Below are 57671 nucleotides of genomic sequence, written 5' to 3'. Positions count from 1 at the left end.
CTTTCCCGATTGGAAGGACAACGAAACGCCACTCGACCTAACGACGTTGAATGCCGAGCGTATCGACACCAGCATCCATGAATACCTGCACTTCGTCATGCTCGACCTGAGTCTGGTGGACCGCGACTTGCGGGATGAAGCCCTGCTGCACGCCGCGCGCACCGCCAAGAAACTCGGCAGCGCCGATGACTTTATCAGCGTGCTCAAGCGCGATATCAAACTACCCAAACGTGAGCTCGACCCGATCGTTCGCGCGCTCAAAGCGGAGGTCGACACATGGACCCAGTAAGCCAACCCGTCACGTTCACTCAATTGCTGCAGAGCCACGATGGCGCCGCCGTACCCATCGACGATGTGTTGTTCCTGGCGCTGCCACTGCTGCGTCAGGTGGCACAACTGCATGAACTGGGACGTGTCGCCCAGCTCAGCTACCTCGATGTGCTGCAAGGGCCGGAACGCACGTTGCAACTGCGTAATCCTGAAGGTGTCCCGCCGCGGCTGGCGCTGGAAGCGATCAAGCAGGTGCAGCCCAATCCGGAATCGGCGCTGAATGTCGTCGGCAAAGTCCGCCTGACCCGGGACTCGGAAAGCGGCGTGGCCATTACCGACCTGCAAGTCCAGGAGGACCTGCATCAAGCCATCGACCACCCGGTATTCCTTCCGGACCTGCACAGTTGGGAGCATCGCCTCGGGCACCACGATGAGATCACCGACATATTCCAGCTCGGTCAATTGCTGGCGTGCCTGGCATGCGGATTGGATTTCGCCGATATCAATGACCTCAAGACGTTTGCCCGGCACCGCCGCAACCTGTTCCAGCTTAATGGCCGGCTCAACCCGGTGTTGGCCAATCTGATCGTTGAGATGACTGAGCTGAACCGCCATGAGCGCGCCACGGATGTGGGCTCGCTGGCGCGGCGCCTGGAGTCTTGGCGCGAACAGCCAGCCAGCCTGGATGTCGAGCGTGTGTTGGCCCAGGCCGAAGGCCCGGCGTCGCGGCGCACGGTGGTGCTGGAACATCTGCGCAACCGGTTGTTTGACCTTTCGCGCCGCAATCGCCTGCTGTACTTCCGGCCAACCCAGGCCAACGTCAACTTGACCGTGGCCAGCGTTCCGTTGGTGATGCGCATTGAAAGTATCCGGCCCGAAGCGCTGTGCACCTGGCAACCCACCTTCGGCGGGTTTTCCGAACAAGTGCTGAGCGGCAAGCCTGTTGGACTGCAGCAATGGCTGCGGTTTGAAGACCAGACCTGGTTGCAGGCGTCGCTGGAGCGCATCATCCAAGAAACTCGACGTGATCGTGCCGAGTTCGGCTTCAGCAACTTGCGCCTGGTGGTGGCCTTCATGCGCTGGCACAACCTCAAGGACACGCCGGAAGAACGTATTGTTACCCCGCTGCTCTGGCTTCCAGTGGAGTTGAGTCGCAAAAAAGGTGTGCGTGACCAGTTCGTGTTGCAATGCGACGAAACCGAGGCGCAATTCAACCCGGTACTGCGTCATCAGTTGCGTCAGCTCTACGATATCCAGTTGCCGGAAACCGTCGACCTGCAAAAGACGTCTCTGGAAGACATCCATGCTGATATTGCGCGCCAGATCAAACTGACCGAGCCCGGCGTCGAGTTACGCCTGCAAAGCAAACCGCAAATCGAGCTGATCCACCAGAAGGCCGTGCAGCATCTGCACCACTTCCAGCGCCGTCGTGCTCGCCAGCGTTCAGCGATGCCTTTGGTCAAGCCGGATTTCAGCTACGACCGCGAAGATTTCCGTCCGCTGGGCCTGCAACTGTTCCAGCAGAAGGTACTGCCCAGTGAGTTGCCGCTGCGCCTGGCCGTAGGCGCCAAACCCGTGCTGCGCAATCAACACCCTCAGATGGTCGCCAGCAGCGCCGAAAACAGTACCTTCGCCCTGCCCGAGAACCAGGGGCATCGCTACGCCTGGGACATCGACCTGACGCAGGTGACCCTGGCCAACTTCAACTATCGCAAGATGTCGCTGGTGCGGGACTATGCGCAGCTGATCGACGAACCAGCGCAGAACGAAGCGTTTGACCGGATGTTTTCCATCGAACCTCGGGACGTCGAGGTCCAGTCCCCTGACCCCATCCCGTTGACCGAACAGTGGAACGTGGTCGCCGGTGACGCTACGCAGAATGCCGCCGTCAGCCTGGCCCGTACCGGGCGTAACTTCATCATTCAGGGGCCGCCGGGCACCGGCAAGTCCCAGACCATCACCAACCTGATCGCCGACTACGCAGGTCGCGGCCTGCGGGTGCTGTTCGTCTGTGAAAAACGTGCGGCGCTGGACGTGGTGTTCCATCGCCTGCAACAAAGTGAACTGGGCGACTTGTGCTGCCTGATCCACGACTCTCAGACCGACAAGAAGGCCTTCGTGGGCAACCTGCGCGAGTGCTATGAGCGTTGGATCGCCGGCGATGCGCAGTCGCCGCAGTTGCAAGCCCGGCGCGACACCCTGCTGGCTGGCCTGAGCCAACAACTGGGCTTGATAGAGTGTTTTGAACAGGCAATGGCTGGGGTGCCGGAGTCCTTGGCATGCTCGGTACGCGAGTTGGTACGTCATCTGATTGAACTGCCGCCCGTTGCTGCAAAGCTGCCACCCGAAGCCTTGGAGCGCTTGCCCGAATGGCGTCATTGGCAGGCCCAAAGCGAGCTGACCGGCCGTGTGTATCAAACGATCAAAGAACGTTTCGGCCTCGACAGTTTTGCACGGCATCCTTTCAGCCACTTGGCCTCAAGCCTGATTACCCAAGAACATGCATATGGTCAACTCAAGGCGTTCCTGGATGAAGCCAGTGGGCTGATGGACAGTGTCGAGCCGTTCCTGGAGTCATCGTCGGGCCTGCTGTCTGGGGACACCCGCCTGGCGGATGCGTGCTTACTGACCCAGGCCGCGGAACAACTGACCAGCGCCAACCTGGCAACGCACCTCGACCTGCTGGAGCCAGGCTCGCCGGGCTCCCAAGCGTTGCACGCCGAACAGCTGGCGTTGCAGGCATTGACCGTACAGCAACACAACGCCCGTGAATCGACCCACTACTGGCGTGAAAAACTCGCGCCCCAGGATACCCAGGCTGCCCTCGACCTAGCACAGCGGTTAGAAGGCTCGCTGCTGCGTTGGCTGCAACCCGCCTGGTGGCGGCTGCGCAGTGAAGTGCAACGACGCTACGACTTCAGTCAACACGCGATTCGTCCCAGTTTTCGCAGTGTGCTCGACGGCCTGGCCGGCGAGCACCGCGCCACTGCTGAGCTGCACGTCGAGCAGCAACGCCTGCAAGGTCGCTATGGCATCCCGGATATCGACCTGTTCGTGAGCAACCTGCAAGCCCTGCTCCAGCAACTGAGCACATCACCGCTGTTGCGTCAGTGGGTCGAAGGCCTCCGGGGTAATCCGGATTCCCTGCCTGGTGTGCGCCAGGAAGCCAACCTGCGCCAGCCGGTGGCCCGCTTGGCCGAACTGGTCGCGCAACATTGTGTGTTCGACCCGGCGCCGAGCTTGAGCGAGTTGGCGGAATACCTGCGCGATCTGCGCGAAGAACTCGACGAACTGCCCGACACCCTGCCCCTGCTCAATGAGTTGCACCAGGCCGATACTGTCTGCTTGGCGGTCGTGCAACAGTACGCCTTGGCGCACCGCGCACTGGACGGTTTGATTGCCCAGGAAAACCTGACTCGCCTGTACCGCGCCAACCCGCAGCTGGCGCGCTTCGATGGCCCGGCGTTAAGTTTGGCTGCACGTCAGGTCAGCCAGGCTGAAAGCAGCCTGCTCAAAAGTAATGCTCACGTGCTCAGCGCTACGTTGCACCAGCGTTTTCTGGAGCATGTGAAGCAATCGGCGATGTCGGTGACTCAACTGGACGCCCAAGCCCGTGAGTTCAAGAAAGCCTACGCCAAGGGCCGTCGTGAACTGGAGCATGAGTTGGGCAAGACCATGCGCTATCGCTCTATTCGTGAAATGGCGAGTGGCGACAGTGGCCGGGTGATCAACGACCTCAAGCCCATCTGGTTGATGAGCCCGCTGTCGGTGTCAGACACCCTGCCATTGACGCCGGACCTGTTTAACGTGGTGATTTTCGACGAAGCCAGCCAGATCCCCAGCGAAGAAGCCGTGCCGGCCCTGAGCCGTGCGCAGCAGGTGATTGTGGTGGGTGACGAGATGCAGTTGCCACCGACCAACTTCTTCTCCAGCGCCGGCGACCAGGACGATAACGAACTGATTGCCATGGAGGATGGAGAACAGATCGCAATCAACCTTGATGCCGACAGCCTGCTGAGCCAAGCCGCACGTAACTTGCCGGCGACCCTCCTGGCTTGGCACTACCGCAGTCGCCACGAAGCCTTGATCAGTTTCTCCAATGCAGCGTTCTACGAAGGGCGGCTGATCACCATTCCTGACCGTCGTATCGAGCGCCCTGCCCCGGCTCACGCGGCCCTTGACTCCAAGGATGCCCAGGCGGTGGTCCAGGGCGCCGACACGCTGCTGGAAAGCCCGATCAGCTTCTTGAAGATGAGCGACGGTGTCTACCTCAGCCGCAGCAATCTGGCCGAAGCACGCTATATCGCCAATCTGGTGCGTGAGCTGCTGCAACGCGAGACCGGCCTGAGCCTGGGCATCGTGGCGTTTTCCGAGGCCCAGCAAGGTGCCATTGAGCAGGCCCTGGAAGACTTGGCCAGCAGCGACTCGGCCTTTGCCACACGTCTTGAGCGCGAGTACGTGCGTGAAGATGCCGGGCAATTCAATGGCCTGTTCGTCAAGAACCTGGAGAACGTCCAGGGGGACGAGCGTGATGTGATTATTCTGAGCATCTGCTACGCGCCAGGACCAAACGGCAAGATGCTGATGAATTTCGGCCCGATCAACCAGCGAGGTGGGGAAAAACGCCTTAACGTGATCTTCAGTCGCGCCCGCAAGCGCATGGCGATCGTCTCCAGCATCGAATCCGAGGCCATCACCAACACTCACAACGACGGTGCCGCTGCACTGCGCGCGTTCCTGCAGTTTGCGCAGGCCAGTGCCAGTGGGGATGCGCCGCGCTCCCAAGGTATCCTCGCCAACCTCAATCCAGGCGCCAAGCAGTCATTTGCCGTCAGCCTGCCCAAGGACCACCTGCGCAGTGCCCTCGCCGCCGCGTTGCGCAAACGCGGGCATTCGGTCCAGGAATATGTCGGGCGTTCACAGTTCCGCTGTGACTTGGCGATCAGTGACGCCAGCGGCGAACACTTCAGCCTCGGCGTGCTGCTGGACGGCGACACCGCGGCTGCCGCTGACGTGCGTGAGCGTTACATCTTCCGCCCGACGGTACTGCGCAGTTTCGGTTGGAAGATCATCGACGTGCCCAGCCATGACTGGCTGCGCGATCCGGAAGACGTGCTCAATCGCATCGAAACGCTCCTACGGGGTGAGGAAGCCCCTGCGCTGCCAGAACCGAAACAGGCAGAGGAAACCGTCGAGATCGAGGTCGAAGCGCCAATCACCCCTGAAGCGCTTCCCTTGATGCGCGCGTTCACCTTTGGAGACGGCAACGCCAACAAGTTCTGGCGTATTGGCGTGGCGGAGGCCGAGGTGACGGTGAATTTTGGCCGTATCGGCACCAAGGGGCAGACCCTGATCAAGTCCCTAGACAGCCCTGAACGTGCTTTGCGTGAAGCAGAAAAGCTGATCGCGGAGAAACTTCGCAAAGGGTATCAAGAGCAGGCATGAATGAGAGAAAGGCGCCCAACCCGGGCGCCGATCAACTGGCGGGCCCTGCCCGCCAATCCTGTCCGCCCTCCAACCGTAAACCCACACGCCATACCTCAGCCCCCGCCTAATGCTGAAACGTCATCATCTCCTATTCGCCCGCATGTTAATCTCGCACCACCACGAATAGACATTGATCGTCACAAGACGATGACCAGAACCAGGAAAGCCCATGCCAAAGATTTCTCACTCAGCCCTGCGCCGCACATTCCGTGAATTGCTTGCCACCCCAACCTGCGTTGAAACCGCTTCCGTCTTTGACCCGATGTCGGCGCGTATCGCCGCTGACCTGGGTTTCGAAGTCGGCATCCTCGGTGGCTCCGTTGCCTCGTTGCAGGTATTGGCCGCACCCGATTTCGCGCTGATCACGCTGAGTGAGTTCGTCGAACAAGCCACCCGTATAGGTCGCGTTGCCCAACTGCCGTTCATTGCCGATGCCGACCACGGCTACGGCAATGCCCTTAACGTGATGCGCACCGTTGAGGAGCTTGAGCGTGCCGGTGTGGCCGCCTTGACCATTGAGGACACGCTGCTGCCTGCGCAGTTCGGGCGTAAATCCACTGACCTGATCTCCATTGAAGAAGGCATCGGCAAGGTCCGCGCCGCGCTGGAAGCGCGTGTTGATCCAGAACTGTCGATCATTGCCCGCACCAATGCTGGCGTGTTGCCGACTGCAGCGGTTATCGAGCGCACCCTGGCTTATCAGAAAGCCGGTGCCGATGGGATTTGTATGGTGGGTGTGGCTGATTTTGAGCACCTCGAGCAGATCGCGGAGAACCTGACGGTGCCGCTGATGCTGGTGACGTATGGCAACCCTAAACTGAATGACGCCAAACGTCTGGCCAGCCTCGGTGTGCGTGTAGTGGTTGCTGGTCACGGCGCCTACTTTGCCGCGATCAAGGCGACCTACGACAGCCTGCGTGCTCAGCGCCAGTTGACCCATAGCACCGATAACCTGAGCGCTACCGAGCTGACCCACACGTACACCTTGCCGGAAAACTACGTGGCTTGGGCTGAAGAGTTCATGGACGTCAAAGAGTAAGATTCAAACCGGAACGAGGGGTGCAATGCCCCTCCTTTTCCGATAACGCCTTCATCGAAAACGTCATCCAGCCCACCCGGTAACCTCGGGAACATGACGTTGAAGCCATCACTGCCCTCCTCGGCGATTTGAATGAGCTGCGGCTGACCGTCGACTATCCGTGTGGCGAGGGAGCTTGCTCCCGTTGGACTGCGCAGCAGTCCCTTTAGAACGGGGCCGCTTCGCGCCCCAGCGGGAGCAAGCTCCCTCGCCACAGAAGGCCACCTCATAGCAAGCCCCCGCTCCACAGCTGCGTCCTTATAGCAAGCTCCCTCGCTACATCAGCCCACCCAGCCGACTGCGGTTTTGGGAATCACGTCTGACTCATCCAGCTTCGATGCAAACATGCTGACCGCCTCCACCGCATCACGGGTGCTGGTGCGAATCTGCAGGATCACCGAGCCCGCCTGGTCGGCCAGGTTGACGCCGCGTTGTGCGCCTTCCTGGGTCGAGCTCATGCTGCTCACCGCATCGCGGGTTTCCGAGAGAATCATCCCGATCATCTCGGCAATTTCTGCCGTTGAGCGGCTGGTCCGCCCGGCCAGTTGCCGCACTTCATCGGCCACCACCGCAAAGCCGCGCCCCTGGTCACCTGCTCGCGCGGCCTCGATGGCTGCGTTGAGTGCCAACAGGTTGGTCTGGTCGGCGATGCCGCGAATGGTGTTGACGATGGCGGTGATCTGCTCGGATCGGTCGCCCAATTGTCCCACCAGCCGTGCAGACGCGCCGATGTTGTCGGCGATGCGGCGCATTTCAGTGGCGGTCTCCTGGATCACCTGGGTGCCATGTTCGGCAAACCGCTCGGTCTCGGACGAGATATGGTAGGCCCGGGAAGCACCACGAGAGTCTTCCTCGAACTTTTCCACGCGTTCGGTGATGTCGCTGGCAAACTTGACGATCTTGACCAGCTTGCCGTCGCCGTCGTAGACCGGGTTATAGCTCGCCTCCAGCCACACCACCCGGCCATGCTTGCCCAGGCGCTTGAATTGCCCGGTGAAGAACTCGCCGTTGTTCAAGCGGCGCCAGAAGTCTGTGTATTCGTTGCTGTTGATCAGCGCCGGTTCGCAAAACAAGCGATGGTGCTTGCCTTTTATTTCTGCCAATCCATAACCCATGACGTTCAAGAAGTTTGCATTGGCGTCCAGCACCTGGCCGCTCAAATCAAATTCGATCACTGCCATTGCTCGGTCCAGCGCGGCCAGTTTGCTGCGGGTCGCCGCCTCTTGCTCGACTTTGGCGGTGACGTCCAAGGCGTACTTGACCACTTTCAGTACCTGGCCACGCTCATCCAGCACCGGGTTGTAACTGGCCTCCAGCCAGACGGTCTTGCCGTTGGCGTCCACCCGTTTGAAGGTGCCTGACACAAACCTGCCAGCCTTCAGGTCAGTCCAGAACTGGCTGTAGGCCGGGCTGCTGGTCAGCTCTGGCAGGCAGAAGTCACGGTGGGACTTGCCGGCCAATTGATCGGCGCGATAACCGAGGGTCTTGAGGAAGTTGTCGTTGGCCCGCAGCACCTTGCCGTTGAGGTCGAATTCGACCACGGCCATGGAGCGTTCCAGTGCAGCTATCAGTCCTTTGTATTCAGTGGCTTCGGCCGTCCTGGCCGCCAGTTCTGTCTTGAGTGTTGTGTTGAACATGACGTGCCCTCAGCCGTGCGGAAAAACTGGTTTCTTCATGGGCTATCGGCTGAGAAATACACGACTTTATGCGGCAAAAATGTTTATTTTCTGGCGCCAAATTATTGCTGGAAACCGCGTGATTCAAGGCTTTGCGGCGAGCGACGCCAAACGCTCGCGCATGCCGTCGCTGGCGGCCGGGCCGGCCTGCAAAACGCAGTTCTCCAACGACACGATATGCCCCTGTTCGCTCGCCAATATCGGCTGCAGCGGACGCCCGGTACCCCGCTCCACCAACTCGACACTGGTGCCTTCCTCGGCATAGTGCCGATTACCCCAGGCCACCAGCGACATCAGCACCATACGAAAGTCCTCACCCTTGGCCGTCGGTACATACTCGTCGCGCGGCGGCCGCTCGCTGTAAGGCCGACGCTCCAGCATGCCGGCCTCCACCAGCGCATTAAGGCGGCGCGTCAACATATTGGGCGCGATGCCCAGGCTGCGTGAGAACTCATCGAAACGGCGTAAGCCCTGCAGCGCGTCGCGCATGATCAAGATGCTCCACCACTCCCCTACCCGCTCAAGGCTACGGGCGATGGGGCATTCGTCGCGAGTCAGGGATTTGCGTTGCATGGAAGTTCCTATCGTTCAGTGCAAAGGTGTGTGATGCCATGTTACTTTCATGACGATAGTGACGTCCATAGGGTCTGTACCCTCAACGCAACCGGAGTCGATTGATCATGAGTAAACGCATCGTTGTGACAGGCATGGGCGCGCTGACGCCATTGGGCGCTGACGTGGAGACAACCTGGCGACGCCTGTTGGCCGGGCAGTCGGGCATTCGTCGCTTGCCGCAAGCGTTGATCGGAGACTTGGCCGTGAGCATCGGTGGCCAGGTCCAGAGCGTGCTGCAAGACCCCGAAGCCGGGTTTGACCCCGATCGGCTGCTGGCGGCCAAGGAACAGCGCAAAATGGACCGCTTTATCCTGTTCGCCCTGGCGGCGGCGGATGAAGCCTTGAAGCAAGCAGGCTGGACGCCTGAGACGCCCGAACAGCAGGCGCGCACGGCCACCATCATTGCCTCAGGCGTGGGCGGTTTCCCAGCGATCGCCGATGCGGTGCGTACCACCGACAGCAAAGGCCCACGGCGTTTGTCACCGTTTACCATCCCCTCCTTCCTGAGCAACATGGCCGCCGGGCATGTGTCGATCAACTACGGGTTGAAAGGCCCGTTGGGTGCACCGGTCACCGCCTGTGCTGCCGGTGTACAGGCCATCGGCGACGCCGCGCGCATGATTCGCGCCGGTGAAGTCGATGTGGCGGTGTGTGGCGGTGCCGAAGCGGCGATCCATCGGGTCAGCCTCGCCGGTTTTGCGGCGGCGCGGGCATTGTCCAGCGACTTCAATGACACGCCCGAACGCGCCTCCCGCCCTTTCGACCAGGCACGCGACGGTTTCGTCATGGGTGAAGGCGCCGGTATTCTCGTCATCGAAGCGCTGGAGCACGCCCTGGCGCGGGGCGCGCAACCGATTGCAGAGTTGGTCGGATACGGCACCAGCGCCGATGCCTATCACATGACCGCGGGCCCGGAGGACGGCGACGGTGCGCAACGCGCGATGGTGCAGGCCTTGCGTCAGGCCGGTATCAATGCGGATCAGGTGCAGTACTTGAACGCCCACGCCACCTCGACCCCGGTGGGTGACAAAGGTGAGTTGGCCGCAATCAGAACGGTCTTCGGTACGGGCGGCAGCCTGGCGATCAGTTCGACCAAATCCGCCACCGGCCACCTGCTCGGAGCGGCGGGCGGGATCGAAGCCATCTTCACCGTACTCGCCCTGCGCGACCAAGTGGCTCCGGTGACGCTCAACCTGGAAAACCCCGACGCCCTTGCTGACGGTCTGGACCTGCTGCGTGGTCAAGCCCGGCCAATGCCGATTGAGTACGCGCTGTCCAATGGCTTCGGCTTTGGCGGCGTGAATGCGAGCGTACTGTTCCGCCGCTGGGCGTAGTTTGCCCCCTCCGTCATTTTCGGGGACCATGGCGCCTTTCTGAACCTGCCAACGAGAGGCGCCCATGGCCAACCACGACCTGCACTACACCCCGGACCCGGATGCCGATTCGATTTCTTCCGACGTGATCGGCTTCAACGGCATCCTGGTGTCCACCCAGATCCCGACCCGCGCCGACGGCAGCCTGGAACTGGGCGACATCACCCAGCAGAGCGAATGCACCCTTCAAGCCCTGAAAGTCGCTCTGGAAAAGGCCGGCAGCGGCATGGACCGGGTGATGCACCTGACCATTTATCTGACGGACATGGCCGACCGCGCCGCTTTCAACGAGGTCTACAAACGCTTCTTCGCCAAGCCCTGGCCGGTGCGTGCGGCAGTTGGCGTGGCCGCGTTGGCGGTAGAGGGTATGCGCGTGGAAGTCACCGCGATGGCTGCCAAAGCCTGAGTCAGGCTCCACCAGCGGTCACAATCGGACAATGCGCGGATGCTTGTAGGGGTTTTCATCGCTACAATGCCCGCCTCGACCGTGACAAGCCTGACTAAAAAAACTATGTCCTTGCCCAAGCACCACCTGGAATTGCTCAGCCCTGCCCGCGATGTCGCCATCGCACGCGAGGCCATTTTGCACGGCGCCGACGCCATCTACATTGGCGGGCCTAGCTTCGGCGCCCGCCATAACGCCTGTAACGACGTGAGCGACATCGCTTCCCTGGTGGAATTCGCCCGCCGTTACCACGCCCGCGTCTTCACCACCATCAACACCATCCTGCACGACAACGAACTGGAACCCGCGCGCAAGCTGATCCATCAGCTCTACGACGCCGGTGTCGACGCGTTGATCGTGCAAGACCTGGGCGTGATGGAGCTGGATATTCCGCCCATCGAGCTGCACGCCAGCACCCAGACCGACATTCGCACCCTCGCCCGCGCCAAGTTTCTCGACCAGGCCGGTTTCTCGCAGTTGGTATTGGCCCGTGAGCTGAACCTGCAAGAGATCCGCGCCATTGCCGACGAAACCGAGGCCGCCGTTGAGTTCTTCATCCACGGCGCCCTGTGCGTGGCATTCTCCGGCCAGTGCAACATCTCGCACGCGCAGAACGGCCGCAGCGCCAACCGTGGCGATTGCTCCCAGGCCTGCCGCCTGCCGTACACCTTGAAAGATGACCAGGGCCGCGTCGTGGCCTTTGAAAAGCACCTGCTGTCGATGAAAGACAACAACCAGAGCGCCAACCTGCGCGCCCTGGTCGAAGCCGGCGTGCGTTCGTTCAAGATCGAAGGCCGCTACAAGGACATGGGCTATGTGAAGAACATCACCGCCTATTACCGTCAGCGCCTCGACGAGATTCTCGAAGACCGCCCGGACCTGGCCCGTGCTTCCAGCGGCCGCACGGCGCACTTCTTCCTGCCCGACCCGGAAAAAACCTTCCACCGTGGCAGCACCGACTATTTCGTCAGTGACCGCAAGATCGACATCGGCGCCTTCGACACCCCGACCTTCACCGGCCTGCCGGTGGGCGTGGTGGAAAAAGCCGGCAAGCGCGACCTGCAAGTGGTCACCCATGAGCCGCTGTCCAATGGCGACGGCCTGAATGTGCTGGTCAAACGCGAAGTGGTGGGTTTCCGCGCCAACATCGCCGAGCCTAAAGGTGAGTTCGAGGAAGACGGCGATAAGCGCTACCGCTACCGCGTCGAGCCGAATGAAATGCCGGCCGGCCTGCATCAACTGCGCCCGAACCACTCGCTGAACCGCAACCTCGATCACAACTGGCAACAGGCGCTGTTGAAGACCTCGTCCGAGCGCCGTATCGGCCTGTCTTGGGTTGCTCGTTTGCGTGAAGAGCAGCTTGAAGTCATCGCCACCAGTGAAGAAGGCATCAGCGCCAGCGTCACCCTGCCCGGTCCGTTTGGTGTGGCCAACAAGCCGGAACAGGCGCTGGACACCCTGCGTGACCTGCTCGGCCAACTGGGCACTACCGAGTACCACGCGACGAACATTCAGCTGGATGCGCCGCAGGCGTTCTTCATCCCCAATTCGCAGCTCAAGGCCTTGCGCCGCGAAGTGATCGAGGCGCTGACCACCGCTCGCATCGCCGCTCATCCACGCGGTGGCCGCAAGGCCGAAACCTCGCCGCCGCCGGTCTACCCGGATGCGCACCTGTCGTTCCTGGCCAACGTCTACAACCAGAAAGCCCGCGATTTCTACCACCGGCACGGTGTGAAGCTGATCGACGCCGCCTTCGAGGCCCACGAAGAAACCGGCGAAGTCCCGGTGATGATCACCAAGCACTGCCTGCGCTTCTCGTTCAACCTGTGCCCTAAACAGGCCAAGGGTGTGACGGGCGTGAAGACCAAGGTCGCGCCGATGCAGTTGATCCACGGCGACGAAGTGCTGACCCTGAAGTTCGACTGCAAACTCTGCGAGATGCACGTGGTAGGCAAGATCAAGGGGCACATCCTCGGGCTACCGCAGCCGGGCAGCGTGGTGGAGCATTTCAATCCGGAAAATATCATCTTTCAGGGCACGCACTAACCCTGCGGGAGCGGGGCCACCACCAGCCCCGCTGCAACCCTGCAGCCGCCAATAGAATGGCCGCCACCCCCAGCCATTGCAGCCAGCCCAGGCGATGCCCGAAGGCGATCCAATCAACGAAGATCGCCGCAATCGGGTAGATAAATGACAGTGCGCCGGTAATGGCCGTGGGCAGCTTCTGGATCGCCCCGTACAGCAATACATACATCAAACCGGTGTGCACCACGCCGAGCGTCACCACTGCCGTCCAGGCGTTGGTCGAGTCCGGCAGGCTATGCCAGGGCACCCTCGGCGCCAGTAACAGCGCGCCGGTGGTCACCTGGATCAACGCCATCAAATGCGGCGGCACTTCTTTTAGACGCTTGATGATCAGCGCCGCTATGGCGTACAGGAAGGCCGCGCCCAATGCCAATGCGATGCCTGCCAGGTAATCGTCGCCGGTCTGTTGATCGCCATGCGCGGTGACAATCGCCAGCATCCCCAGGAACGCCACGCTCAGCCACGCCAATTTCTGCACGGTGATCTTTTCACCCAGGAACAGCGCTGCCAGCATCACCAACAAGAACGGCTGCACGTTGTACACCGCCGTGCTGATGGCAATCGACGCGCGGGAATAGGATTCGAACAACAGCAGCCAGTTGCCGACAATCGCCACGCCGCTGAGCATCGCCAGGCCCAACGTGGCCCAACTCAGCAGGTCCAGGCGCAAGTAGCCCAGCAGTGCGCACACCAGCAACAGTGTCAGGCCGCCGATGACACAGCGCCAGAACACCACCTCGATCACCGACACGCCGGAGACCAAGACAAACCAGCCAATGGTGCCCGAGATCAGCATGGCGGCGACCATTTCCCACGACCCGCGACGGATAGATGTATCCATGATTGAGGCTCCTCAAGTGAGGCTCAAGTATGGCAATCTGCGGGTCAGTGGCTCCAGCGACTAAAAAAGGCAAAACCGCCAGATCACCTTTTCTTATTAGGCAAATACCATGATCGACACCATCGACCAGCAACTGATCGCCGCCTTGATGGACGACTCGCGCCTGTCCCTCAAGGCCCTGGCGGGCATCACCGGGCTGTCGTCACCCAGCGTTGGCGAACGCCTGCGCCGCCTGGAAGAGCGCGGCGTGCTCACCCACTACACCGTAGACATCGACCCCAAGCACTTTGGCTACCTGCTGCAAGCCATCGTGCGCATCCGCCCGTTGCCGGGCAAATTGCAGGAGGTGGAGCGCCAGATCCAGGCCATCCCCGAATTCACCGAGTGCGACAAGGTCACGGGCGAAGACTGCTTCATCGCACGGTTGCACGTGCGCACCATGGACCATCTCGACAGTTTGCTCGACCGGATCAACGCGTATGCCGAAACCAACACGGCGATCGTCAAGAAAACCCCGGTGAAACGGCGCTTGCCGCCGCTGTGTGACTAGTCGCTGAAGTGCGCAGCATCGCGACATATGGGCCTGATGTGATCCGTTGCGGGTTCAGTCAGATAGATCCAGTTGTGGCTATTTGCTATCTTTTCGAGACAGGTATTCTAGGGACGTAGTATGAGTTTAAAAGAAGATTGGGACGAAATGCTCAGTCATATGAAGACAGGCAATTCACTTTTTAAGGTTTACTCAGTCATTCCGATTATTGCGATGGTCAACTCACTGGCATCGTTGTCGGATGGCATCGTCAAGTGGAGGGGGATATTCAGAGACACGCTGAGCGTCTACCAATTGTGGATCAGGGATCCGGTGACGGAGCTGTTCTCACTGGCAGATATTCATCTCACAAAAAGCTCCATGGACTTTTTACTGTCGATGCTGATTATATTGGCTTGTTGGTTCAGATCGATGATTGCCGGAACGGACTGGACAAACAAGGCAGAAACAGCAGGGACGAGGGCCGCGATATCATTCACCGCCTGTGTACTCCTGATTGCCCCGTTCTACCTAAACAACAGCCAACAAACGCTATCAACCACAGAAATGCTATTCATGGCGGCATTCTGGGCATTCGCGCCGCTTATAGGTAGCAACCGAAAGTTCTTCAAGCATTACTTCATCCTCTTGGGCACCAGTGCGACCTGTATCGTCGTTTTGGCCATGATTAATATTGGCTTGACGAAGCCCCTGTAGCCTCCATGCTCGCGGGGCTCAATCCCTGAGCTGCCGGAAGTAAGCCTTCGAACATGCTATAACGGGCGTGCAGATTCACTTCTAGCGCGCTGTCCGGCTTATAGCGCGCCTTGACAGACATCCCTGCCGCTAATAATGGCTCACCCTGCCCAATCGCCATAAACCCCAACTTGGCCGCACCAATGCAGGCACTCAACTCACTGCCGTGCAAGGTGAAGACCTCCCGCTGCAGGATATTGGCCAGCAACTGCGCCCAATATTCACTCCGCGCGCCGCCGCCAACCAGGGCGCAGGCGCCGAGGTTGGCCCCGGCGGACTCCACCGCGTGCAACGCATCCAGCAAACCAAACCCCACCCCCTCCATCACCGCATAACCCAGCAGGGCTGGCGTGCAGTCATGGCCAAGGCTCATAAAGCCACCGCGCAATAACGGGTCGTTATGCGGCGTGCGTTCACCGGCGAGGTAAGGCAGGAACAACGGCGTGTCCAGGGGCACCGGTTGCCCCATCGGCAATTGCGCCTGTACCTGATCCAACAGTGTTTGCTCATCCGGCATGCCCGTCAGGCGCGTCACCCAGCGCAAGCAACTGGCGCCGGCGAGCATCGCGCCCATGGTGTACCAGCGGTCCGGCAGTGCATGGCAGAAGCTGTGTACCGCGCTGGCCGGGTTGCCGGCGGCGTGGTCGGTGATGGCGACGATGGCCGCGCTGGTGCCCAGGGTTATAAACCCGTCCCCTGCATTGATTGCACCGATACCCACCGCCGCCACCGGGTTATCGCCACCGCCGCCGGCGATAACGACCGAAGCAGGCAAGCCCAGTCCGTCCACGTTTAACCCAGCGCTGGCGGCACCGCCTTCCACCAACCTGGGCATCTGCTCAAGCGTGAGGCCTGTTGCTCGCAGCATCGGGACGAACCACTCACGCCGTGCCACATCCAGCCACAACGTACCCGCAGCGTCGGACATTTCGCTGATACGCTCGCCACTCAAGCGCAAACGCAGATAATCCTTAGGTGACAACACGCAGTCGATGGCCTTGAACACCGCTGGCTCATGCTGTTGCAGCCACAGCAGTTTCGGCGCGGTCAGCCCGGCCATCGGCAAGCTGCCGGTCACGTCCGCGAACGCCGCGCCCAGCTGCTCGGCCTCGGCGATGGCGCGGGAGTCATCCCACAGGATCGCCGGGTACAACACGCGGTTGTCAGCCCCCAGCAATACCGCGCCGTGCATCTGCCCGGACAGGCCGATACAGGCCACGTGGGCAAACGCCGCATGCCCGCGCAACTCGGTCAGCGCCTGTAAACACGCCTGCCACCAGTCTTCCGGCGCCTGCTCGGACCAGCCGCTGTGGCGCCGCGACACACTCAGGCGCACGCCGGCGTGGGCCAGCACCTGCCCGTCGAGGTCCATCAGGATGGCCTTGAGTTCCGAGGTGCCGAGGTCGATGCCGAGGGAAACAGGACGGCTCATATGCAGGTCTTCCAATCAATCGCAGCCACATGAATTACGCCATTGCAAGGTCGGCGCCAGGCGCACGCTGTGGGGCGGTGCGGTGGGACACGCCATGCGTTGCAACAGCAGGTTTACCGCCTGGGCGCCGAGTGCCTGGACCGGCTGAGCGATCAAGGTCAGGCGCGGCACGAAAAAATCCGCCCAGTCGAAATCATCAAAGCCCACCAGGGCCATCTGTGACGGCACGTCGATCTGCGCGTCACGCAGGGCCTGCATGGCGCCGAGCGTCATCAGGTTGTTACCGGCCATGATCGCCGTGGGCGGCGCGGCCAGGCCGAGCAGCTGCACCGTGGCTTGGCGGGCGGGCTCAGTATTGGAGCCGCCGTTGACCAGCAGTTGCGGATCAAACACCAGTCCCGCCGCCTGCAGCGCAGCCCGATACCCGGCAACGCGCTCGTCGGTGGTGCTGAACCCCTCGCGCCCGGCGATAAAGCCGATCCGACGGTGACCATGGGCAATCAGGTGCTCAACCAGGGCCTGGGTCGGCTGGGCATTCTCCACCCCGACCTGGTCGAAGTGCTCGCTCATCATGCGGTCCACCAGCACCGCGGGAATCTCGTTGGCTCGCAGGTACGCCAGGGCCTTGGAGCCGTTTGACGGCGCCAGCACAATCCCGTCGACCCGCCGATGATGCAGCGCCGTGACCACCCGCAATTCCTGCTCCGGGTCGTCGTGGGTGTCGACAAACAGCATCATGAAGCCGTGCTTGGCGCACTCGGTTTCAATCGCGTGCACGGTTTCGCTGAAGTAATGGTTGGACAGCGCAGAAATCGCCACGCCGATGGTGTTGGTACTGGAGCGGGCCAGCGAGCGCGCCAGGGTGTTGGGGATGTACCCCAACGCCTGGATCGCGTGCTGCACCGCCTGCACCGTGGCCGGGCTGACTTTGCGGGTGCCGTTCAACACGTGTGACACGGTCGACGTCGACACCCCTGCCCGGCTTGCCACGTCATCCATGGTCACCACGGTGCAGTTCCTCTCACTGGATCAATGTTTGCTCGACCAACCACTGTAGGTAGCGACGTTGTCGCGGGTAATCAGTTTTGGCGTGAGCAGGGTAATCGCTTCGGCAGGGGCTTTGTCGTTGAGAATGTCATTGCCCACGTTCACTGCCGTTTGCGCCATGGCCCAGGGGTCCTGGCTGGCCGATGCCTGGATCTGCGTGTCGGTCTTCAGCGCGTTCTCGATATCCGGCGCACCGTCCACCGAGGTGATGATGATGCCGCTGCGCTTGAGCTGCTTGGCCGCCAGGTCGCTGCCGATGGCTTGCGGGTCGTTGATCGCGAACAGTCCGTCGATTTTCGGGAAGCGCGTGAGATACCCCTGCATCACGTTCAGGCCGCCTTCGCGGGAACCCTTGCCGTCCTGGTCATCGGACAGCACCTTGATCTCCGGCGCGGCCGCCAGTGCGGACTTGCAGCCTTTGACCCGGTCAGTCACGGCGGTGACTTGCGGGCCGTTCTGGATAATCACATTGCCCTTGCCGGCCAGCTTGTCCACCAGGTACTGGCAGGCCAGCTTGCCGGCTTCGACGTTGTCGGTCTGCACGGTGGCGTTCACGCCCTTGGCGTCCACGTCCACGGCGACCACGACGATGCCGGCGTCGCGGGCTTTCTTGATCGCCGAGGCCATGGCGGACGGGTCGACGGCGTTGATCAGGATCAGGTCGACCTTTGAGGAGATGAAGTTATCGATCTGCGAAAACTGTTTGCTCAGGTCATAGTCGGCGGACACCGAGGTGACTTTGACGTTGGGGTTCAACTCTTTGGCCTTGGCGGTCGCGCCGTCGGCCAGGGTCACGAAATACGGGTTGCCCAGTGAGCCCATGCTGATGCCGAGCGCTTTCAACTCTCGGGCCTCGACGACGTGGGACATCAGGGCAGCCAAGGCAATGACGGGAAACATGCGTTTAAGGTTCATGCGGGTCTCTCTTGTGATTGTTGTATGAGTGAAATCAGGTCCGCGCACCGGACTGGCGATAACGATCCAGCGCCACGGCGCCAATGATCACGATGCCCTTGATGATGTACTGCCAGATGTCCGAGACGCCCAGCAGCACCAAACCGTTGGTGAGTACCGCGATGATCAGCGCACCGATCAGCGTGCCGCCGATGGTACCGACGCCGCCGGTAAAGCTGGTGCCGCCGAGGATCACCGCGGCGATCGCATCCAGCTCATAGGATTGCCCCAGTTGCAGGCCGTTGGCGGCGAACAGGCGCGACGCGCTCATCACCGCGCCCAGCCCGGCCAAGGCGCCGGACATGGCGTAGACAAACAGCAGCACCTTCCACACCTTGATCCCCGACAACCGCGCCGCTTCAGGGTTGCCGCCCACCGAATAGATCTGCACGCCCATCACCGTGCGGCGCAGGATGAACCACGACAGCGCCACCACCGCCACGGCGATCACCACCAGCCAGGGCACACCGAGGATCGAATCATTGCCGATAAAGGCAAACGGCAGGTCCGGGTTGAAGACGGTCTTGTCGTCCGCCAGCAGGCGCGCCAGGCCGCGCATGGCGGTCAACGCACCGAGGGTGACGATAAACGGCGGCAGGCGCATGAAGGCGATCAACCCGCCGTTGACCAAGCCGAGTAGCAGCCCGAAGCCGATACCGGCGGCGATCCCGAACATGCCGAACTGCGGCGACATTGATGCTTGCAACGCCACCACCGCCGACGCCGCCAGGATCGCGCCCACCGACAGATCGATCCCCGCCGTGAGGATCACAAAGGTCATGCCCGCCGCCAGCACCACGTTCACCGAGGCCTGCTGGGTAATGATCGACAGGTTCTGCACCGTCAGGAAGTTCTCACTGGCCAAGGCAAAGCCCACCAGTAACAGGATCAGCACCGGCAACATGCCCACCGTGCGCATCAGTTCGCGTGCGCGCTCAGCTTTACCGATTGTTGCAACATTCAATTCAGCCATTGGCTACCACCTGATCGCCACCGGTGGCGAGGTCAATAATACGTTCCTGGGAAATAACCTGGCCTGACGCGCCGCCGACTTCAGCCACCAACTGGCCTTCGCGCATGATCAGCACGCGGTCGCAGGTGCCGATGATTTCCGGCAGTTCGCTGGAGATCACCACGATGCCAACGCCGGCCTGGGCCAGTTGATTGATGATGCGGTAGATTTCGGACTTGGAGCCGATGTCCACGCCGCGCGTGGGCTCGTCGAGGATCAGCACATGCGGCTTGACCTCCAGCAGTCGCGCCAGCAGCACTTTTTGTTGATTGCCGCCGGACAAGGCGCCGACATTGACCTTGCCCGACGCCACGCGGATCGACAGCGACTTGATCGCGTCCGTGGCGCGCTGCGCGGCATGCCCGCGATCCAGTACGCCGGCATGGGCATCCGGCACGCAGGCGCAGACGTTGATGTTGTCGGCCACGCTCATGTCCAGGAACAGGCCCTGGGCCTTGCGGTCTTCGGTGAGGTAAACGACGCCTGCGCGAATGGCATCCGCCGGGGTGCGCAGTTGCGTGACGGTCTTGCCGACCACTTCCAGCGTGCCGGAGGTGCGCGGGTCGGCGGCGAAGATCAGGCGCGCCAGCTCGGTGCGCCCTGCCCCGACCAGGCCGGCAATGCCCAGCACTTCCCCGGCATGCAGGTCAAAACTGCAGTTGCGCACGCGCTTGCCGTCTGCCATGTCGCGCACACGCATCACCACGTTGCCGGGGTTGTAAGCCGCGTGTTCCTTCTTGTAGAAGCCGGACAGGTCACGACCCACCATCATTTTAACCAGCACTTCGGCCGACAGCGCCTCGCGGGTCAGTTCGCCGATGTATTGGCCGTCGCGCAGCACGGACACACGGTCCGACAACTCATAGATCTCGGCCATGCGGTGGCTGATATAGATGATCGCCAACCCCTGGCTGCGCAGCTGTTTGATCAGCGCGAACAGGCGGTCGGTCTCACGGGAAGACAACGGCGTGGTCGGTTCGTCCATGACCAGGATCTTGGCGTGAGCGTGCAAGGCGCGGGCGATTTCCACCAGTTGGCGTTCGGCGATCGACAGGCTGCTGACCCGCGTTGCCGGGGTGAACTCCGCGCCCAGGCGTTGCAGCACTTCGATGCAACCGGCCTCCATGCCCTTGCGGTCGATGGTCCAACCGCGCCGCAGTTCGCGGCCCAGGTAGATGTTCTCGGCCACGCTCAGGTTGGGGCACAGACTCAGTTCCTGGTAGATCACGGCGATGCCGAGGGCTTTGGCGGTGGCAGGGTCGAAGGTGGGAATGGTTTGACCGCCAATGCGGATTTCACCGCCAGGGTCGGCTTGGTAGGCGCCGGAGAGGATTTTCATCAGGGTGGACTTGCCGGCGCCGTTCTCCCCCATCAAGGCGTGGATTTCGCCGGGGTAGACCTTCAGGCCGACATTCTTGAGCACGCGCAAACCGTTGAAGGTTTTGCTGATGCCCTGCATCTCAAGCAAGGGTTCAAGGCTCATGGATGAGCTCCTGGATTTATTATTTTTGTTGTCGATTGAGGCCGACTCTAATGTAGATACATTTGCTTACGCAAGCGCTTGCATTGACCATTTATCGAAAGGTGAAACGTTTCATCACGTCAAATTCACGATAAAGATGTCTTTTGTCGTCATATCTATCCGTTTGAGTGTATGTGCAACTGGTCAGCCATCAAAACGCCACAGTCTCTGCTATTGTTCTTGAACCTCATCTCCTCCTCATCGCCCCCAAGCGGTCTTCTGTGAGTATGCTCTGCGCCCTTGTCGTCTGACGGTGGCGGGCCTGAACGTCACGGAATAGCCTAGCGATGGACACACCGTTACCCGAACAACCGCAATCGCGAGCGGAAAAGATCGTCGAATTCAAGCGCCAGAAAACCTTGCTCAAGACCGGCGCCCTGCAGGACGCGATCTTCAACAGCGCGTACTTTTCCAGCATCGCCACCGACGAGAAAGGCGTCATCCAGATCTTCAACGTCGGCGCCGAACGCATGCTCGGCTATGCCGCCGCCGATGTGGTCAACCGCATCACCCCTGCCGACATCTCCGACCCCGTCGAACTGATCACCCGCGCCGCCGCCCTCAGCCTGGAGCTGGACACACCGATCACGCCGGGTTTCGAAGCGTTGGTGTTCAAGGCCTCGCGTGGCATCGAAGACATCTATGAGCTGACCTATATCCGCAAGGACGGCAGTCGCCTGTCGGCCATGGTCTCGGTGACCGCCCTGCGCAACCGCTACGACACCATCATCGGCTACCTGTTGATCGGCACCGACAACACCGCGCGCAAGCAGGAAGAAGCCGAGCGCAAAGGCTTCGAGCGGGCGCTGGAAGAGAAGAACCTGGAGCTGGAACACGCCAGCCACATGAAGTCCGAGTTCCTCGCCACGATGTCCCATGAACTGCGCACGCCGTTGAATGCGGTGATCGGTTTTTCCGAAGCGCTCAAGGATGGCCTGGTCGGCGAAATGAGCGACACCCAACGCGAATACATCGGCGACATTTTCACCAGCGGCCAGCACCTGCTGTCGCTGATCAATGACATCCTCGACCTGTCCAAAGTCGAGGCCGGGATGATGGAGCTGGAGCTGGAAGCCGTGGAGCTGGCGGGGTTATTGGCCAACAGCCTGCTGATCGTGCGGGAAAAAGCCGCGCTGCAACGCATCCAGTTGAAACTCGAAAGCCCCGAAGACCTCGGCTGCCTGGCGCTGGACCTGCGCAAGACCAAACAGATCGTCTACAACCTGCTGGCCAACGCCGTAAAGTTCAGCGAGCACGGCAGCTCAGTGACGCTGACGGTGCGCCAGGTGCCCCGCGAGCAAGTCGGGCAGATTCCAGGCGAATGGCCGGTGTACAACTTTGCCTTGCCCGATAGCCCCCACCAACAGTTCCTCGAGTTGAGCGTCAGCGACACGGGCATCGGGATTGCCGAGGACGACATGGGCAAGCTGTTCAAGGCATTCAGCCAGATCGACAGTAGCTTGGCGCGCAAATTCGAAGGCACCGGCCTGGGGCTGGCGATGGTCAAGCAATTGACGGACCTGCATGGCGGCAGCGTCGCCGTGGCCAGCCGCGCAGGCTGTGGCGCGCGGTTTGTGGCCTGGCTGCCGCTGCACCGCGCTGCGGAGGCTGCATGGCCAACATCCTGATCGTTGAAGACAATGAGGCCAATATGCGCCTGGCGCGCTTATTGCTCGTGAATGCAGGTCACACCGTGCTGTGGGCGCCCGATGCCGAAACCGGCCTGACCCTGGCCCGCGAACAGCAACCGGCGCTGATCCTGATGGACATCCAGTTGCCGGGCATGGACGGCCTGGCCGCCACCGCGCTGCTCAAGCGTGACCCGCTTACCGCACACATCCCGGTGATTGCCCTGACGGCCATGGCGATGAAAGAAGACCGTGAAAAAACCCGGCTGGCCGGGTGTGACGCCTACATCATCAAGCCGCTGCGTTACAAAGAGCTGTACCAGGTGATCGACACCTTGCTGCAACAGCACACCAAACCCCTCATATGAGTCCTCTCCATGGCCAGCCAACCCGCGACGCTGTTGATCGTTGATGATGAACCTCAGGTTCGCAAGCTCCTGGAAACCTTGCTGCAACACGAGGGCTACCAGACCCTCAGTGCGGGCAGCGGCGAAGAAGCCCTGCAATTGGTGGCGCAACAGCCACCGGACCTGATCCTGCTGGACATCATGATGCCAGGCATGGACGGCTACGAAGTCGCCAGCCAGTTGAAAGGTGATGAAACCACGGCAGGCATTCCGATCATCATGTTGTCGGCCCTCAGCGAACCGAGTGCACGGGTCAACGGACTGGAGGCCGGCGCCGAGGAATTCATCACCAAGCCCGTGGAGCGTGTCGAACTCTGGTTGCGGGTACGTAACCTGTTGCGGCTCAAGACGCGCGGCGACTGGGTGAGCCATTCGCGCGAGCTGGCACAACGCCCTACCGGCATGAACGTGCATGACCTGGCCCGGCAAGACTTGGAAAATGCCTTGCGCCAGGCCGTCGAACACCATGAATTCACCCTGCATTACCAGCCCAAGGTCGAGGTGGCCAGCGGCCGCCTGTGCGCCCTCGAGGCGTTGCTGCGCTGGGAACGGCCGGACTATGGCGCCGTGTCGCCGGCCGTGTTCGTGCCCATCCTGGAAAGCCTGGGCTTGATCGTGCCCGTGGGGCGCTGGGTGATCGAACAGGTGTGCCGACAGATCGCCGAGTGGCAACAAGGGCCGATTGGCCCGGTGGAGGTGTCGGTCAACGTCTCCGGTCATCAGTTGATCGAAGGCGACCTGATTGCCGATATCGCGCGCCTGCTCAAGCAACACCTGGTCGAGCCGCACTGGCTGGAAGTGGAACTGACGGAAGGGTCGTTGATGGAAAACACCCAGCACACCATCGCTAGCCTGCAACGCCTGCACACTATGGGCGTGAAAATCTCCATTGACGACTTCGGCACCGGCTACTCGAGCCTGGCGTACCTGCGGCGGTTTCCCATCGACACGCTGAAGATCGACATCGCGTTTATCCGCGAAGTCACCAGCAACCCGCAGGATGCGGCGATCACCCGCACCATCATTGAACTGGCCCACAGTCTCAACCTGCGGGTGGTGGCCGAAGGCGTGGAAACCCAGGCGCAGTTGGCGTTTTTGAAAGAGGCCGGCTGCGATCAGATCCAGGGGTACCTGTTCAGCCGGCCGTTGCCGGTGGAAACCTTGGAGCGCCTGTTGCTGGAGCGCTTAGAGGGGCCGTGAAATCGGCGTGGGCGCAATCACATTGAACCTGCACGCGACGCTTGCTCTCAAACCAGGACAGACCACGGCCCGGTAGATGTCCGATGACTTTTATTCTATGGATGGCCGTACTGGGCGCCGTATTGCTCACACTTGCCCTCACCTCCTCTTACCTGCGCTGGATGCCGGTCACGACCTCGGCGGTGTGCCTGCTCCTGGGCCTAGGGATCGGCCCGCTGGGCGTCGACCTGTTGCACCTGGATATCAAGCATTCCGCGCGCTGGATGGAGCACCTGACCGAAGTCGCGGTGCTGTTTTCGCTGTTCGTCAGCGGTTTAAAGCTGCGTCTGCCGCTCAAACACCGGCTCTGGCGCATCGCATTTGGCATGGCCGGGCCGGTGATGCTGCTGACCATCCTCGGCCTCTGCCTGGCGCTGCACTACCTGTTTGCAATGTCGTGGGGCGTGTCGCTGCTGGTGGGGGCTATCCTGGCCCCGACCGATCCGGTGCTGGCGGGACTGGTGCAGGTCAATAACGCCCAGGATTATGACGCGCTGCGCTTCGGGCTGTCTGGTGAAGCAGGCTTGAACGACGGCACCGCCTTCCCGTTTGTGATCTTCGCCCTGCTGTTCATGCAGCACGGCGGGTTTGACGGTGACTGGCTGGGCGGTTGGGTGCTGAAGAACCTGGTTTGGGCGGTACCGGTCGGGTTGTTGATCGGCTATTGGATGGGCCGCGGCATTGGCCGGGTGACGCTGTGGTTGCGCATCACCCACAGTGACAGCACGCTCTCGCCCAATGACTACCTGACGCTCGCCTTGATCGCGCTGGCCTACGTAGTGGCCGAAGCGGTGGGCGGTTATGGCTTCCTGTCGGTGTTCGCGGCAGGGCTTGGTCTGCGCCAGGCGGAATTTCGCTCAACCGGCAGTTCGCAGACACCCTCCGAGCACCTTGCGCTGCCGGTGGTGGGTCACCTGGAAGTCGAGCCCGAGCACGCGCTGCAGGGCGACGTCAGCGAATTGAAAGATACCCAGATCGCCGCCGGCGTGATGATGGGCGACATGCTCTCATTCGGCAGCCTGGTGGAGCGTTCGATGGAGGTGTTCGTTGTGACGGTGCTGGGGATCGTGCTGGTGAGCCATTGGGATTGGCGCGCGTTGCCGGTGGCGGCATTGTTATTCTGTGTGATTCGCCCGATGGGCGTGCTGGCGATGCCCTGGGGGCGTCTGGTCGACCTCAGGCAGCGCGGCCTGATGGGCTGGTTCGGGATTCGTGGGATCGGCAGCATTTACTACCTGTTCTACGCGCTCAATCATGGGTTGATCGGCACCAGCAGCGCGGTGGCCGTGAACCTGACCCTGTCCGTCATCGCCTTGAGCATCGTCGTTCATGGCCTGAGTACCCAGCCGATGCTGGCGTGGTATGAACGACGTGCCCAGGTGAAAGCTCAGTCTTGATCCTCGCTATTGCCCACATCTGCCGCTTCATCCAGATCGTTGAGCGGCACTTCTGCATCGTCCATCAACGAACCCGGGTCTTCATTGCCCGGATCGTTGAGTTCTTCGTCGAGTTCTTTTGACATGACCGTCTCCTCTAACCGCCTTGGGTGTCGATATCAGCATCGGTTTCAGGCTTGGGCTCGCGCTCGGGCTTGAAGTCTGGACTGTAGTCGTTTTCCTTGGCTTTGGGGTCTTTGGCCGGAACCGGGTCCTTGGGCGCGTCGGCAGCGGTCCCCGGCGCCGGTTCGCCGCCGTCGATGGCCGGATCATTACGGTTATCGAGTTGGGGGTCTTTATTCGTGCTCATGGGTCACCTCTTGGTAGGCCGGAGGGAAATCAGCAGGGCCTGAAGGTAAGGCGCTGCGCCGACCGGCGAAGTTCCGTCCGATTGCTCACCGGATCGGATTGTCGACCTGGATATAGAACGCATAAATCCCCAGCACCAGCCAGAACACCATGAACAGCCAGGGCGCACGCATGGAGAACAGCAACGACTTGCGATAGCCCTTGTGGGACGACTCCATTTCGGAAAACAGCGGCGACTCATCGTAGGCCAAGCCCATCACCGGCTCGCTGCGCAGCAGTTCGCTTTGCTTGTAGTGCCAGTGGTCGATGATCTCGTACGCGGCCCGAATGCCTGGCCAGGCGTTAAGGGAGCTGAGAATGCCCAGCGCGACCAGGAACACCGGCACCACCAGGGTGAACAGCTTGCCCCACTCCGGGTTGAGGTTGCCCATGCCGGACACAAAGGCGATGACCAGGAACGACTGCGCGGTGAGGTAGGCGTCGGTGCGGTTGGCCAAAATGGTGGTTTCGTACTGGATTTCGCGCCGGTAGAAATCGAGGCGGTCCTTGGGTGAGCCGAAGATTTTCGCGGTGTGTTCGCTGTGGTCGGCCAGCGCCGCTTCCGGCGTATTGGGAGAAGGAATGATTCTGGGCACGACAGTGCTCCACACAGGTTCGAGTCCTATTAGAAGAATCGGGGGTGGGTGAAGTTCAAGTTTGTTCGCGCACCATTCCGGCGCACTGCGTGCCCCACGGAAGACAGGGCTCTTGTAGTGAGCGGGCTTGCCCCGCGCTGGGCAGCGTAGCGGCCCCCAACAAACAGGAGCGCTACGCACTCCAGCGCGGGGCAAGCCCGCTCACTACACAGAATTTGGGCGTTTCGGCACAGGCATTGCTTAAACCATTCATCTGCCCGAATAAAGGAGCATTCGTTACCCCCCGACCCAGAGCCGACCCCACAAGAAAGTAAGGACCAGGCCCATTGGCACCATCGGCCACGGGCTCATAAAAATATGCGGTTTTTTAAGCGGCAGTGCCACCCAAGCTCTCCTCGGCACTGACAAGGTACTGGAATGGCTCTATCTTTCTTCGATGAAATGAATGACGCGAACGGCGCGTGCCGCGCGCACTATCAGGATTTCTCCCGCTGGCTGGCGAATACGCCGCCGGAACTGCTGGCCCAGCGTCGCCGTGAAGCCGATTTGCTGTTTCACCGCGCCGGGATCACCTTCACCCTGTATGGCGACGAACAAGACACCGAGCGCCTGATCCCCTTCGACATCATCCCGCGCAGCATCCCCGCCAGTGAATGGAGCGTGATCGAACGCGGCTGCATCCAGCGCGTCAACGCGCTGAACATGTTCCTCGCCGACATCTACCACGACCAGCGCATCATCAAGGCCGGTATCATTCCGGCGGAGCAGGTGCTGGGCAACGAGGGCTACCAGAAGGCGATGGTCGGCCTGGACCTGCACCGCGACATCTACTCGCATATCTCCGGGGTGGACCTGGTGCGCGACGGCGACGGCACCTACTACGTGCTGGAAGACAACCTGCGCACCCCCAGCGGCGTGAGCTACATGCTCGAAGACCGTAAAATGATGATGCGCCTGTTCCCCGAGGTGTTTGCCAAACAGCGCATTGCGCCGGTGGACCACTACCCCAACCTGCTGCTCAAGACCCTTAAAAGCTCAAGCCGCCTGGACAACCCCAATGTGGTGGTGCTGACGCCGGGGCGCTTCAACAGCGCGTTCTTCGAGCATGCGTTCTTGGCACGGGAAATGGGCGTGGAGCTGGTGGAAGGCGCCGACCTGTTCGTGCACGACCTCAAGGTGTTCATGCGCACCACCGATGGCCCCAAGCCGGTGGACGTGATTTACCGACGTATCGACGACGCCTTCCTCGACCCCAAGGCCTTCAACCCCGAATCGATGCTCGGCGTGCCCGGCCTGGTCGCCGCCTATTGCGCCGGCAATGTGGTGCTGGCCAATGCCATCGGCACCGGCGTGGCCGACGACAAGTCGATCTACCCCTATGTGCCGGAAATGATCCGTTTCTACCTGGATGAAGAACCGGTGCTACAGAACGTACCCACTTTCCAGTGCCGCAAACCCGATGAGCTGTCTCACGTCCTGGCCCACTTGCCGGAACTGGTGGTCAAGGAAACCCAGGGCTCCGGCGGCTACGGCATGCTGGTCGGCCCGGCCTCCACCGCCGCCGAGATCGAGGACTTCCGCCAGCGCATCAAGGCCCGTCCTCACGCTTACATCGCCCAACCGACCTTGAGCCTGTCCACCTGCCCGACCTTTGTCGAAAATGGCATCGCCCCACGGCATATCGACCTGCGGCCGTTTGTGCTCTCGGGCAAGGAAACCCGCCTGGTGCCCGGCGGTCTCACCCGCGTGGCGCTGAAGGAAGGCTCGTTGATCGTCAACTCGTCGCAAGGCGGCGGAACCAAGGACACCTGGGTGGTGGAGGGCTGAGTATGTTGAGTAGAACCGCCGCAGATTTGTACTGGATGTCCCGTTACCTGGAGCGTGCCGAGAACCTGGCGCGCATGCTGGAAGTCAGTTACTCGCTGTCGTTGATGCCCCAGGCCGGGCGCAGCGATGGCCTGGATGAGCTGGCCATGTCGTTGCTCAGCAGCGGCACCCTGGACAGCTACCTTGAGCGTCATAAACAGCTGGACGCCGAACGCATGCTGCATTTTTTCGCCCTCGACGAAGAAAACCCCGCCAGCATCTACAACTGTCTGCGCGCTGCACGTGGCAATGCCCACGCGGTACGCGGGCGCATCACCGCCGACATGTGGGAAAACCTCAACGCCACCTGGCTGGAAATGCGCAGCATCGCCGCCGGTGGCCTGGCGCGGCATGGCATCAGCCACTTTTGTGACTGGGTCAAGCAGCGTTCACACCTGTTCCGTGGGGCGACCTCCGGGACAATCATGCGCAACGACGCCTATCGATTTATCCGCTTGGGCACTTTTGTCGAGCGCGCGGACAACACCCTGCGTCTGCTGGATGCGCGTTACGAGATGTTTGGCGAAGAGTCGGAAGAAGTCAGCGACTTGTCGGCACGCGGTTATTACCAGTGGAGCGCCCTGCTCCGCGCGTTGTCGTCGTTTGAGGCGTATACGGAGCTGTACCCGAATGCATTGAATGCGCGGTCGGTGTCGGAGCTGCTGTTGCTGCGCAGCGATGTGCCGCGTTCGTTGCATGCGTGTATCGAAGAATTGAGCCATATCCTGGCGGATCTGCCCGGCAGTTATGGGCGCACGGCGCAGCGGTTGGCGGCGGAGTTCGAGGCGCGGCTCAGGTATACCGGGATTGACGAGATTCTGGAGGATGGTTTGCATAGCCGTCTCACGGAATTCATCGACACGGTGCGCGAGCTGGCACGGGCAATACACAGCTCATACCTGGAAGTGGTCTAAGCAGCCCCCGCTTTCCCTAGAAACCCGAGCATCAGTGCGTTGACCTGCTGCCCTTGCTCGTTCTGGATCCAGTGGCCACAGTTGAGCAGCACATGCTGCTCAAGGTGCGGCACTGACTCAGGCATGCGCTTGAGCGTGTGGGCCTCGAAGACCCCGACCGGGTCGCGGTCGCCGATCAGGAACAGCGTGGGTTGCAGCACCTGCTTGCCGGCCAGGCTTTCTGTGCGTTGCCAGTTGCGTTCGAAGTTGCGGTACCAGTTCAACGGGCCGCGAAACCCATGCTCGGCGAAGGTGTGCACGTAGACCTCCAGATCCGCCTGGGAGCACCAGTGCGGCAAGGCGCCGGGTGCCGGAACCCCCTCAAGCAACCTGGCATTCGCGGGTTTGCTTTGCAGAAACACATCCTGATCCTGCATGAACAGGCGCAAGGTACGCTCGATATCGGCGTTCAACTCCTGCTCGGCGACGCCCGGTTCCTGGAAATACAGGATGTAGTTGAAGCGGTCGGCGTACAGCTCGCGCATGATTTCAATCACCGGTCTACGGGCCCGCCCGGCAAACGGCACCGACAGCGTGATCAAGCGCGTGATCCGTTCAGGTTCGAGCAACGCCAGGTGCCAGGCCACGACCGCGCCCCAGTCATGGCCGACCATGACCACCTGCGCATGGCCAAAATGGTCCATGGCCTGCTGGATATCGCCACACAGCGTCAGCAGATCATAATCGGCGATCTCGGCCGGCGAACCTGACTGGCCGTAGCCGCGCATTTCAGGGGCAAACACCCGATAGCCCGCAGCCGCCAGCGCGGGAATCTGCTCGCGCCAGGAGTGCCAGCACTCCGGGAAGCCGTGAAGCAGCCAGATCGGCCTGCCGTCTTCGGGACCGGCGATGTGGACGCTTAACTCAATACCGTTGACGCAGATGAGTTGCTCGCTCATTGGCATGGCCTTTTCGAGGTTTTCCCCAGCGTGCGGCATTGTTTTCAACGCCACCAGCATCATTGATCGCGGGAATGCCTCATGCAACCGCCCACCAACGCGGCAACAACTGACGTACCCGCGCTTCGCCGAAGCGGTCATCGATCAACATCACCACGCCACGGTCCTGCTGGCTGCGGATGACCCTGCCCGCTGCCTGCACCACTTTCTGAATGCCGGGGTACAGGTAGGTGTAGTCGTAGCCTGAACCGAAGATCGCGCCCATGCGCAGTTTCATCTGTTCATTGACCGGGTTGAGTTGGGGCAACCCGAGGGTGGCGATGAAGGCGCCGATCAAACGGGCGCCGGGCAGGTCGATGCCTTCACCAAAGGCGCCGCCGAGCACGGCAAAGCCGACACCCTGGCTGTGTTCGGTGAATTGGTCGAGGAACGCCTGGCGCTCGGCCTCGGCCATGCCGCGTGACTGTTGCCAGAGTATGATCTGCGGGTGTCGCTCGGCCAGCAACTGCGCCACCTGCTGCAGGTAATCAAAGCTTGAGAAGAACGCCAGGTAGTTGCCAGGCTGCGCGGTGTATTGGCGGGCGATCAGTTCAACAATAGGTTCCAAAGAGGCGTGGCGATGCACGAAACGCGTGGAGACCGCATCGACGATGCGCACCTGCAATTGCTCGGCCTTGAACGGCGACTCCACATCGACCCAGGCCGTGTCCGCCGGCAAACCGAGCAAATCCGCGTAGTAATGACGGGGGCTCAGGGTCGCGGAAAACAGCACGCTGCTGCGGGCCGCAGTCAAGCGTGGGCGGATGAATTCGGCGGGCACCACGTTGCGCAGGCACAGGGTTGAGCTGCTGCGTTTGCCGCTGAGCTGGCGTTTGCTGATGTCGAAAATGAAGTGTTCGTTGAACAGCTCGGCGACTTTGGCAAATTGCAGCACCTCGAAATAGAAGGCTTGCAGGTCGCCGCTGAGCGATTCGGGATGCTCATTGAAATACTCGCCCATGCTGCTGGCGCACAGGCTCAGGGCCTGCAACAGTTTTTCCGGGCGGGCGGCATAAGCCTGGTACGGCGCGATCTGGTCCTTGTGCAGCGCGTTCCACTCACGGTTGAGGCGCTGCAAGGGTTTTTTCAAGGGCTCGGGCGCGACGTCGCGCAGGGTCTTGAGGTGGTATTGGTCGAGGCTCGCGCTGTACATCGAGCGGGCCCGTTCGACCAGGTTGTGCGCTTCGTCCACCAGCACTGCCGCGCGCCACTGGTTGAGCTGGGCCAGGCCGAACAGCATGGCGCCAAAATCGAAGTAGTAGTTGTAGTCGGCGACCACCAGGTCGGCCCAGCGCGCCATTTCCTGGCTCAGGTAATAGGGACAGACGTCATGGGCCAGGGCCACGTCGCGCAGGTTGCGCTGGTCCAGCAGGCGCACCTTGGACGCGGCGATGCGCGCGGCGGGCAAGCGATCGTAGAAACCCTTGGCCAAGGGGCAGGCGTCGCCGTGACAGGCGTTGTCCAGGTGCTCGCAGGCTTTGTCCCGCGCCACCAGCTCCAGGACGCGCAATTGCAGCTCGGGGCTGCTGGTGTGCAGCACGTGGGCGGCGTCCAGGGCGAGCTTGCGGCCCGGGGTCTTGGCGGTGAGGAAGAACAGCGTGTCCAGTCGCTGGGGCGCCAGGGCCTTGAGCAACGGGAAAATCGTGCCGATGGTCTTGCCGATGCCGGTAGGCGCCTGGGCCATCAGGCAGCGGCCGGTACTGACAGCCTTGTACACCGATTCAGCAAGCGAGCGCTGGCCAGGACGAAAACCGGCATGGGGAAACGCCAGGGCCTGCGCGGCCCTGTTGCGCGCTTCGCGGTGCGCCATTTCCTGCTGGGCCCAACCGAGGAACAGCGCGCATTGCTGGTTGAAGAACGGCTCCAGTTCGCTGGCGTGGAAGTGTTGGTTGAGCACCGTCTCGCCCTCGCCGACGATGTCGAAGTACACCAGCGCCAGGTCGATCTGCGAGAGGCCGAGTTTCTGGCACATCAACCAGCCGTACACTTTGACCTGGGCCCAATGCAGTTGCCGGTGGTTGGCGGGTTGGGCGTCGAGGTCGCCGCGATAGGTTTTCACTTCTTCCAGGCGGTTGGCGTCCGGGTCGTAGCCGTCCGCCCTGCCCCGCACCTTGAGTTGCTGGTACTCACCTTCGAGCGCCACTTCATTCTGGTAGTGCGGGCTGCGCCGCGAGGCGACGGTGCGGTGGCCGACAATGCCTTCCTGGGCGCTGGGCGACGGCGTGAAGCGCAGGTCCAGGTCACCGACCTTGGCCGTGAACTCACACAGTGCACGCACGGCAACGTTGTAACTCAAGCGGGCGCTGCCCAGCGCACATAGCAGACCGTCACCGGCATTTGGTATTCACCGCAGAACTCCAGCCAGCGCAGCTGGTTGTCTTGCAGGCGATCGCCGGGGCCCTTGACCTCGATCATGCGGTAGGTCTTCTGCGCGGGCCAGAACTGGATCAGGTCCGGCATGCCGGCGCGGTTGGCGCGGATGTCCAGCAGCAGCCGTTCAAACCAGTAGCGCAGGTGTTCGGCGGGCAGGCAGGCCAGGGCCTGCTCCAGCAGTTCTGCGCTGAGCAGGTTCCAGAACACGAAGGGCGACTGGATCCCCCATTTTTCGCTGTAGCGTTGGCGGATGGTGGTTTTGTAGCGCTCGTCCTGCAATTGTTCGAAACACGCGGCGAACAGCGGCGCGCGGCGCAGGTGAAAGTCTTCACTGTGCAGATCCGCCGGCCCACGCTGGAACGGGTGGAAAAACGAACCCGGCAGCGGCGCAAAGATCACGTCCCAGCACAACAGGCCGAACAGCGAGTTGATCAGGCCGTTTTCAACGTAGTGCACCGGCCCATCAGGCTCGCTGAGATGAGCCTGCACGCAATACTCCACCGACATCAGCGGGTCCGGTAGCGCGAGTGCCAAGTCCAGGCGCGTGACCGGCCGTGGCTTGACCTTGGGCAAGGCCGGCTCGCCCAGTTTGCGCCGCAGGCGTGGCACCACACGCAGCAAGTGCTGCTGCTCGGCGGCGCTTTCCGGGGCCTGTTGGGCGGCGTTCGCCAGGGCCATGGCTTGCACGTAGTGCTCCTGGCGCTCCAGCACACGGATCAAGCGTGAGCGGGCGCCGGGGTAGGCGCAGGCGCGATAAATCTGTTCCGCCAGCGCCAATTCGGCAGTGCGCTCGCAATATTGACCCACTTGGAACAACAGCTTGGCCCGCCGTTTTTCCAGCCAGGGATTGTCGGTGTTCAATGTGGCGACCTGAGCCAGTACCTCCTCCAGCGCCGCACCGGTTTCAAAAGCCTGCTGGCACTGGTGCAGGAACAGAAAACCCTGCACGTCATCACGGCTGCGCAAGCCACGGGATTCGGCGCAGAACTCGACTTTTTCGTAGGTGTAGATGCCCAGGTCAGCCAGCACGAACTCGGACCAGTCCTGATGCAAGTTGCCGAAGAACATCAGGCGCAGACGATCGCACAGGTCCATCACGGTGAGGCTGTACAACGTGTCGGCAAGGTCGGGGCACCAGTGGGCAAAGCAGCGATTGTCGGTGAAATGCGCCGACAACCCTTCCAGCCAATCGGTTTTTTTGGCTTTGGGTTGTTCGATCCAAGGCTTGAATGCAGCGAGAATCTCGCCTTTTTGCAGCAAGGCGAACAACGCGTCAAAGGCCAGCAGGCATTCGTCGTTAACCCAGCCCAGCTCCAGCAATGGCCCGGCAGCAGCCTGGGTGCAACCGATCTCCACATAGTTGAGCTTGCCCGCACGAAAATGCACGCCTTTGCGCATCACCATGCGCACCAATAAGGCCTGGGACGCTTGCGGCAACCTGTCAAATTGCTGAATGAAATGCTCTTCGTCCGGGTCGAGCAGATCCGCATAGCGTTGCCCCAGCCAATGCAGGACTTGGCGGAAGTTATGCAGGTAATAGAGCGGTTCTTCGAGGGGATTGGCCATGGCGCGCAGCGATCAAATACTGGTTATGCATACAGAGTGCCGTCGCAAAGGCCCGGTTGCAATCGGTAATAGATAAATGGCGCCTGCAACTTTTTACATAAAAGTGATCAGATGCTGAAGTCGATGGCGTAACATTTGTCGCCCACGGCCTCTGGCGTGGGACTTTCACGGTTAAGGTAAGGGTTATGAACATGAAGAATTTGGGTCTGCCGCTGGTTGCACTCACTTTTCTGGTATTGGCCGGTTGCGCGACGCAAACCGTAGTGACGATGCAAAATGGCACGCAGTATTTGACCAAGGACACCCCAAAAACCAAGACCGCCGACGGTTTTTACGAGTTCACCGATATCGCCGGCAAGCGTGTACGGGTCAAGGCCGACGACGTGGCCACCGTGCGCAAGGAAGACTGATTCCCAAAGCCGAAACCTATCAAATGTGGGAGGGGGCTTGCCCCCGATGGCGGTGTACCGGTCGATAAATGCGTTGGCTGCTCCACCGCAATCGGGAGCAAGCCCCCTCCCACCTTTTTCAACTGCATTCCACTCCTAGCCGATCACCACCTCGCCCAACCCTCCACTCACCCCCACCAACGTCACCGAATCCCCGCCAAAACTGATCACGGTATCCCCACCCTGCTCCCGGTAATCCACACTCCCCTGCACATCCTTGAACACCAGCTTGTCCGTCGATTGATAGCCAATCACCCGGTCTTGCCCGAAATGTCCGCTGAACAGAAAAGTGTTATGCCCGCTGTTATCACGGAGGGTGTCGTTGCCCTTCCCGCCCTCGATAAAATCCATGCCCTTCCCTCCTTGGATCAGGTCATCGCCGTCACTGCCGATGATGAAGGTATTGCCTTTGTGCGGCTCGGCATTGCGGTTGAGGTCCTGCACCCAGGTGTTGGCCCGCGCCGGGTCGGACAGGTTGGCGACAATCACGGTGGCGTCGCGGCTCATCTGCTCGTAGAACCCTGACTCGAGAATCCGTGTCATGCCATCGCCATACCCGGTGGGCAGGTGCGAGAGCCAGGTCGGCAGGTTGGCGATGGAAAACGGCAGCACGTTCCACAGCGTCGAGGCGTAGTGGTCGTTGAAGCTGACAATGTTATCGGTGGTCGACTCGTGGGGTTTGTCGTGCACGCCCAGGGACGACAGGTTGAAGGATGAGCCATCCAGCGCACGGAATACCGGGTCGTTCTCGTAGCCGATATTGAGCACCTTGTCGCCGGCACTCTGGGTCGGCGACGCGTAGGCCACGTAGTGGGCGTCCTTGTAGAAGCCGCCCCACTTGTTACCGCTCAGGTCCGCCAGACTGTTGACCGCGAGGCCCCCCAGGCTATGCCCGCTGACCAGCACGTCCTTGCCACTCAGGCCATGGGCGCTGGCGTAGTCGGCGACGTTCTTGAGCAAGCCGCCAAAGGCTTCGCCGGCGTAATTCCTCGCGTAATCCTTGGGCCCCAGCGCCGCCAGCAGATCGCTGACCAGGTCGCCGATGGAGTCGCTGATCAGGGTTTCCCGGGGTCCCGAGGTGCCGCGAAAGCCGATGCCGATTTCCAGCAGCTTGCCGGCGTCATCGTACTTGCCCAGCACCTCGACCTGGGCCGTGGTGTAGCCTGCCTTCTCGCCGAAGAACGTGCCTCGTGCATCGACCTTGCCGCCGTAGCCCAGGGTGCTGGCGCTGATCGGCGTCCAGCCGGCTTTTTGCACCGCGACCAGGGCGGCTTTCTCTGAATCCGGGTTCCACGGTAAGCCGGGGATGACGCCCTGGGAATCAGTGCTACCGAGCAATGCACCGACCAGCGTGGCCGGTAGGCCCAACCCCAGGCCATTGTGTTGGTAACCCACGGCAAAGCCGTTATCCAGGTTGTGATAGGTGTACAACGTGATCGCCATCGCATCCGCGAACAACGCCTTGGAGCCCTCGGTGCCGAGGTTTTTATAGTCAAATATACCCATGCCAGTCCTCTCTTATTGTTGTTTAACACCCAAAAATCAACGTCCAAACGCCTCATCCACCTTGGCCAGGTCGGTGTCACGCAAGTTGCCTGCGTAGTAATGCAATTTGGTCCAGGCCATCAGGTAGTCATAGCGTGCCTGGGCCAGGTCGCGCCGGGTGCTGTAGAGCTGCTGCTCGGCGTTCAGTGCATCAAGGTTGACCCGCTCACCGCCCAGGATGCTCTGCTTGGTCGACACCACCAGCGCTTCGGCCGACGCCAGGGCCTTCTGATACGCACGCAACTTGCTCGCGCCCGACAGGCAGGCGCTGAACTGCCGACGCAGCTCGATCAGGGTTTCGCGGGTCTTGCCCTCCAGCTCGTACTCGGCCTGCTCCATGGCGCGGCTGGCCTGGCGGGTGGACGCCGAGATGCCGCCACCGGCATACAGCGGCAGGCTGACTTCGACGCCGATGGTGTTGGTGTCGTAGCGCTGGTTGTAAGTGTTGCCGCTGTCGGACTCCTGCTGGCGCGAGCTGGCATACGCGGTGACCTTGGGCAGATGCCCGGCGCGGTTGCGCTCCACTTCATAGCGCGCGACTTCCAGGGCCTGGCGCTGGGAGGCCAGCGTGGGGTTGTTGCTGATCGCCAGTTCATGCCAGGTGTCGTAGTTGGCCGGGGTCAGGGCGAACGCGGCAAAGCCCTGGTTCAGCGGCGCCAGGTCGTCGATGTTGACGCTCTGTACGCCAATCAAGGCGCCCAGCTCCCGCAAGGACGCGTCCTGCTCATCCAGCGCCTGGATTTCTTCGGCCGTGGCCAGTTCGTAGCGCGATTCGGCTTCCAGAATGTCCGTGCGGGTGCCCTCGCCTTGCTGGAACAAATGCCGGTTCTGCTGGAACTGTTGCTCGAACGCCTTCTTCTTCGCACGGGCGATGTCGATCTGGTCCTGGGCAAACAACGCTTGGGTGTAATAGGTCAGCACGCGCACCAGCAGCGCCTGGCTCTTGTCACGAAAGCTTTCATCGGCGAACAGCGCCTGGGCCACGCCTTTGCGGTAGTTGGCGTAGGCCTCGTAATCAAACAACGGCTGTTGCAGGCTGAAGGTCGAGCCGTAACTGTTGTAGTTGCGGTCGTCGTGATAATTGCCGCCGCGCCCGTCCGGCAAGGTGGCCTGGGAGTTGTTGCGGCCCTTGTTGTAGTTGTACGACAGCTTGGGCAGCAGGCCGGCGCGGCCGATGGCGCGGTTTTCCAGGCCGGCGTCGCGTTCCTTGAGAGCGCCGAGGAATACCGGGTCGTTACGCAAGGCCTGTTCGTACACATCGAACGGGCCCATGGCGGCCTGGGCATTGGCGCAGGTCAACAGCAAGGCGATAAACACGTGCTTCATGTTCATTCCTCGGTCAACGCCGAGCCGGCGCGGTCGAGCAGCGGCTTGAACAGGTAATTGAGCAAGGAGCGCTCGCCGGTGCGCACGAACATCTCGGCGGGCATGCCCGGCTTGATCACCAGGCCGTGGAGTTTTTCCAGCGCGGCGTCGCTGACCGTCGTGCGCAGCACGTAATAGGGCGCGCCGGTTTTTTCATCGAGCATCTGGTCGGCGGAAATCAGGCTGACCTCACCCGGCACACGCGGTGTGCGGCTCTGGTTGAAAGCGGTGAAGAGAATATCCACTGGCAGGTGCGTGCCGACCTTGTCCACCAGGTGCACCGGCAAATGCCCTTCGACTTCCAGGCGCGTGCCCTGGGGCACGATTTCCAGCAGGGTTTCACCGGCGCGCACCACCGCGCCCTCGGTGTGCACGCTGAGGTTCACTGCAATGCCATCGGCCGGGGCGTTGATCTCGCTGTGTTGCAGGTCAAACCCGGCCGAGGTGAGCTGCTGCTCCAGAGTCAGGCTGCGCAGTTGCGCGTCGGCCAACTGGCTGCGCACTTCCTTCTGGTACTCCTCACTGTGCTGCTGCAATTTCAGCCGCGACTCAAGAATGCCCTGCTCGACGCGGCCACTTTCACCGCTGTTCTGCGCCAGGTCCTGTTGCACCTGGGACAACTGCCGCTGGTACTCCATCAACCGGTTGCGCGGGATGTAGCCGTTGTCGGCCAAGGGTTGCAGGTTGCTCAGTTGGTCGCGCAGGGATTGGGCCTGGGCGGTCAGATCGCTGCGCGCACGTCGCATGCCGCCCAATTGCGCGGAGGCACCGTCGATGTTGGCACGGATGCCGGCTTGCTCACGGGCAAAGGCTTCGCGACGGCTGCTGAACAGTTGGCGCTGGCCTTCCAGCACCAACGCCAGGGCCGGGTCGGGATTGGCGCTCAGCTCAGCGGGAAAGCGGATGCTGGCGTTGTTGTCACGCTCGCTCTGCCAGCGCGCCACGCTGGCCCAGGCCATGCGGTACTGGGCTTGCAGGGACTGCACGTCGGCCTGGTGCTGGGTCTTGTCGAGGCGAAACAGCGGCTGGCCCTGTTTCACATGCTCGCCCTCCTTCACCAGAATCCGGCTGACCACGCCGGGGCTTAAGGTTTGCACCGCCTTGCGCTTGCCCGACACCACGACCGTGCCTTGTACCGGAATGCCCTGGTCCAGCGGCGCCAGGCTGGCCCACAGGAAAAACCCGCCGGCACCGACCAGCGTCAGCAGCCAGCCCATGCGCACGAAAAACCGGGCGTCGTGCTCTTTGAAACGGGGTTCAACAGTGATGCTGCTCATGCGCCTGGGTTCCTTCCGGCCTGATACTGACGACTGAAACTCACGCCGGGTTTCTCCTTCGGCGCTTCCTGCTGACCGGACAACGCGCGCAGCACGTCTTGGCTGGGCCCGAAGGCTTGCAAATGCCCGTCGTTGAGTACCAACAGCTTGTCGGCTTGGGCCAACGCCGAAGAACGGTGGGTCACCAGCACCACGCTGCTGCCCTGGGCTTTCATCTGCACGATGGCGCTGGCCAAGGCGGCTTCACCGACCGTATCGAGGTTGGAATTGGGCTCATCCAGCACGATCAGGCGTGGCCCGCCATACAGCGCGCGTGCCAGAGCTACCCGTTGTTTCTGGCCGCCGGACAGGCCGCCGCCGTTGTCGCCCAGTACCGTGTCGTAGCCCTGCGGCAAGCGCAGGATCAGTTCATGCACGCCAGCCTGCTGCGCGGCACGCACCACCTGATCGGGGTCGGCTTCGCGAAAGCGCGCGATGTTGTCGGCAATGCTGCCGCTGAACAGCTCGATGTCCTGGGGCAGGTAACCGATGTGCGGGCCGAGGTCGTCGCGGTCCCAGCGGTGAATGTCCGCGCCATCCAGGCGTACGGTGCCCGCCAGCGTCGGCCACACCCCCACCAGCACACGCGCCAGGGTGGATTTGCCGGAGCCCGACGCACCCAGCACACCGAGCACTTCACCAGCCCCCAGATTGAAGCTGACTTGATGCAGGGTCGCCACGCGCCGCCCCGGCGGGCCGGCAGTGACCTGTTCGAAACTCACCTGCCCTTTGGGCGCCGGCAGCTTCATCTGCTCCACGTCCGGTGGAAACTCGCGCAGTAAGTCATCCAGCCGCTGGTAGGCCAATTTGGCCGAACTCCATTGCTTCCATACCGCAATCAACTGGTCGATGGGGCTCAGTACCCGGCCCATCAGGATGGAGCCGGCGATCATCATCCCGGCGGTCATATCGCCCTTGATCACCAACAGCGCCCCCAGCCCCAGCACCAACGATTGCAGGCACAGGCGCAGGGATTTGCTCAGGGAGGTGATCACCGAGCCGGTATCGCTGGCGGTGTTCTGCAAGCCGAGAAACTGCGAATGCACGGCAAACCAGCGCGTGCGCAACGCGCCCAGCATGCCCATGGCCTGGATGGTCTCGGCGTTGTGCAAATGGCTGGTGGCCAGTTGCGTGGATTGCTGGGAGTAACCGCTGGCCTCGCCCAACGGCTTTTTTGTCAGGTATTCATTCAGGCACGCCAGGCCGATCAGCAGCACGGCACCGGCCGTGGCCAACACGCCCAGCCACACGTTGAACAGGAAAATCACAAACAGGTAGAGGGGGAACCACGGCGCATCGAAAAATGCGAACAGCGCAGGCCCCGTGATGAATTGGCGGATATGCGTCAAATCGCCCAGGGATTGCCCGGCATGCCCCTGGCCGCGTTGCAGGTTGCGTTCAAACGCGGCCTTGTAGACGCGCAAGTTGAAGCGCCGCTCCAACTGGCTGCCAATACGGATCACGATAAAACTGCGGATCACCTCCAGCAGGCCAATAAAGGCAAAGAAGCCCACGACCATCAGCGTCAACATCACCAGGGTGGTTTCATTCTGGGAGGACAGCACGCGGTCATACACTTGCAGCATGTAAATCGACGGCACCAGCATCAGCAGGTTAATCAAGGCGGTAAAACAACCGACGCTGATCAAAATGCTCTTGTATTCAACCAGCGCCTTGAATAACGGCGCGACGGCATGGGACTTCGCCATGGTTTCTAATCTTCCTTGAAGCAAATTGCGCGCAATAGTTGCCCCGACCCCAAATGACGGAGCGGTCAACTAATAAAATCAAGTGATCGGTTTAAAACGGCAACTAAGGTGTGCGTTGCAATACCACTTCAAGGCCGGTGGGCGTGCGTCCTTTATATTCGCCTTCTTTTTGCCGGTTAAGGTGGGTAATGCCACTGCCTTCGGCGTTCATCAGCCAGATGCCGTCCGGCGTTGGCGTCCAGGTCAGGGGCTTGGTGCCCAACCATTGTTCGACACACGCCACGTCGCCGCCCAACGCGTTGGCCTGCTCCAACAGGTCCAGCGCACACACCTGGTCCTGCTGGTGCAACTGCCAATGCCCGGCCAACTGGGCGGTGGTGGGTAATACAAGACTGCTCGCCATTGCGTGGGCTCCTGCCGACACGAACATCACCTGCAATACGCAGGCGATCCTATTGAAAAAACGCTGCATCTTCATGCTCCATCCGTAAAGCGCGGCGCCGAAGCGCCGCGCCCGTGCATCACGCCACGATGTCGCTGACAGCAGCCTGGCCAACGGTGGTGACGAGGAAGTCCGCCACGCCGTGACCGGAGAAGTCCACTGCCAAGGTGCCCAGGTTGGTGCCTGCGGCGTAGGTCAGTACCGCATCGCCGGCATGCCCGGTGAAGGCATTGACGAAGGTCAGGCCTGCACCCTTGGTGATGCCGGACAGGTCGATCTTGTCCGAACCCGAGGTAAAGTCAAAGATCTTGTCATACGCCCCAGGCTTGGAGTCGGAACTGGCACCGAACACAAAGGTGTCGTTGCCCGCGCCGCCCCACAGTTGGTCCGCACCGCCACCGCCGTAGATGAGGTCGTTGCCGGCGCCACCTTTGATGATGTTGGCCGCGTTGTTCCCGATGATCAGGTCATTGCCTGCGCCACCGAAGGCGTTCTCGATGGTCACGCCCTTGGCGATGGACACGTTGCCCACCAGGCCGCCAACGTCGGAGAATGAGGCTTCATTGAGGTTGATCTTCTGGTTCTGGGTGAAGCCGGAGAAGTCCAGGGTGTCGTTGCCACCACCGTCCCACACCGAGAACACCAGCTTGTCGGCATTCGACTTGGCGCTGAGGAAATCACGCCCGGTGTTGGAGTTGAAGCCGTAGGTGGTGTCACCGGCGCGGGTGTTGTAGTTGGCGCCGTAGAGCTTCTGGATCGCCGCGATGTCGTCGATCAGCGGGCCGGACGCGTAGGCCTCGACCCCGCCTTTGCTGAAGTTCTGGTTGGTGTTGCTTTCGCTCCAGTAACTCATGAGGCTGTAGCCGCGCGTGTCCTGTCCATAGGTCGCGTCGTTGTAGGTTGGGGCGCCTTCTCCGGCGTTGTAGTCGCCAGGGTGGGCCAGGCCCAAGGTATGACCGATTTCGTGGGTCAGGGTCTGCCGGCCGTAGTTGTTCAGGTCCGGGGTTTTGTTCGGCGTGTAGCTGTTGTTGGTCAGGTACCACGACGTGCCGTCGTAGCCTGCACCGGTGCCGGGCAGGTAGGCGAAGGCCGCCGCGCCGTCCTGGCCGCCGCTGTAGTTGCCGAACGTCATGTGGGCGTCACCGCCACTGGCTTTCTCGGTGAAGGTGATGTTGGCCACGTCCGCCCAGGACTGCATGGCCAGTACGGCCTGTGCTTTCTGCTGTGCGTTGAACTGGCTGAAACCCGAGATGCCATGTTTGTTCATGGTGCTCGAAGAGGCCGAGGTCAGGAACGTGTAGGTCAGGTCGATCTTGCCGTTGCCGTCAAAGTCCCGGTACGCGGCGCCGTCGCGCAGCAGCTGGGTGGCTGCCTGGTCAACGGTGTAGGAGGGTTTGCCATTGATCGTGAGGTTGCCGCCACGGTCATACAGATGGCTGAAGCTATCGATTTGCGAGTAAGCGGTGCTGGCTTGCGCCGCCGACACGATAGCCTTGTCTTTTACTTTTGACATAAACGTACTTCCTTGTTTGCAAGTGCTTCAGTCTTTGATCGATAGGCACCCCGCGGGCGAGATCGTCCTATCACTCGCCTCTTTTGAAGGCGTAAGAAAACTGACACAACTTGAAATCTTTCGTCTACATCTTTTCCAGCATTAGATTCGGGCGCGCAAACAACTTAAGTAATTTGCGCGCCGTGTTTGTTGGGCGGGGTTGACTTTGTCCGACAAAAACAACCTTGGGTTATTTAAATATTAAATAGCGCTAACGCGGCCTAAGTTGTCCGGCGCTGTTAATAATTGGATCCATTATATTGCCAGGGTGTCATTAGCAACATTAAACGGCCATTACTTGTATTAATAACTTCGCGTGCCCCCTATTACCGGGACACCCTCCAGCCTGTTGTGTGTAATACCGACAACAGCGTGTCACCGCTCAGGCCGGGTACCAGCACACCTTGATCGGTGAGCATGTCCTCTCCGGCCAGGATCGCATTGATGATTGCCTCTTCCACAGCCTCGGCCGCGGCGCTGAACAGCGGCGAAATATGGTCGTTGTTGACCATCTGCAACGCGCTGCTGAAAGGCCGGCCCTTACGTCCGTAATCCGCCGGTGGCAAATCCTGGTTGCCGGTGGCAAAGGCCAGGAACAGGTCACCGCTGGAATCCTCGGTACCGCCGCCGGTACGCGCGATACCGATCGACGCGCGTTGCGCCAGGCGCTGGCATTGGTGCGGCAACAGCGGCGCGTCGGTGGCGAGGATCACCACGATCGAGCCCATGCCCGGCGTGCCTTGCTCGGCGAAGGGCGACGGAATGTCCATCAACCGACGCCCCACCGGGTAGCCATCCACCCGCAGTTCCTGGCGCTTGCCATGGTTGGCCTGCACCAGCACGCCGACGGTCCAACCGCCCTGCTCCGCCGATAAGCGCCGCGATGCGGTGCCGATGCCGCCCTTGAACTCATGGCAGATCATGCCGGTGCCGCCCCCGACCGCGCCTTCCTGCACCGGACCGGTGGCGGCGTTGTCCACGGCTTCGCGCACATGCTCGGGGCCCACGTGCTGACCCCAGATATCGTTGAGCAGGCCGTCATAGGTCTCCATCACCACCGGCATGCACCAGTACACCGCCGGGTCCGCCAGGCGCTCGCGCTCCAGGGCGATCAGGCTGTCGCGCACCATGCCGATGCTGTGGGTATTGGTGATGGCCAGCGGCGTGGTCAGCAACCCCGCCTCGCTGACCCATTCAAGGCCGGTGGCATCACCGTTGCCATTGAGCACGTGGTACCCGGCAAAGCACGGTTGCTGGCGTGCCTCCCCTGCACGCGGCTGGATCACGCTGACGCCGGTGCGCACGTGCTTGCCATCGATACGTGTGTTCAGCGTGCTGTGGCCAACTCGCACACCGGGCACATCGGTGATGGCGTTCCATTTTCCAGGCGTGCCCAGCCCTAACGTAACCCCCAATTGACGTGCGCGCATAACCACTCCTTACAGTTTCTGGAAGACCGGACTCGACCGGCCACTGATGCAATACAGGATCACCGACAGCGCCAGCAGGCCGATGATGATCATGATGTCCCGCACCGAAGCGGCGGCCACCAGGGTGACCAACAGGTAACCGGCGCCGAGTACCGCGAGCACCGCCGGCAACGGCCACAGCGGCATGTGATAGGGATGCTCGCGATCACGCAGCAATACCCGGCTCATCAAGGCGCTCAACGCCACCATCAGGTACACCAACATGATCAGCAGCACGCTGAACGAGGTCAGGTCGGCCAGGTTGGAGCTGAAACTCAGCAGCGCCGAAGGAATCGCCAGGAACAGCGTAGCCAACCAAGGCGAATCCCAGCGTGGGTGAATGCGTGTGAACAGCGTGTTGATGCTCGGCGTCCACAGCGCATCGCGCCCGCTGCTGAACACCACGCGGCCGATCTGGATCACGATCGCCACAATCGCGTTGAACACCGACAGGAAGATCCCGGCGCTGACCAGCCGTGATAAGGTTTCATTGCCATGGCTGCTCAACAGGTAGCCGATGGGGTCCGGGCTGCTGATCATCGCGCTCAGGGACGGTGCGCCGATCAACAGTGCGGTGATTGGCACCAGCTCGATGATCACCACCAACCCCAGTGACCACAGCACCGCCTTGTGCACGCCTTTGCCGCCGCATTTCATGTCTTCGGCCAGCAACACCGCCGGGCCATAGCCGTTATAGGAAAACAGGCCGATACCCACCGCGCCGATCACCAGGGCCCACGGCGCCAGGTGCAGCACGCCGTTTTCGACGATCTGCGGTTGGAACAGCACGCTGGCCGGTTGCACCGGGTTGCCGAAGCCGATCACCACGATCACCAGCAACGCGGCGATTTCCAGCAACAGGCAGGTACCGGTGATCCAGGCATTGAGTTTGATATTGAGGATGCCCAGGGCGTAACTGCACACGACGATCACCAAGGCGACGGTCTGCGAGTCGAACCGGGTGCCGAGGGCGTTATTCAGGTAGGTCGCCGCGCCGGTGGCCAGTACCGGTGGGATAAACAGCAACATCACCAGCACCGTCAGAAACGTCGCATAGCCCGCCATGCCACCGAACACGCGCTTGGCGTACACATACTCACCCCCTGCGCTGTTGTGGGCGCGGCCGAGTTCGGCGTAACAAAAGGCAAACATCAGTGCGAGCAACCCGGCCATCACAAACGCCAGGAACACGCCGCTGCCGGCCTGCTGGATGGCAAAGGGCGCGATCACGAATACGGAACTGGCCGGCGTCACCGCCGACACGGTGATGGCCACTACATCGAAGACACTCAAGGTGGGTTTCAGCACGCTGTTGGGCGTGGGGGAAGTGCTCATATCGTTATCCTCTTTCGTTGTTCTTGGTGTGAGGCAGATACGAAAAGTCTGAGAGTCACGGGATATGTTTCCCGCTCAATGATGGCGAAGATAAACATTGGGCCTATGCCCGCCAATTCCCCTATTGGCGTACTCCCCTTGACGCGACCCGGCAAAAGCCGAACCCTTGCCCGATCTTTTGCTGGCGGGAGCCTGTCACATGAGCCTGTTTCGGGAGGTTGGGATGCACGCCGGCCTGGGCCGCACCGTCGCACACATCGGCACCGAGCGTTTCTGGAAACAGCTGGTGCTGCTGTTGCACCAGTGCCTGCCTTTCGATAACGCCCTGGCGATCTTCTACCCCTTGGAAGGACCGCCCCAGGCCCTGGAAGAATACGACGCCCAACCCAGCAGCAAACCGGCGTCGATGCTGGTGTACCTCAATGGCTTGTATTTGCTCGACCCGTTTTTCCAGGCGTGTCGTGAGGGTTACGCCAGCGGCGTGTACCGCCTGGAGGAAGTGGCGCCGGATCATTTCCGCCAGAGTGAGTACTTCCTCAATTACTTCCACGACAACGTGCTGGAGGACGAGGTGCAATTGATTCTGCAATTGCCCGGCGCGGGGACGTTGTCGCTGTCATTGGGCAGGCAGCGGCGCTTCAGTGTTGAAGAGACCGGGCTGATGACAACCATGGCCGCCTGGGTATTACCGCTGATGCAACAGCACTGGCAGCAAAGCACCCAGCGAGCACCGGCGATGGACAGCCAGATCAGGGATGCATTGAGCCAGTTCGGCTGTGGCGTGCTCTCGGACCGCGAACTGGAAATCGCCCGCCTGGTGCTGCGCGGGTTCTCGTCCAAGGCCATGGCCGAACGCCTGAGTATCTCGCCGGACACCGTGAAAGTGCACCGTCGGCACTTGTACGCGAAGCTGGATATCTCGTCACAGCCGGAGCTGTTTTCGTTGTTTATCCAGTCGTTGGGGCATGATCTGGAGAATCCCTAACCCGTTTGTGGGCCGGTAGGTCGAACGGGGTTGGTGTGGTGAGTGGGCTTGGTGTGGTGAGCGGGCTTGGTGTAGTGATCCGGCTTGGTGTGGTGAATGGGCTTCGTGTGGTGAGCGGGCTTGCCCCGCGCTGGGCTGCGAAGCAGCCCCAAGGCCAAGCACCGCGGTTTATCTGGATAACCGCGGCGACCTTATTGGGGCCGCTTCGCGCCCCAGCGCGGGGCAAGCCCGCTCACCACACCAAACGGGCTCACCACAACAAGCCCACTCACCACAACAAGCGGGCTCACCCCAACAGCGGTCCGTTTACATCAGGCCTCAGCGGCCGGTGCGAATGGTGTTCCACACCCGCGTGCGCACGCGGTCGATATTCAGTGGCATGGCTTCCAGTGCGAACAGCTTGCCCATCATCTCGGGGCTTGGGTAGATCTTGGTGTCGGCCTTGATCGCCGGGTCTACCAGGCTGTCGGCGGCCTGGTTGCCGTTGGCGTAGTGCACGTAGTTGGTGATGTCGGCCATCACTTCCGGGCGCAGCAGGTAGTTCATGAACGCATAGCCGGCTTTCTCATTAGGCGCGTCGGCAGGCATGGCCACCATGTCGAACCAGATGGCGGCGCCTTCCTTGGGAATGTTGTAGCCGATGTTCACGCCATTCTTGGCTTCCTTGGCACGGCTTTCAGCCTGCAGGATGTCGCCGGAGAAGCCGACCGCCACGCAGATGTCGCCGTTGGCCAGGTCTGCGGTGTATTTCGAGGAGTGGAAGTACGCCACGTAGGGTCGCACGTTCATCAACAGGTCTTGCGCCTTCTTATAATCCTCAGCCTTTTTGCTGTGGTGCGGCAAACCCAGGTAGTTGAGTGCGGCCGGTAACAGTTCGGGGCCGTTATCCAGAATCGCCACCCCGCACTTCTGCAGCTTGGCCATGTTCTCGGGCTTGAAGATTAAGTCCCAGGAATCGACAGGCGCGTTGTCGCCCAGTACCGCCTTGACCTTGTCGATGTTGTAGCCAATGCCGGTGCTGCCCCACAGGTACGGGAAGCCATGGGCATTGCCAGGATCATTGTTCTCCAGGGCGTTGAGCAGCACCGGGTTGAGGTTCTTCCAGTTGGGTAACTGGCGCTTGTCGAGCTTCTTCAATGCGCCGCCCTGGATCTGCCGGGCCATGAAATGGTTCGACGGGAAGACCACGTCGTAGCCGGATTTACCGGTCATCAACTTGCCATCGAGGGTTTCATTGCTGTCGTACACGTCGTAGGTGAAACCGATGCCGGTTTCTTTCTGGAAGTTCTGGGTGGTGTCCGGTGCAATGTAGTCCGACCAGTTGTAGATTTTCACCGTCTCGGCGGCCTGGCTGACAGAGGCCACCAACATCAAGGGCAACAGGGCAATGGCTTTCATGGTTCGATTTCCTGGCGGTTTTAGGGCTGTTTTTATGGCAGGCGATCAAGGATCAAAGCGTTACAGAATCAATACGTAGGTCTTGCGCACGGTCTCCTGGATGTCCCAGATGCCGGTGCTGTTGGCCGGCAACATCAGTGCATCGCCGGCTTGTATGTGGACAATTTCACCGTTGTCCGGGGTGAAGGTGCAGCGGCCCTGGATAAAGTGGCAAAACTCCTGGGAGTTGATCTGCCGACGCCAGCGCCCTGGGGTGCATTCCCAGATGCCGGTCTCGACGCCGTCGCTGCGCTCGACACTCAGGGTCGAGGCCACGGCGATGGGCTCACCCAGGGGCACCGCGACGGGCGACGAGTCCGGCAGGTGGGCGTTCAGCGTGTCTTTGAATTGAGTGATGCTCATGGGTTTTCCCGTGTGAGTGAAACGTCTTAGTGCATGAAGCCTTCCATGAACCCGGCCACGCCGGTCGCCAGCTTGCGGCGCCAAGGGGCGGTAGTGGGGTCAGCCAACACCTGGTCTTCGTGGACAAAACTGCGAATGATCGCGTTGTAGCCCAGCCAGCGGCAGGGCTCGGGCTCCCAGGGTTTGAGCGCTTCCAGGCCGCGTTCGCGAATCACCCAGGGCTGGTGAACCCGCGGGGTGTCGTGGCCCAGGATCAGGTCGGCCAGGGTGCGGCCGCCCAGGTGGGAGGCGCCGACGCCCTCCCCGCCATACCCCCCGGACAGCGCAATGCCGGTCTTGTGATCGCAAAGCATGTGCGGGCGGAACTGGCGCGACATGCCGAGGTTGCCGCCCCAGGAATGGGTAATCCGCACGTTCTTGAGCTGGGGGAAAAGCTCACCGAACAGGTAGCGACGCAGTTCCACCTCGCTGTCGGTCAAGTCGAAGTTGTGGCGCAGTTTCCCGGCGAACTGGTAGCCGCCGCGCGCACCGAACACCAGGCGGTTGTCCGCCGTGCGCTGGCCGTAGGTGACCTGGCGACTGCTTTCGCCAAAGGCCTGGCCGTGGCTCAGGCCGATCTCATCCCAGGTACTGGCCGGCAAGGGCTCCGTGGCGACGATCAGGCTTTGCACCGGCAGTTGGTAGCGACCCAGCAGTGGCAAGGTGTTGGCGTAGCCCTCCACCGCCGGCACCACCCAGGCGGCCCGGACACTGGCCTTGGCGGTGCGCAGGCTGCCGGACTGCCAGTGGGAAACCGGGCTGTTTTCGTAAAGGGTCACGCCCAGGCGCTCAACCACCCGCGCCAGGCCGCGCACCAGCTTGGCCGGGTTGATGGTCGCGACGTGGGGCGCATAAATGCCGCCGTAGGGCTTGGCGATGCGGACCTGTTCGGCCAGTTGCTGCGGGCCGAGCCAGCGGTAGTCGGCTTCGGTCAGGCCCTGAGCGTAGAGTGTGTCCAGATAGCGGCGCAGGCTGCCTTCCTGCTCGGGGTAACGCGCCGCGCAGTATAGGGCGCCGCCCTTGCGGTAATCGCAGTCGATGTCTTCACGCGCCAGCACTTGGGCGACTTCGTCAGGGATGGCGTGCAACAGGTCAAACGAGGCGCGCCGTTGTTCAGGGTTCAAGCCGGCGAGCAAGCGGTCCTCACCCAGCAGGTTGCCCATCAGCCAGCCACCGTTGCGGCCGGAGGCGCCGAAACCGGCAGTCTGCGCTTCGACGATGGCGATTTTCAGCTCAGGGGCCTGGCGTTTCAGGTAGTAAGCGGTCCACAGCCCGGTGTAACCGGCGCCGATAATGGCCACGTCGACGTCCAGGTCATGCTCCAGGGCGGGCCGCGCGTGCAGCGGGTCGTCCAGTTGGTCCATCCATAAACTGATAGTGCGCCATGCCGGCATGCCAGGTTCCCCTACCTCGTTTCGATAGGGGCGATCCTAGAGCGCGGCGTTAAGGACTGTCTTGCGCGCGTGCACGCAGGGAAATTTGTTTGACGTAGGCCTTGGGCGATTGGCCTGTGTGCTGGCGGAAGGCGCTGTAGAACGCCGACAGCGAGTTGAAGCCGGCGGCAAACGCCAGGTCGTCAACCTTGATCGGCGCAGTGGCCCTGTCCAATGCGGCCAGCAAATGCTGGAGCCTCGCCTGGTTCACATAGCGATAGAAGCTTTGTCCCAGCACTTGGTTCAGCAGGTAGGAAATCTGATTGCGGCTGTAGCCACACTCCTTGGCAACCCGCTGCAGATCCAATTCAGGGTCCAGGTAGGGTTGCTTGTGTTCGAAATACTGCTGCAGGTCATTGGCCATATGCCCCAATTGCTGGGGCGACAGGCCCAGGCGGCTGACCGAAGGCCGCGCAGCCTGGGCCGGCTGCTCATGCACCAGGGAGGCGTATTCGTTGACCCGCCAGATCAACCCGTCGCGCACGGTGATGGCCTCGCTGGTACGGAACGACACCAGGCCCTGGCCGCCGCGCAAGGTAATGCGGTACTGGATGAACGCGGTATCGCCGTCGGCGCGGATGCGGTCGGTGTGCTCGATCGCCTCATCGGCCTCGCGGGGCATGCTGGCTTGCAGGTAGTCGCGCAATTCGGCGGAACCGACGACACGGTTCTGGAAAAAGTCGTGGTACTGGATGTCCGGGTGGTAGTAGGACATCACGCCTTCCAAGTCCCGATGGCGCCAACACAGGTGGTGGCGCAGCACCAACTCACGCGTGGCTTGGGATTGCTGGGAGTCATCGTCTGGGGCGATGTGTGGCATGGAAGGCTCGAAGGCGGTTAAACAACCGTGGAGATTGCCGAATTTTGCCGGAGCCTTCAACGGCTTATTGGCCCCTCAAGGATGATGGCCTTTTGCTAAAATGTACGCAGGTCATGACCCACATCAACCCAAGTGGAAACAACCGCTGAACGGGGTCAAAAAATTCACGTTCCGGTCTCGAACGAATGCTATTTTTAAGTTCTTCGATGCCACGACCAGTGAAGGTCATGGCCCCCTGCCGCGAGCTAAAGGAAGCGCTCAATGAACAAGGTGGGCAACATGAACAAAGTGACGTTCCCCAACGCCTGCCAGCTGATGCGCTGGCATTTTCATCCGATGGGTTTTGAAGCCAGCATGGACGCGCCCGGCAGTATGATCGCCCGCCTGTTCGACCGCGCCAGTGGCGAGACACTGATTGCCATCGCGGGCATCCCCTGCGCCACGGTGATGAACGCGGCTGACGTAGAGCGGATTATCGAAGCGGTGGAGGATGAGTTGGAGTCGTTTGTACCGCCGCTGTCATTGCGGGCCTGAATTCAATCGTTCAAACAACACATATCTGCTCTGGGAGGGGGCCAGCCCCCTCCCACCGTTGAATGCCATTCACTCGCTAGCCGCGTTGATCATCAAAGAACGCTTTCCTGCCATCCACCCGCTCCGACGCCTTGGGCACGTTCACCGCCTGGCCTTCGGGCTTCTCCACATACCAATAGCAATGGCTCACCGCGCGGGTAATGCCCACGTAGGCCAGGCGCAGCACTTCGTCTTTTTGCGCCGTGTCATACGGCTCGCTGTCGCCGTCCTTGCCCAGGCCAGCCATGCGGTACACCTGGTTCTTGTAGGGCGAGCTGGTCACGTGCTGGCAATCCCCAAGCAAAAACACCGCGTCAGCCTGCAGGCCCTTGGCACTGTGATAGGTCAGTTGCTTGAGCCTGCGCGCCGGTGGCGGCAAGCTAGAATCCAGATTAACAACAGACTGAATATGCTCTTGAATCAGTAGCTTATCGCTGCTTTTTCGATAAAGCATTAATACCGATTCGCCGCGCTGGTAATGCTCCGCCAACTGCCGTCCCAATGCCGCATCGTCCCGCTCCAGTACCTTGACCGGCACCAGTGCCTTGGGCGCCCCGCTGGCCTTGGCCTTCTTGCCAGGAATAGCCGGTGCGGCCCGCACGATATGCTCGGCGGCATCGATGATGTGCTGATGGCTGCGGTAGTTCTCACCCAGCATCACGCGGGTGGTGGCGGGTGACGGAAATTCCTGATTGAACGCCATGAAGTATTTGGGCGAACTCCCGCGCCAACCGTAGATCGACTGCCAGTCATCCCCCACGCACAGCAGCGACGACCGCTGGGCGCCGCGACCGACGTGCATGGCCGGGCCACGGCTGCGGATCTCACGCAGGCTGGCGCGTAGCCATGAGACGATCTGCGGCGAAACGTCCTGGAATTCATCGATCATCAGGTGCGACAGCGGCCGCAACAGTGGATCGCTGAGCAGCTTGAGATTTTCCGGGGTATTTTCGCCGAACAGTGAAAACATGCGGTTATACGTCATGATCGGCGGCGATTGGTCCAGCAGGTGATCTTCCAAGGCTTTCCAGAAGATGCTCAGGGCTTCGAAGAAATAGCGGTCCGGGTCATCCTTGGCGAAGCTCATCTGCCCAACTGCCGTGGGCACATCCAGCCCCAGGTTCTCGATAAACCCGGCCGCCGTCACAAAACTGTCCAGCAACGGCGCCGAGGCCAACTCGCCTTTGACCTTGTAATCAAAGCCTGGCCCGGCAGTGGCATCCCCAGCCAGACTGCTCAAAAGCCGCTTCGAAGATTCGTAACTATCCAGCCATATCAATGGCTTACGACAGAAAGCTTGAAACAATGTGCGCTTAACTGCCCATTCTGCCCGTACGGACAGTTTTGAGTTGGGCCGGTTGATCTGGGCGTTTTCCCGTGAATCGAAGCCCAGCACCACCCAGGCGTCCAATTCGGGAATATAGCCATGGCAGTGAAACTGCGCGCCATTGATCTCCAGGGTCCGGCGATTGGGCTCAATGCCCTTGATCGGCCAGGCGCCCGCACGAAACCACAAATCTTCGATCACATCGCAGAGCTCTTCGTCGCGCTTGGCCGCCAGCTCGGTCACCGCCACCCGTTTTTGCACATCGGGGTGATCGCGCTCCAGCTCCTTGAGCTGCAGGCCATGGCGCGCCAGCGGCGCAATCAGTTCACGAAAGCGCGTGTGCTGCCCGTGCAGCCGGTGATAGCAGGCATTCATTTGTTGGCGCTGGGCTTCGTTGATGCGCAGGTCGAACGGGTTGCTGTCAGCGTCTTCAAAACCGGTGTTCAGGTTCTCGAACGCTTGCAGACGCTCAAAGCCCGGCAGGCTACGCACCATGGGCAGGATGCGCGAGTGAAAGGTACGCACCACGCCCTGCGCTTCTTTCATATCAATGGGTTGGCCCCACACACTGAAAATCTGCATGAGCTTGCTGATGAAGTCTTTGCGTGACTCACGGGTAAAGGTCACCACTGTCATCGAGCTCAGCTCAAAGCCCAGGTAATGGGTCAGCAGCAAAATACGCAGCACCAACGACGTTGATTTACCCGCACCGGCTCCGGCAATCACGGATGTAGAGGGCGTATCGCTGAAAATCATCTTCCATTGCGCCGTGCTCGGCTGGGCGTGGACCGGTAGCAATCGCGCGACGTCAGCCTTGATGCGCTTTTTCAGCTCTGCGGTGAGGGGCAGGCGCCAATCATCGAACAGGCTGTCATCCACCCCCGGCGCACGGTGCTCCTCCGGGCGGAAGTCACGGATCAGCAGAACCTGCCGGCCCTGCTCGAGGCCGTCGGCCTTACCTTCGCGATAGCCGTACTCTACGCCCGCCTCGTGCCCGCTGCGAAAACCGTCAGCCTGCCCGTGCAACCAGGAAAACCGGTGCTGGGCGCGCAAACGGGTCAGGCCATGGCCGAATAGGCGCGCGGCCAGGCGTTTGAACAGAGGCATCTCGGCCAGGGGGCGCAGTTCGGGAGGAAGATCAGGCTTTTGTTGCGACACACGGACTCCTGCGATGAGTTGGGTTTTTGCAAGTGCGCCATGGTCGCCGGAATCGACGCTCAGTTCCAGCCAATTGCTTTGCTGTCATGCAGTTAGGCGATGAACTGAAAGTCAAAACGCCATCAACCAATCTAATCCACTGATAGGAATTAGGCATTTTTTACGCTTTTTATCGATCATGACCTGCCGGATCATAGGCGCCATCAACAGGAGACGATCATGCTTGAACTTCGACCTTTCACATCCTTGGGCGGCGCCCATCATGGCTGGCTTGACGCCCATCACCATTTCTCATTCGCCGAATACCACGACCCCAAGCGCATGCACTGGGGCAACCTGCGGGTCTGGAACGACGACATCATCGCCCCCGGCACCGGTTTCCCGCAGCACGCTCACCGCGATATGGAGATCATCACCTACGTACGTGAAGGTGCTATCAGCCACGCCGACAACCTCGGCAATAAAGGCCGCACCGAGGCCGGTGATGTGCAGGTGATGAGCGCAGGCACGGGGATCGCCCACAGCGAGTACAACCTGGAAGCGGCGCCGACCAAGATCTTCCAGATCTGGATCATTCCAAACGAAGCCGGGCTCCCGCCCGCCTGGGGCGCCAAGCCGTTTCCGAAAGGCGATCGCGAAGGTTTTGTGACCCTGGCCAGCGGCAAGGCCGGGGACAGCGAGAGCCTGCGCATTCGTGCGGATGCACGCTTGGTGGCAGCGAACCTGAAAGCGGGGGAAAGTGCTGAATACCGGCTGGACAGCGGGCGCCGTGCCTACCTGGTGCCGGCGACCGGTGTGATTGAAGTCAATGGCTTGCGTGCACAAGCTCGAGACGGTGTTGCGGTGGAGGATGAGCAGGTGTTGCGGGTGACGGCGATTGAAGACAGCGAGATTGTCCTAGTCGACTTGGCCTGACCTTGTAGGGGCCGGCTTTTGTGGCGAGGGAGCTTGCTCCCGCTGGGGTGCGAAGCGCCCCCAAAAGCCGACTCCAGTTGCGCTGTCGAGCGGGAGCAAGCTCCCTCGCCACAAAAAACCGCCCCCCGCCATTGTATACAGCGGGTTTCAGTTAGCGCTGATAGCGCCGTCTACCAGCACCTGCGCCTCTTCCACCAACTGCTTGAGGTGATCTTCGCCAATGAAGCTCTCGGCGTAGATCTTGTAGATATCCTCGGTCCCCGACGGCCGTGCGGCAAACCAGCCGTTTTCGGTCATCACCTTCAACCCGCCGATTGCCTGGTTGTTGCCCGGCGCGTGGCTGAGTATCTGCTGGATGCTTTCGCCGGCCAACTGGGTGGAGGTCACTTGGTCCGGTGACAGCTTGCCCAGCAAAGCTTTCTGCGCCGGGGTGGCCTTGGCATCGACACGGATCGCGAACGGTTCGCCCAGGGCATCGGTCAGGCCACGGTAGATCTGGCTGGGGTCCTGGCCTTTGCGCGAGGTCATTTCCGCGGCCAGCAGCGCCGGGATCAGGCCGTCCTTGTCAGTGCTCCAGACCGTGCCGTCCTTGCGCAGGAACGACGCGCCGGCGCTTTCTTCGCCGCCAAAGCCCAGCGAACCTTCAAACAGGCCATCGGCAAACCACTTGAAGCCGACCGGCACTTCGTACAGGCGACGGCCAATACGCGCTGCCACCCGATCGATCAGGCCGCTGCTGACCACGGTCTTGCCCACGGCTGCGTCAGCGCGCCAGTCAGGACGGTTCTGGAACAGGTAGTCGATGGACACGGCCAGGTAGTTGTTGGGTGCCAACAGGCCGCCGGACGGGGTAACGATGCCGTGACGATCGTGGTCCGGGTCGCAGGCGAATGCCACGTCGAAACGTTCCTTGAGGCCGATCAGACCTTGCATGGCGTAGCTGGAAGACGGGTCCATGCGGATCTGGCCGTCCCAGTCGACGCTCATGAAGCGGAACGTGGCGTCGACTTCGGTGTTCACGACCTCCAGGTTCAGGCGGTAGTGCTCGGCAATCGCCGACCAGTAGCGCACCCCTGCTCCGCCCAGCGGATCCACGCCCAGGCGCAGGTCTGCGCTGCGGATGGCGTCCATGTCGATCACATTGACCAAGTCAGCCACGTAGCTGTTGAGGTAGTCATGGCGATGGGTGGTGTCGGCCTTGAGTGCCTGGGCGTGGGTCATGCGTTTGACCCCGGCCAGTTTGTTGGCCAGCAGTTCATTGGCCTTGGCTTCGATCCACTTAGTGACATGGGTGTCGGCCGGGCCGCCATTGGGCGGGTTGTACTTGTAGCCGCCACTCTGCGGCGGGTTGTGCGACGGCGTGATGACGATGCCGTCGGCCAGGCCGCTGGTGCGGCCACGGTTGTAACAGATGATGGCGTGGGAAATCGCCGGGGTCGGTGTGTACTCATCGCCCTCCGCCTGCATCACGTGCACGCCATTGGCGGCCAACACTTCCAGGGCGCTGGCGCCGGCAGGTGTCGACAGTGCGTGGGTGTCCAGGCCAACAAACAACGGGCCGTTGATGCCCTGGGCTTCGCGATACAGGCAGATGGCTTGGCTGATAGCCAGCACGTGCCACTCGTTGAAGCTCAGCTCGAACGAGCTGCCACGGTGGCCGGACGTACCGAACGCCACGCGCTGGGTGGAGATTGCTGCATCAGGCTGGCCGGTGTAGTAGGCCGTAACCAGTCGCGGGATATCCACCAGCAACTGGGCTGGCGCCGGTTTGCCCGCAAAAGGACTGATTGTCATGCATAAACCTCGGAAAGAAGGATTCGGAAAAAAATGGCAGTTTACTGAGAGTTGGACTGCTGCGCGACGGTATCGATCCTATAGCAGGCAGAGAAACTTCGCACAATCATCCAATCTGGGCCTGACGCAGTGCCTCACTGATGGCGGTCAGAGCGATATCCAAGTTGGGTTGCCCATGAAAGGTGTTGCTCAAGCGCAAATTCTGCTGGTGCAGGCCGCTGACGCTGAACAGCTCGCCGGGGGCAATCACCACCTGCTGGGCGAGCAATTGCTGGAACACATGGCGCATGTCTACCGTCCGTGTGGAAGCCAACCAGAACACCGCCCCGGCGGCCGGCACGCGGTACGCCACTTGATCCCCCAGGTGCCGGTCGAGGCGCTGGCTCATTTCCTCCGCCTGCTCGCGTAATTGCAAGCGCAGTTCGCGCAGGTGCTGGTCGACTCGTCCGCTTTGATAAAGTCGCGCAATCGCGCGCTGGCGGATCGACGATAAGCGAAAGGAACGCAACAGGAACTGGCGCTGCAGTTCGCTGCTCATGCGCCGGGACAGCAGGTAGCCATAGGGGGCTTCCGCGCCGAGTATTTTCTCGAAAGAGGAAAACACCACCAGTCGTTCAGGGTTCACCAGCTCGCGTAACGTCGCCTGCGGCTCCTTGAAACCCAGCTCGCCAAAGGTATCGTTTTCCAGTAGCCAGCAACCGTACTGATCGAGCAGTTGCGCGACGGCCACGCGGTCGCGGTCAGAGAGGGCGACCCCAGAGGGCAGGCTGACCACGGACGATAGCAATACCAGATGCACCGACTCATCGCACAGCAGTTGCTCAAGGGTCGCCAGATCCAGGCACCCTTCCGGCGTCCAGGGCAATTCGATAATGCGCACCCCGGCATCCTGGAGCAGGCGCAGGATCAGCCAGTCGCAGGGGGATTCCACAATCACCGCAGTCCCCCTCAGGCCCAGTACGTCGATAAGGATGTCCAGGACACCGCGCAGATCGGCCCCCAGGTAGACGTCATCGGCATGCCAGCAGCGCGTGGGTGACGAGGTGTAGCGTGCCGCCAGTGCCGCACGCAGCTCCCATACGCCACACGGCTGGGACCAGGGTTGCGCCTGGGCCGGGTAGTGGCGCACCAACTCCCGCTCCAGGCGCAACAGGGTTCCATCCAAAGAGGCCA

46 protein-coding genes and 2 pseudogenes (2 of these 48 cut by a window edge) are annotated in these 57671 nt (G+C 61.3%); 18 read left to right on the top strand and 30 right to left on the bottom strand.

Annotated elements, in window-relative coordinates:
* The 3 genes from QCBJ_RS20560 to QCBJ_RS20550 all read left to right on the top strand — a co-directional run.
* On the top strand, window positions 1-289 hold the final stretch of the coding sequence (locus QCBJ_RS20560) for a M48 family metalloprotease (protein ID WP_102061500.1). It extends 914 nt beyond the left edge of the window; the window shows 289 of its 1203 coding nt (coding positions 915-1203); the start codon falls outside the window, past its left edge; it ends in the stop codon at window positions 287-289.
* The gene (locus QCBJ_RS20555) at window positions 277-5715 is read left to right on the top strand and encodes a WGR domain-containing protein (protein WP_102061499.1); all 5439 of its coding nucleotides are present in this window, start codon (window positions 277-279) and stop codon (window positions 5713-5715) included. The genes QCBJ_RS20560 and QCBJ_RS20555 overlap by 13 nt, the downstream gene beginning before the upstream one ends.
* A 211-nt stretch (window positions 5716-5926) precedes the next feature.
* Window positions 5927-6796, top strand: coding sequence for an oxaloacetate decarboxylase (locus tag QCBJ_RS20550; RefSeq protein WP_102061498.1), 870 nt, complete (start codon window positions 5927-5929; stop codon window positions 6794-6796).
* Window positions 6797-7116: 320 nt separating this feature from the next.
* Here the strand turns inward: QCBJ_RS20550 and QCBJ_RS30805 are convergent.
* The 3 genes and pseudogenes from QCBJ_RS30805 to QCBJ_RS20535 all read right to left on the bottom strand — a co-directional run.
* Window positions 7117-7593: pseudogene (locus QCBJ_RS30805) on the bottom strand (methyl-accepting chemotaxis protein); the annotation flags it as partial.
* Window positions 7594-7704: 111 nt separating this feature from the next.
* A pseudogene (locus QCBJ_RS30800) lies at window positions 7705-8472 on the bottom strand (PAS domain-containing protein); the annotation flags it as partial.
* Between the two features lie 123 nt (window positions 8473-8595).
* Entirely contained in the window at window positions 8596-9084 is a 489-nt protein-coding gene (locus tag QCBJ_RS20535; RefSeq protein WP_102061496.1) for a helix-turn-helix domain-containing protein, read from the bottom strand.
* Window positions 9085-9191: 107 nt separating this feature from the next.
* Here QCBJ_RS20535 and fabF point away from each other — a divergent pair, with 107 nt between their 5' ends.
* The 3 genes from fabF to QCBJ_RS20520 all read left to right on the top strand — a co-directional run bounded on the left by fabF (window position 9192) and on the right by QCBJ_RS20520 (window position 12990).
* A complete protein-coding gene (gene fabF, locus QCBJ_RS20530; RefSeq protein WP_102061495.1) occupies window positions 9192-10460 on the top strand; it encodes a beta-ketoacyl-ACP synthase II in 1269 nt (422 codons plus the stop codon).
* A gap of 64 nt (window positions 10461-10524) precedes the next feature.
* Window positions 10525-10905: a RidA family protein gene (locus QCBJ_RS20525; protein WP_012724285.1), complete on the top strand. Its 381-nt coding sequence runs from the start codon at window positions 10525-10527 to the stop codon at window positions 10903-10905.
* 105 nt (window positions 10906-11010) lie between these two features.
* Window positions 11011-12990 (top strand): U32 family peptidase, encoded by a 1980-nt coding sequence (locus QCBJ_RS20520; RefSeq protein WP_102061494.1) that lies wholly within the window; start codon window positions 11011-11013, stop codon window positions 12988-12990.
* Here QCBJ_RS20520 and QCBJ_RS20515 read toward each other — a convergent pair.
* On the bottom strand, window positions 12968-13870 hold the full coding sequence (locus QCBJ_RS20515) for a DMT family transporter (RefSeq protein WP_064054627.1): 903 nt from the start codon (window positions 13868-13870) through the stop codon (window positions 12968-12970). The genes QCBJ_RS20520 and QCBJ_RS20515 overlap by 23 nt on opposite strands.
* 109 nt (window positions 13871-13979) lie before the next feature.
* Between QCBJ_RS20515 and QCBJ_RS20510 the strand changes: the two genes are divergently transcribed.
* Both QCBJ_RS20510 and QCBJ_RS20505 read left to right on the top strand, forming a co-directional pair.
* The gene (locus tag QCBJ_RS20510; RefSeq protein ID WP_012724288.1) at window positions 13980-14420 is read left to right on the top strand and encodes an Lrp/AsnC family transcriptional regulator; all 441 of its coding nucleotides are present in this window, start codon (window positions 13980-13982) and stop codon (window positions 14418-14420) included.
* A 120-nt stretch (window positions 14421-14540) separates the two neighbouring features.
* The gene (locus QCBJ_RS20505; protein WP_102061493.1) at window positions 14541-15116 is read left to right on the top strand and encodes a hypothetical protein; all 576 of its coding nucleotides are present in this window, start codon (window positions 14541-14543) and stop codon (window positions 15114-15116) included.
* Here QCBJ_RS20505 and xylB read toward each other — a convergent pair.
* The 5 genes from xylB to QCBJ_RS20480 are packed head-to-tail and all read right to left on the bottom strand — an operon-like array spanning window position 15088 to window position 21083.
* Complete coding sequence (gene xylB / locus QCBJ_RS20500; RefSeq protein ID WP_102061492.1) at window positions 15088-16587, bottom strand: xylulokinase; 1500 nt, start codon at window positions 16585-16587, stop codon at window positions 15088-15090. The genes QCBJ_RS20505 and xylB overlap by 29 nt on opposite strands.
* Window positions 16588-16602: 15 nt before the next feature.
* Window positions 16603-17595: a LacI family DNA-binding transcriptional regulator gene (locus tag QCBJ_RS20495; protein ID WP_102061491.1), complete on the bottom strand. Its 993-nt coding sequence runs from the start codon at window positions 17593-17595 to the stop codon at window positions 16603-16605.
* A 21-nt stretch (window positions 17596-17616) separates the two neighbouring features.
* Window positions 17617-18549: an ABC transporter substrate-binding protein gene (locus QCBJ_RS20490; protein ID WP_064054631.1), complete on the bottom strand. Its 933-nt coding sequence runs from the start codon at window positions 18547-18549 to the stop codon at window positions 17617-17619.
* A 34-nt stretch (window positions 18550-18583) separates the two neighbouring features.
* Window positions 18584-19561, bottom strand: a complete 978-nt coding sequence (locus tag QCBJ_RS20485) for a ribose ABC transporter permease (protein ID WP_012724293.1) — start codon at window positions 19559-19561, stop codon at window positions 18584-18586.
* Window positions 19554-21083 (bottom strand): sugar ABC transporter ATP-binding protein, encoded by a 1530-nt coding sequence (locus QCBJ_RS20480; RefSeq protein WP_012724294.1) that lies wholly within the window; start codon window positions 21081-21083, stop codon window positions 19554-19556. The genes QCBJ_RS20485 and QCBJ_RS20480 overlap by 8 nt, the downstream gene beginning before the upstream one ends.
* A gap of 326 nt (window positions 21084-21409) precedes the next feature.
* Between QCBJ_RS20480 and QCBJ_RS20475 the strand changes: the two genes are divergently transcribed.
* The 4 genes from QCBJ_RS20475 (at window position 21410) to QCBJ_RS20460 (ending at window position 25793) form a co-directional block, all read left to right on the top strand.
* On the top strand, window positions 21410-22750 hold the full coding sequence (locus QCBJ_RS20475; protein WP_102061490.1) for a HAMP domain-containing sensor histidine kinase: 1341 nt from the start codon (window positions 21410-21412) through the stop codon (window positions 22748-22750).
* A complete protein-coding gene (locus QCBJ_RS20470) occupies window positions 22735-23118 on the top strand; it encodes a response regulator (RefSeq protein WP_012724304.1) in 384 nt (127 codons plus the stop codon). The genes QCBJ_RS20475 and QCBJ_RS20470 overlap by 16 nt, the downstream gene beginning before the upstream one ends.
* 9 nt (window positions 23119-23127) lie before the next feature.
* A complete protein-coding gene (locus QCBJ_RS20465) occupies window positions 23128-24357 on the top strand; it encodes an EAL domain-containing response regulator (protein WP_102061489.1) in 1230 nt (409 codons plus the stop codon).
* Between the two features lie 83 nt (window positions 24358-24440).
* Window positions 24441-25793, top strand: a complete 1353-nt coding sequence (locus QCBJ_RS20460; protein WP_102061488.1) for a sodium:proton antiporter — start codon at window positions 24441-24443, stop codon at window positions 25791-25793.
* On the opposite strand, the gene QCBJ_RS30465 is transcribed toward QCBJ_RS20460, so the two are convergent.
* The 3 genes from QCBJ_RS30465 to QCBJ_RS20450 all read right to left on the bottom strand — a co-directional run bounded on the left by QCBJ_RS30465 (window position 25784) and on the right by QCBJ_RS20450 (window position 26776).
* Complete coding sequence (locus tag QCBJ_RS30465; protein ID WP_255610698.1) at window positions 25784-25918, bottom strand: hypothetical protein; 135 nt, start codon at window positions 25916-25918, stop codon at window positions 25784-25786. The genes QCBJ_RS20460 and QCBJ_RS30465 overlap by 10 nt on opposite strands.
* A gap of 11 nt (window positions 25919-25929) precedes the next feature.
* Complete coding sequence (locus tag QCBJ_RS20455; protein WP_046036315.1) at window positions 25930-26142, bottom strand: hypothetical protein; 213 nt, start codon at window positions 26140-26142, stop codon at window positions 25930-25932.
* An 85-nt stretch (window positions 26143-26227) separates the two neighbouring features.
* Window positions 26228-26776, bottom strand: a complete 549-nt coding sequence (locus QCBJ_RS20450) for a hypothetical protein (RefSeq protein ID WP_102061487.1) — start codon at window positions 26774-26776, stop codon at window positions 26228-26230.
* 417 nt (window positions 26777-27193) lie between these two features.
* Between QCBJ_RS20450 and QCBJ_RS20445 the strand changes: the two genes are divergently transcribed.
* Complete coding sequence (locus QCBJ_RS20445) at window positions 27194-28603, top strand: circularly permuted type 2 ATP-grasp protein (RefSeq protein WP_046036314.1); 1410 nt, start codon at window positions 27194-27196, stop codon at window positions 28601-28603.
* A gap of 2 nt (window positions 28604-28605) precedes the next feature.
* A complete protein-coding gene (locus QCBJ_RS20440) occupies window positions 28606-29556 on the top strand; it encodes an alpha-E domain-containing protein (protein WP_012724311.1) in 951 nt (316 codons plus the stop codon).
* Here the strand turns inward: QCBJ_RS20440 and QCBJ_RS20435 are convergent.
* From QCBJ_RS20435 to QCBJ_RS20425, 3 genes are all read right to left on the bottom strand, one after another.
* Window positions 29553-30494, bottom strand: a complete 942-nt coding sequence (locus tag QCBJ_RS20435) for an alpha/beta fold hydrolase (protein ID WP_102061522.1) — start codon at window positions 30492-30494, stop codon at window positions 29553-29555. The two genes, QCBJ_RS20440 and QCBJ_RS20435, sit on opposite strands and share 4 nt — an antisense overlap.
* A gap of 79 nt (window positions 30495-30573) precedes the next feature.
* The gene (locus QCBJ_RS20430) at window positions 30574-32829 is read right to left on the bottom strand and encodes an ATP-dependent DNA helicase (RefSeq protein ID WP_102061486.1); all 2256 of its coding nucleotides are present in this window, start codon (window positions 32827-32829) and stop codon (window positions 30574-30576) included.
* Window positions 32826-34472, bottom strand: a complete 1647-nt coding sequence (locus QCBJ_RS20425) for a VRR-NUC domain-containing protein (RefSeq protein ID WP_102061485.1) — start codon at window positions 34470-34472, stop codon at window positions 32826-32828. The genes QCBJ_RS20430 and QCBJ_RS20425 overlap by 4 nt, the downstream gene beginning before the upstream one ends.
* 185 nt (window positions 34473-34657) lie before the next feature.
* Between QCBJ_RS20425 and QCBJ_RS20420 the strand changes: the two genes are divergently transcribed.
* Window positions 34658-34882, top strand: coding sequence for a YgdI/YgdR family lipoprotein (locus QCBJ_RS20420; protein ID WP_046036312.1), 225 nt, complete (start codon window positions 34658-34660; stop codon window positions 34880-34882).
* A 135-nt stretch (window positions 34883-35017) separates the two neighbouring features.
* Here QCBJ_RS20420 and QCBJ_RS20415 read toward each other — a convergent pair whose 3' ends face one another.
* The 8 genes from QCBJ_RS20415 to QCBJ_RS20380 form a co-directional block, all read right to left on the bottom strand.
* Window positions 35018-36427: a lipase gene (locus tag QCBJ_RS20415; RefSeq protein WP_102061484.1), complete on the bottom strand. Its 1410-nt coding sequence runs from the start codon at window positions 36425-36427 to the stop codon at window positions 35018-35020.
* Window positions 36428-36463: 36 nt separating this feature from the next.
* A complete protein-coding gene (locus QCBJ_RS20410; protein ID WP_102061483.1) occupies window positions 36464-37792 on the bottom strand; it encodes a TolC family outer membrane protein in 1329 nt (442 codons plus the stop codon).
* A gap of 2 nt (window positions 37793-37794) precedes the next feature.
* Entirely contained in the window at window positions 37795-39108 is a 1314-nt protein-coding gene (locus QCBJ_RS20405) for an HlyD family type I secretion periplasmic adaptor subunit (protein ID WP_102061482.1), read from the bottom strand.
* Entirely contained in the window at window positions 39105-40856 is a 1752-nt protein-coding gene (locus QCBJ_RS20400; RefSeq protein WP_102061481.1) for a type I secretion system permease/ATPase, read from the bottom strand. The genes QCBJ_RS20405 and QCBJ_RS20400 overlap by 4 nt, the downstream gene beginning before the upstream one ends.
* A 103-nt stretch (window positions 40857-40959) precedes the next feature.
* Window positions 40960-41328, bottom strand: coding sequence for an AprI/Inh family metalloprotease inhibitor (locus QCBJ_RS20395; protein ID WP_177410675.1), 369 nt, complete (start codon window positions 41326-41328; stop codon window positions 40960-40962).
* A gap of 49 nt (window positions 41329-41377) precedes the next feature.
* Window positions 41378-42811 (bottom strand): serralysin family metalloprotease, encoded by a 1434-nt coding sequence (locus QCBJ_RS20390; protein ID WP_102061479.1) that lies wholly within the window; start codon window positions 42809-42811, stop codon window positions 41378-41380.
* A gap of 365 nt (window positions 42812-43176) precedes the next feature.
* Window positions 43177-44280, bottom strand: coding sequence for a P1 family peptidase (locus tag QCBJ_RS20385; protein ID WP_102061478.1), 1104 nt, complete (start codon window positions 44278-44280; stop codon window positions 43177-43179).
* Window positions 44281-44289: 9 nt separating this feature from the next.
* Window positions 44290-45654 carry an APC family permease gene (locus QCBJ_RS20380; RefSeq protein ID WP_102061477.1) on the bottom strand — a complete coding sequence of 455 codons (1365 nt, stop codon included), beginning with the start codon at window positions 45652-45654 and terminating at the stop codon, window positions 44290-44292.
* 199 nt (window positions 45655-45853) lie between these two features.
* On the opposite strand from QCBJ_RS20380, the gene QCBJ_RS20375 reads away from it, so the two are divergent.
* Complete coding sequence (locus tag QCBJ_RS20375) at window positions 45854-46639, top strand: helix-turn-helix transcriptional regulator (RefSeq protein ID WP_102061476.1); 786 nt, start codon at window positions 45854-45856, stop codon at window positions 46637-46639.
* Window positions 46640-46957: 318 nt separating this feature from the next.
* Here the strand turns inward: QCBJ_RS20375 and QCBJ_RS20370 are convergent, their stop codons facing one another.
* Genes QCBJ_RS20370 through QCBJ_RS20355 form a run of 4 tightly spaced genes read right to left on the bottom strand, consistent with a single transcriptional unit; the run spans window position 46958 to window position 50731 of the window.
* Window positions 46958-48037: a polyamine ABC transporter substrate-binding protein gene (locus QCBJ_RS20370; protein ID WP_102061475.1), complete on the bottom strand. Its 1080-nt coding sequence runs from the start codon at window positions 48035-48037 to the stop codon at window positions 46958-46960.
* Window positions 48038-48097: 60 nt separating this feature from the next.
* Window positions 48098-48439, bottom strand: coding sequence for a cupin domain-containing protein (locus tag QCBJ_RS20365; protein ID WP_046036307.1), 342 nt, complete (start codon window positions 48437-48439; stop codon window positions 48098-48100).
* 26 nt (window positions 48440-48465) lie between these two features.
* On the bottom strand, window positions 48466-49872 hold the full coding sequence (locus QCBJ_RS20360) for an FAD-binding oxidoreductase (RefSeq protein WP_102061474.1): 1407 nt from the start codon (window positions 49870-49872) through the stop codon (window positions 48466-48468).
* Between the two features lie 49 nt (window positions 49873-49921).
* Entirely contained in the window at window positions 49922-50731 is an 810-nt protein-coding gene (locus QCBJ_RS20355) for an AraC family transcriptional regulator (RefSeq protein WP_093544398.1), read from the bottom strand.
* Window positions 50732-50992: 261 nt separating this feature from the next.
* Here QCBJ_RS20355 and QCBJ_RS20350 point away from each other — a divergent pair, with 261 nt between their 5' ends.
* On the top strand, window positions 50993-51265 hold the full coding sequence (locus QCBJ_RS20350) for a DUF1652 domain-containing protein (RefSeq protein WP_003217129.1): 273 nt from the start codon (window positions 50993-50995) through the stop codon (window positions 51263-51265).
* A 76-nt stretch (window positions 51266-51341) separates the two neighbouring features.
* On the opposite strand, the gene QCBJ_RS20345 is transcribed toward QCBJ_RS20350, so the two are convergent.
* Window positions 51342-53789 (bottom strand): UvrD-helicase domain-containing protein, encoded by a 2448-nt coding sequence (locus tag QCBJ_RS20345; RefSeq protein ID WP_102061473.1) that lies wholly within the window; start codon window positions 53787-53789, stop codon window positions 51342-51344.
* Window positions 53790-54008: 219 nt separating this feature from the next.
* Between QCBJ_RS20345 and QCBJ_RS20340 the strand changes: the two genes are divergently transcribed.
* Window positions 54009-54704 (top strand): pirin family protein, encoded by a 696-nt coding sequence (locus QCBJ_RS20340; RefSeq protein WP_046036303.1) that lies wholly within the window; start codon window positions 54009-54011, stop codon window positions 54702-54704.
* A 147-nt stretch (window positions 54705-54851) separates the two neighbouring features.
* On the opposite strand, the gene pgm is transcribed toward QCBJ_RS20340, so the two are convergent.
* Both pgm and QCBJ_RS20330 read right to left on the bottom strand, forming a co-directional pair.
* The gene (gene pgm / locus QCBJ_RS20335; protein WP_102061472.1) at window positions 54852-56498 is read right to left on the bottom strand and encodes a phosphoglucomutase (alpha-D-glucose-1,6-bisphosphate-dependent); all 1647 of its coding nucleotides are present in this window, start codon (window positions 56496-56498) and stop codon (window positions 54852-54854) included.
* A 106-nt stretch (window positions 56499-56604) separates the two neighbouring features.
* Window positions 56605-57671: the 3' portion of a PLP-dependent aminotransferase family protein gene (locus QCBJ_RS20330; RefSeq protein ID WP_102061471.1), read on the bottom strand. It continues 340 nt past the right edge of the window; only the last 1067 of its 1407 coding nucleotides appear in the window; its start codon lies beyond the right edge, outside the window — the gene reads right to left on this strand; it ends in the stop codon at window positions 56605-56607.

The sequence above is a fragment of the Pseudomonas sp. QC2 genome, assembly GCF_002859085.1.
GTDB classification, from domain to species: Bacteria; Pseudomonadota; Gammaproteobacteria; order Pseudomonadales; family Pseudomonadaceae; genus Aquipseudomonas; species Aquipseudomonas petroselini.
Note: the sequence above shows the minus strand (reverse complement) of the source record. Positions and strands in the feature narration are given on the sequence as shown.

Coding starts and splice junctions, on each gene's coding strand:
- QCBJ_RS20555 (WP_102061499.1), top strand. CDS start 277: ATGGACCCAGTAAGCCAACCCGTCACGTTCACTCAATTGCTGCAGAGC.
- QCBJ_RS20550 (WP_102061498.1), top strand. CDS start 5,927: ATGCCAAAGATTTCTCACTCAGCCCTGCGCCGCACATTCCGTGAATTG.
- QCBJ_RS20535 (WP_102061496.1), bottom strand. CDS start 9,084: ATGCAACGCAAATCCCTGACTCGCGACGAATGCCCCATCGCCCGTAGC.
- fabF (WP_102061495.1), top strand. CDS start 9,192: ATGAGTAAACGCATCGTTGTGACAGGCATGGGCGCGCTGACGCCATTG.
- QCBJ_RS20525 (WP_012724285.1), top strand. CDS start 10,525: ATGGCCAACCACGACCTGCACTACACCCCGGACCCGGATGCCGATTCG.
- QCBJ_RS20520 (WP_102061494.1), top strand. CDS start 11,011: ATGTCCTTGCCCAAGCACCACCTGGAATTGCTCAGCCCTGCCCGCGAT.
- QCBJ_RS20515 (WP_064054627.1), bottom strand. CDS start 13,870: ATGGATACATCTATCCGTCGCGGGTCGTGGGAAATGGTCGCCGCCATG.
- QCBJ_RS20510 (WP_012724288.1), top strand. CDS start 13,980: ATGATCGACACCATCGACCAGCAACTGATCGCCGCCTTGATGGACGAC.
- QCBJ_RS20505 (WP_102061493.1), top strand. CDS start 14,541: ATGAGTTTAAAAGAAGATTGGGACGAAATGCTCAGTCATATGAAGACA.
- xylB (WP_102061492.1), bottom strand. CDS start 16,587: ATGAGCCGTCCTGTTTCCCTCGGCATCGACCTCGGCACCTCGGAACTC.
- QCBJ_RS20490 (WP_064054631.1), bottom strand. CDS start 18,549: ATGAACCTTAAACGCATGTTTCCCGTCATTGCCTTGGCTGCCCTGATG.
- QCBJ_RS20485 (WP_012724293.1), bottom strand. CDS start 19,561: ATGGCTGAATTGAATGTTGCAACAATCGGTAAAGCTGAGCGCGCACGC.
- QCBJ_RS20480 (WP_012724294.1), bottom strand. CDS start 21,083: ATGAGCCTTGAACCCTTGCTTGAGATGCAGGGCATCAGCAAAACCTTC.
- QCBJ_RS20475 (WP_102061490.1), top strand. CDS start 21,410: ATGGACACACCGTTACCCGAACAACCGCAATCGCGAGCGGAAAAGATC.
- QCBJ_RS20470 (WP_012724304.1), top strand. CDS start 22,735: ATGGCCAACATCCTGATCGTTGAAGACAATGAGGCCAATATGCGCCTG.
- QCBJ_RS20465 (WP_102061489.1), top strand. CDS start 23,128: ATGGCCAGCCAACCCGCGACGCTGTTGATCGTTGATGATGAACCTCAG.
- QCBJ_RS20460 (WP_102061488.1), top strand. CDS start 24,441: ATGACTTTTATTCTATGGATGGCCGTACTGGGCGCCGTATTGCTCACA.
- QCBJ_RS30465 (WP_255610698.1), bottom strand. CDS start 25,918: ATGTCAAAAGAACTCGACGAAGAACTCAACGATCCGGGCAATGAAGAC.
- QCBJ_RS20455 (WP_046036315.1), bottom strand. CDS start 26,142: ATGAGCACGAATAAAGACCCCCAACTCGATAACCGTAATGATCCGGCC.
- QCBJ_RS20445 (WP_046036314.1), top strand. CDS start 27,194: ATGGCTCTATCTTTCTTCGATGAAATGAATGACGCGAACGGCGCGTGC.
- QCBJ_RS20440 (WP_012724311.1), top strand. CDS start 28,606: ATGTTGAGTAGAACCGCCGCAGATTTGTACTGGATGTCCCGTTACCTG.
- QCBJ_RS20435 (WP_102061522.1), bottom strand. CDS start 30,494: ATGAGCGAGCAACTCATCTGCGTCAACGGTATTGAGTTAAGCGTCCAC.
- QCBJ_RS20425 (WP_102061485.1), bottom strand. CDS start 34,472: ATGGCCAATCCCCTCGAAGAACCGCTCTATTACCTGCATAACTTCCGC.
- QCBJ_RS20420 (WP_046036312.1), top strand. CDS start 34,658: ATGAACATGAAGAATTTGGGTCTGCCGCTGGTTGCACTCACTTTTCTG.
- QCBJ_RS20415 (WP_102061484.1), bottom strand. CDS start 36,427: ATGGGTATATTTGACTATAAAAACCTCGGCACCGAGGGCTCCAAGGCG.
- QCBJ_RS20410 (WP_102061483.1), bottom strand. CDS start 37,792: ATGAAGCACGTGTTTATCGCCTTGCTGTTGACCTGCGCCAATGCCCAG.
- QCBJ_RS20405 (WP_102061482.1), bottom strand. CDS start 39,108: ATGAGCAGCATCACTGTTGAACCCCGTTTCAAAGAGCACGACGCCCGG.
- QCBJ_RS20400 (WP_102061481.1), bottom strand. CDS start 40,856: ATGGCGAAGTCCCATGCCGTCGCGCCGTTATTCAAGGCGCTGGTTGAA.
- QCBJ_RS20395 (WP_177410675.1), bottom strand. CDS start 41,328: ATGCAGCGTTTTTTCAATAGGATCGCCTGCGTATTGCAGGTGATGTTC.
- QCBJ_RS20390 (WP_102061479.1), bottom strand. CDS start 42,811: ATGTCAAAAGTAAAAGACAAGGCTATCGTGTCGGCGGCGCAAGCCAGC.
- QCBJ_RS20385 (WP_102061478.1), bottom strand. CDS start 44,280: ATGCGCGCACGTCAATTGGGGGTTACGTTAGGGCTGGGCACGCCTGGA.
- QCBJ_RS20380 (WP_102061477.1), bottom strand. CDS start 45,654: ATGAGCACTTCCCCCACGCCCAACAGCGTGCTGAAACCCACCTTGAGT.
- QCBJ_RS20375 (WP_102061476.1), top strand. CDS start 45,854: ATGAGCCTGTTTCGGGAGGTTGGGATGCACGCCGGCCTGGGCCGCACC.
- QCBJ_RS20370 (WP_102061475.1), bottom strand. CDS start 48,037: ATGAAAGCCATTGCCCTGTTGCCCTTGATGTTGGTGGCCTCTGTCAGC.
- QCBJ_RS20365 (WP_046036307.1), bottom strand. CDS start 48,439: ATGAGCATCACTCAATTCAAAGACACGCTGAACGCCCACCTGCCGGAC.
- QCBJ_RS20360 (WP_102061474.1), bottom strand. CDS start 49,872: ATGCCGGCATGGCGCACTATCAGTTTATGGATGGACCAACTGGACGAC.
- QCBJ_RS20355 (WP_093544398.1), bottom strand. CDS start 50,731: ATGCCACACATCGCCCCAGACGATGACTCCCAGCAATCCCAAGCCACG.
- QCBJ_RS20350 (WP_003217129.1), top strand. CDS start 50,993: ATGAACAAGGTGGGCAACATGAACAAAGTGACGTTCCCCAACGCCTGC.
- QCBJ_RS20340 (WP_046036303.1), top strand. CDS start 54,009: ATGCTTGAACTTCGACCTTTCACATCCTTGGGCGGCGCCCATCATGGC.
- pgm (WP_102061472.1), bottom strand. CDS start 56,498: ATGACAATCAGTCCTTTTGCGGGCAAACCGGCGCCAGCCCAGTTGCTG.